The sequence below is a fragment of the Acinetobacter pittii ANC 4050 genome, assembly GCF_000399685.1.
Classification (GTDB): Bacteria; Pseudomonadota; Gammaproteobacteria; order Pseudomonadales; family Moraxellaceae; genus Acinetobacter; species Acinetobacter pittii_E.
Map to the genome: position 1 here is coordinate 3,081,943 of NZ_KB976987.1, position 57,671 is coordinate 3,139,613.

Annotated in this window: 49 protein-coding genes, 2 tRNA genes, 3 rRNA genes and 1 pseudogene (1 of these 55 running past the window's edge); 26 read left to right on the forward strand and 29 right to left on the reverse strand. The window is 40.9% G+C overall.

Annotated elements, in window-relative coordinates; genetic code table 11:
• The first annotated feature begins 682 nt into the window (after positions 1-682).
• The 6 genes and pseudogenes from F931_RS18225 (at position 683) to F931_RS22430 (ending at position 6,785) form a co-directional block, all read left to right on the forward strand.
• Positions 683-2,220: ribosomal RNA gene (locus F931_RS18225) — 16S ribosomal RNA — on the forward strand.
• A gap of 59 nt (positions 2,221-2,279) precedes the next feature.
• A tRNA-Ile gene (locus tag F931_RS18230) sits at positions 2,280-2,356 on the forward strand.
• Between the two features lie 56 nt (positions 2,357-2,412).
• Positions 2,413-2,488, forward strand: a tRNA-Ala gene (locus tag F931_RS18235).
• A gap of 354 nt (positions 2,489-2,842) precedes the next feature.
• Positions 2,843-5,733: ribosomal RNA gene (locus F931_RS18240) — 23S ribosomal RNA — on the forward strand.
• 186 nt (positions 5,734-5,919) lie between these two features.
• Positions 5,920-6,034, forward strand: a 5S ribosomal RNA gene (rrf, locus tag F931_RS18245).
• Together the 16S, 23S and 5S rRNA genes with 2 tRNA genes alongside form the textbook arrangement of a ribosomal RNA operon.
• A 154-nt stretch (positions 6,035-6,188) precedes the next feature.
• Positions 6,189-6,785: pseudogene (locus F931_RS22430) on the forward strand (glutathione S-transferase family protein).
• A 48-nt stretch (positions 6,786-6,833) separates the two neighbouring features.
• Here F931_RS22430 and F931_RS18250 read toward each other — a convergent pair.
• Entirely contained in the window at positions 6,834-7,526 is a 693-nt protein-coding gene (locus tag F931_RS18250) for a TIGR04219 family outer membrane beta-barrel protein (RefSeq protein WP_016142646.1), read from the reverse strand.
• Positions 7,527-8,180: 654 nt separating this feature from the next.
• Between F931_RS18250 and F931_RS18255 the strand changes: the two genes are divergently transcribed.
• Together F931_RS18255 and F931_RS18260 are read left to right on the forward strand one after the other, a co-directional pair.
• Positions 8,181-9,659 carry a sodium-dependent transporter gene (locus F931_RS18255; RefSeq protein WP_016142647.1) on the forward strand — a complete coding sequence of 493 codons (1,479 nt, stop codon included), beginning with the start codon at positions 8,181-8,183 and terminating at the stop codon, positions 9,657-9,659.
• A gap of 12 nt (positions 9,660-9,671) precedes the next feature.
• Positions 9,672-9,815: a methionine/alanine import family NSS transporter small subunit gene (locus tag F931_RS18260; protein ID WP_016142648.1), complete on the forward strand. Its 144-nt coding sequence runs from the start codon at positions 9,672-9,674 to the stop codon at positions 9,813-9,815.
• Between the two features lie 40 nt (positions 9,816-9,855).
• On the opposite strand, the gene rsmB is transcribed toward F931_RS18260, so the two are convergent.
• Together rsmB and fmt are read right to left on the reverse strand one after the other, a co-directional pair.
• Entirely contained in the window at positions 9,856-11,160 is a 1,305-nt protein-coding gene (gene rsmB / locus F931_RS18265) for a 16S rRNA (cytosine(967)-C(5))-methyltransferase RsmB (protein ID WP_016142649.1), read from the reverse strand.
• The gene (gene fmt / locus F931_RS18270) at positions 11,157-12,119 is read right to left on the reverse strand and encodes a methionyl-tRNA formyltransferase (RefSeq protein ID WP_016142650.1); all 963 of its coding nucleotides are present in this window, start codon (positions 12,117-12,119) and stop codon (positions 11,157-11,159) included. The genes rsmB and fmt overlap by 4 nt, the downstream gene beginning before the upstream one ends.
• A gap of 347 nt (positions 12,120-12,466) precedes the next feature.
• Here fmt and ilvD point away from each other — a divergent pair, with 347 nt between their 5' ends.
• From ilvD to F931_RS18285, 3 genes are all read left to right on the forward strand, one after another.
• A complete protein-coding gene (gene ilvD / locus F931_RS18275; RefSeq protein WP_025470411.1) occupies positions 12,467-14,296 on the forward strand; it encodes a dihydroxy-acid dehydratase in 1,830 nt (609 codons plus the stop codon).
• A gap of 312 nt (positions 14,297-14,608) precedes the next feature.
• The gene (locus F931_RS18280) at positions 14,609-15,898 is read left to right on the forward strand and encodes a hypothetical protein (RefSeq protein WP_005066551.1); all 1,290 of its coding nucleotides are present in this window, start codon (positions 14,609-14,611) and stop codon (positions 15,896-15,898) included.
• A 77-nt stretch (positions 15,899-15,975) separates the two neighbouring features.
• A complete protein-coding gene (locus F931_RS18285) occupies positions 15,976-16,707 on the forward strand; it encodes a sulfite exporter TauE/SafE family protein (RefSeq protein WP_016142652.1) in 732 nt (243 codons plus the stop codon).
• On the opposite strand, the gene F931_RS18290 is transcribed toward F931_RS18285, so the two are convergent.
• The 4 genes from F931_RS18290 to F931_RS18305 form a co-directional block, all read right to left on the reverse strand.
• Positions 16,704-17,606 carry a LysR family transcriptional regulator gene (locus tag F931_RS18290; protein ID WP_016142653.1) on the reverse strand — a complete coding sequence of 301 codons (903 nt, stop codon included), beginning with the start codon at positions 17,604-17,606 and terminating at the stop codon, positions 16,704-16,706. The two genes, F931_RS18285 and F931_RS18290, sit on opposite strands and share 4 nt — an antisense overlap.
• 80 nt (positions 17,607-17,686) lie before the next feature.
• Entirely contained in the window at positions 17,687-18,982 is a 1,296-nt protein-coding gene (gene ycdG, locus F931_RS18295) for a solute carrier family 23 protein (RefSeq protein ID WP_016142654.1), read from the reverse strand.
• A gap of 298 nt (positions 18,983-19,280) precedes the next feature.
• Positions 19,281-21,965, reverse strand: a complete 2,685-nt coding sequence (ppc, locus tag F931_RS18300; protein WP_016142655.1) for a phosphoenolpyruvate carboxylase — start codon at positions 21,963-21,965, stop codon at positions 19,281-19,283.
• 171 nt (positions 21,966-22,136) lie between these two features.
• Positions 22,137-22,760 carry a TetR/AcrR family transcriptional regulator gene (locus F931_RS18305; protein WP_016142656.1) on the reverse strand — a complete coding sequence of 208 codons (624 nt, stop codon included), beginning with the start codon at positions 22,758-22,760 and terminating at the stop codon, positions 22,137-22,139.
• A gap of 150 nt (positions 22,761-22,910) precedes the next feature.
• On the opposite strand from F931_RS18305, the gene F931_RS18310 reads away from it, so the two are divergent.
• The 4 genes from F931_RS18310 to dnaJ all read left to right on the forward strand — a co-directional run bounded on the left by F931_RS18310 (position 22,911) and on the right by dnaJ (position 28,871).
• The gene (locus F931_RS18310; protein ID WP_016142657.1) at positions 22,911-24,017 is read left to right on the forward strand and encodes an efflux RND transporter periplasmic adaptor subunit; all 1,107 of its coding nucleotides are present in this window, start codon (positions 22,911-22,913) and stop codon (positions 24,015-24,017) included.
• On the forward strand, positions 24,014-27,178 hold the full coding sequence (locus tag F931_RS18315) for an efflux RND transporter permease subunit (RefSeq protein ID WP_016142658.1): 3,165 nt from the start codon (positions 24,014-24,016) through the stop codon (positions 27,176-27,178). Before F931_RS18310 ends, F931_RS18315 begins: the two co-directional genes overlap by 4 nt.
• Before the next feature lie 99 nt (positions 27,179-27,277).
• Entirely contained in the window at positions 27,278-27,655 is a 378-nt protein-coding gene (locus tag F931_RS18320) for a hypothetical protein (RefSeq protein WP_004790237.1), read from the forward strand.
• Positions 27,656-27,758: 103 nt separating this feature from the next.
• Complete coding sequence (dnaJ, locus tag F931_RS18325) at positions 27,759-28,871, forward strand: molecular chaperone DnaJ (RefSeq protein WP_002119101.1); 1,113 nt, start codon at positions 27,759-27,761, stop codon at positions 28,869-28,871.
• A 114-nt stretch (positions 28,872-28,985) separates the two neighbouring features.
• Here the strand turns inward: dnaJ and F931_RS18330 are convergent, their stop codons facing one another.
• The gene (locus F931_RS18330; protein WP_016142659.1) at positions 28,986-29,348 is read right to left on the reverse strand and encodes a hypothetical protein; all 363 of its coding nucleotides are present in this window, start codon (positions 29,346-29,348) and stop codon (positions 28,986-28,988) included.
• A 185-nt stretch (positions 29,349-29,533) separates the two neighbouring features.
• On the opposite strand from F931_RS18330, the gene dapB reads away from it, so the two are divergent.
• Both dapB and F931_RS18340 read left to right on the forward strand, forming a co-directional pair.
• Positions 29,534-30,355: a 4-hydroxy-tetrahydrodipicolinate reductase gene (dapB, locus tag F931_RS18335; RefSeq protein ID WP_016142660.1), complete on the forward strand. Its 822-nt coding sequence runs from the start codon at positions 29,534-29,536 to the stop codon at positions 30,353-30,355.
• A 50-nt stretch (positions 30,356-30,405) separates the two neighbouring features.
• On the forward strand, positions 30,406-31,059 hold the full coding sequence (locus F931_RS18340; RefSeq protein WP_016142661.1) for an START domain-containing protein: 654 nt from the start codon (positions 30,406-30,408) through the stop codon (positions 31,057-31,059).
• 39 nt (positions 31,060-31,098) lie between these two features.
• Here F931_RS18340 and F931_RS18345 read toward each other — a convergent pair whose 3' ends face one another.
• Together F931_RS18345 and dkgB are read right to left on the reverse strand one after the other, a co-directional pair.
• The gene (locus tag F931_RS18345; protein ID WP_016142662.1) at positions 31,099-32,289 is read right to left on the reverse strand and encodes an MFS transporter; all 1,191 of its coding nucleotides are present in this window, start codon (positions 32,287-32,289) and stop codon (positions 31,099-31,101) included.
• Between the two features lie 4 nt (positions 32,290-32,293).
• A complete protein-coding gene (gene dkgB, locus F931_RS18350; RefSeq protein WP_016142663.1) occupies positions 32,294-33,097 on the reverse strand; it encodes a 2,5-didehydrogluconate reductase DkgB in 804 nt (267 codons plus the stop codon).
• A gap of 120 nt (positions 33,098-33,217) precedes the next feature.
• Here dkgB and F931_RS18355 point away from each other — a divergent pair, with 120 nt between their 5' ends.
• On the forward strand, positions 33,218-34,120 hold the full coding sequence (locus tag F931_RS18355) for a LysR family transcriptional regulator (RefSeq protein ID WP_016142664.1): 903 nt from the start codon (positions 33,218-33,220) through the stop codon (positions 34,118-34,120).
• On the opposite strand, the gene F931_RS18360 is transcribed toward F931_RS18355, so the two are convergent.
• The gene (locus F931_RS18360; RefSeq protein WP_025470412.1) at positions 34,104-34,478 is read right to left on the reverse strand and encodes a lytic transglycosylase domain-containing protein; all 375 of its coding nucleotides are present in this window, start codon (positions 34,476-34,478) and stop codon (positions 34,104-34,106) included. The genes F931_RS18355 and F931_RS18360 overlap by 17 nt on opposite strands.
• Before the next feature lie 90 nt (positions 34,479-34,568).
• Between F931_RS18360 and F931_RS18365 the strand changes: the two genes are divergently transcribed.
• Complete coding sequence (locus tag F931_RS18365) at positions 34,569-35,993, forward strand: aminotransferase-like domain-containing protein (protein WP_016142666.1); 1,425 nt, start codon at positions 34,569-34,571, stop codon at positions 35,991-35,993.
• 2 nt (positions 35,994-35,995) lie between these two features.
• Here F931_RS18365 and ahr read toward each other — a convergent pair whose 3' ends face one another.
• From ahr to F931_RS18405, 8 genes are all read right to left on the reverse strand, one after another.
• Positions 35,996-37,024: an NADPH-dependent aldehyde reductase Ahr gene (ahr, locus tag F931_RS18370; RefSeq protein ID WP_016142667.1), complete on the reverse strand. Its 1,029-nt coding sequence runs from the start codon at positions 37,022-37,024 to the stop codon at positions 35,996-35,998.
• A 37-nt stretch (positions 37,025-37,061) separates the two neighbouring features.
• Positions 37,062-37,622 carry a DNA-3-methyladenine glycosylase I gene (gene tag, locus F931_RS18375; RefSeq protein ID WP_016142668.1) on the reverse strand — a complete coding sequence of 187 codons (561 nt, stop codon included), beginning with the start codon at positions 37,620-37,622 and terminating at the stop codon, positions 37,062-37,064.
• A 30-nt stretch (positions 37,623-37,652) separates the two neighbouring features.
• Positions 37,653-37,898, reverse strand: coding sequence for a hypothetical protein (locus F931_RS18380; protein ID WP_001287364.1), 246 nt, complete (start codon positions 37,896-37,898; stop codon positions 37,653-37,655).
• 9 nt (positions 37,899-37,907) lie between these two features.
• Entirely contained in the window at positions 37,908-38,444 is a 537-nt protein-coding gene (lytH, locus tag F931_RS18385) for a M23 family metallopeptidase (RefSeq protein WP_016142669.1), read from the reverse strand.
• A gap of 47 nt (positions 38,445-38,491) precedes the next feature.
• A complete protein-coding gene (mutY, locus tag F931_RS18390) occupies positions 38,492-39,526 on the reverse strand; it encodes an A/G-specific adenine glycosylase (protein ID WP_016142670.1) in 1,035 nt (344 codons plus the stop codon).
• Positions 39,527-39,668: 142 nt separating this feature from the next.
• Positions 39,669-40,031 carry an HIT family protein gene (locus tag F931_RS18395; RefSeq protein WP_016142671.1) on the reverse strand — a complete coding sequence of 121 codons (363 nt, stop codon included), beginning with the start codon at positions 40,029-40,031 and terminating at the stop codon, positions 39,669-39,671.
• Between the two features lie 184 nt (positions 40,032-40,215).
• A complete protein-coding gene (locus tag F931_RS18400) occupies positions 40,216-40,953 on the reverse strand; it encodes a dienelactone hydrolase family protein (protein ID WP_016142672.1) in 738 nt (245 codons plus the stop codon).
• Between the two features lie 171 nt (positions 40,954-41,124).
• On the reverse strand, positions 41,125-41,283 hold the full coding sequence (locus F931_RS18405) for a DUF1328 domain-containing protein (protein WP_000490267.1): 159 nt from the start codon (positions 41,281-41,283) through the stop codon (positions 41,125-41,127).
• A 194-nt stretch (positions 41,284-41,477) separates the two neighbouring features.
• On the opposite strand from F931_RS18405, the gene F931_RS18410 reads away from it, so the two are divergent.
• The 3 genes from F931_RS18410 to rarA all read left to right on the forward strand — a co-directional run bounded on the left by F931_RS18410 (position 41,478) and on the right by rarA (position 44,589).
• Positions 41,478-41,936 (forward strand): YcgN family cysteine cluster protein, encoded by a 459-nt coding sequence (locus F931_RS18410; RefSeq protein WP_016142673.1) that lies wholly within the window; start codon positions 41,478-41,480, stop codon positions 41,934-41,936.
• Between the two features lie 110 nt (positions 41,937-42,046).
• Positions 42,047-43,219 carry a PQQ-dependent sugar dehydrogenase gene (gene yliI, locus F931_RS18415; RefSeq protein ID WP_025470413.1) on the forward strand — a complete coding sequence of 391 codons (1,173 nt, stop codon included), beginning with the start codon at positions 42,047-42,049 and terminating at the stop codon, positions 43,217-43,219.
• A 104-nt stretch (positions 43,220-43,323) separates the two neighbouring features.
• Positions 43,324-44,589, forward strand: a complete 1,266-nt coding sequence (rarA, locus tag F931_RS18420; protein ID WP_016142675.1) for a replication-associated recombination protein A — start codon at positions 43,324-43,326, stop codon at positions 44,587-44,589.
• A gap of 13 nt (positions 44,590-44,602) precedes the next feature.
• Here rarA and yfdC read toward each other — a convergent pair whose 3' ends face one another.
• The 5 genes from yfdC to dapA all read right to left on the reverse strand — a co-directional run bounded on the left by yfdC (position 44,603) and on the right by dapA (position 48,249).
• Complete coding sequence (gene yfdC / locus F931_RS18425) at positions 44,603-45,439, reverse strand: formate/nitrite transporter family protein (protein WP_016142676.1); 837 nt, start codon at positions 45,437-45,439, stop codon at positions 44,603-44,605.
• 150 nt (positions 45,440-45,589) lie between these two features.
• On the reverse strand, positions 45,590-45,793 hold the full coding sequence (locus F931_RS18430; protein WP_016142677.1) for a hypothetical protein: 204 nt from the start codon (positions 45,791-45,793) through the stop codon (positions 45,590-45,592).
• Positions 45,794-45,981: 188 nt separating this feature from the next.
• Positions 45,982-46,701 (reverse strand): phosphoribosylaminoimidazolesuccinocarboxamide synthase, encoded by a 720-nt coding sequence (gene purC, locus F931_RS18435; protein ID WP_016142678.1) that lies wholly within the window; start codon positions 46,699-46,701, stop codon positions 45,982-45,984.
• Between the two features lie 36 nt (positions 46,702-46,737).
• Positions 46,738-47,340 carry a lipoprotein-34 precursor (NlpB) gene (locus F931_RS18440; RefSeq protein ID WP_080649758.1) on the reverse strand — a complete coding sequence of 201 codons (603 nt, stop codon included), beginning with the start codon at positions 47,338-47,340 and terminating at the stop codon, positions 46,738-46,740.
• 15 nt (positions 47,341-47,355) lie between these two features.
• Entirely contained in the window at positions 47,356-48,249 is an 894-nt protein-coding gene (dapA, locus tag F931_RS18445) for a 4-hydroxy-tetrahydrodipicolinate synthase (RefSeq protein WP_016142680.1), read from the reverse strand.
• 329 nt (positions 48,250-48,578) lie between these two features.
• Here dapA and pncA point away from each other — a divergent pair, with 329 nt between their 5' ends.
• A complete protein-coding gene (gene pncA / locus F931_RS18450) occupies positions 48,579-49,223 on the forward strand; it encodes a bifunctional nicotinamidase/pyrazinamidase (RefSeq protein WP_016142681.1) in 645 nt (214 codons plus the stop codon).
• A gap of 53 nt (positions 49,224-49,276) precedes the next feature.
• Entirely contained in the window at positions 49,277-50,239 is a 963-nt protein-coding gene (locus F931_RS18455; RefSeq protein ID WP_016142682.1) for a bile acid:sodium symporter family protein, read from the forward strand.
• 3 nt (positions 50,240-50,242) lie between these two features.
• Here the strand turns inward: F931_RS18455 and ybbK are convergent, their stop codons facing one another.
• Positions 50,243-50,713: a 2-thiouracil desulfurase family protein gene (gene ybbK / locus F931_RS18460; protein WP_016142683.1), complete on the reverse strand. Its 471-nt coding sequence runs from the start codon at positions 50,711-50,713 to the stop codon at positions 50,243-50,245.
• 525 nt (positions 50,714-51,238) lie between these two features.
• Between ybbK and hppD the strand changes: the two genes are divergently transcribed.
• Complete coding sequence (hppD, locus tag F931_RS18465) at positions 51,239-52,294, forward strand: 4-hydroxyphenylpyruvate dioxygenase (RefSeq protein ID WP_016142684.1); 1,056 nt, start codon at positions 51,239-51,241, stop codon at positions 52,292-52,294.
• Positions 52,295-52,358: 64 nt separating this feature from the next.
• On the opposite strand, the gene araD is transcribed toward hppD, so the two are convergent.
• From araD to fahA, 4 genes are all read right to left on the reverse strand, one after another.
• Positions 52,359-53,138, reverse strand: a complete 780-nt coding sequence (gene araD / locus F931_RS18470; protein ID WP_016142685.1) for an IclR family transcriptional regulator — start codon at positions 53,136-53,138, stop codon at positions 52,359-52,361.
• Between the two features lie 296 nt (positions 53,139-53,434).
• Positions 53,435-53,983: a VOC family protein gene (locus F931_RS18475; RefSeq protein ID WP_016142686.1), complete on the reverse strand. Its 549-nt coding sequence runs from the start codon at positions 53,981-53,983 to the stop codon at positions 53,435-53,437.
• Between the two features lie 17 nt (positions 53,984-54,000).
• Positions 54,001-54,633 carry a maleylacetoacetate isomerase gene (gene maiA / locus F931_RS18480; RefSeq protein WP_016142687.1) on the reverse strand — a complete coding sequence of 211 codons (633 nt, stop codon included), beginning with the start codon at positions 54,631-54,633 and terminating at the stop codon, positions 54,001-54,003.
• Entirely contained in the window at positions 54,620-55,927 is a 1,308-nt protein-coding gene (fahA, locus tag F931_RS18485) for a fumarylacetoacetase (protein ID WP_016142688.1), read from the reverse strand. Before fahA ends, maiA begins: the two co-directional genes overlap by 14 nt.
• Positions 55,928-56,284: 357 nt before the next feature.
• On the opposite strand from fahA, the gene F931_RS18490 reads away from it, so the two are divergent.
• Positions 56,285-57,671: the 5' portion of an amino acid permease gene (locus F931_RS18490; protein ID WP_016142689.1), read on the forward strand. 2 nt of this gene lie beyond the right edge of the window; only the first 1,387 of its 1,389 coding nucleotides appear in the window; the start codon lies at positions 56,285-56,287; its stop codon straddles the right edge of the window (only 1 of its three bases is visible, at position 57,671).

The window sequence follows — 57,671 nt, forward strand, 5'->3', positions numbered from 1 at the left end:
GAATCTTTGGAATCTTTGGAATCTTTGGAATCTTTGGAATCTTTGGAATCTTTGGAATCTTTGGAATCTTTGGAATCTTTGGAATCTTTGGAATCGAAAATGCTATATAAGTGTATAAGCTCTAGTAAGAAGACATCTAAAATCTAAGAAGAACAGTATTATTCTCAAAATAAAACTAATAAAAGGTAGTGAAAATGCCTAAAAAAAAGCCATATATATCACTTTTTTTGCAAAATAGTAGAAAAAAACGGCACTCAAGTGAAAAAGGCTGAAATACCCCTTGCAAAGGGATCTCAATGGTCTATAATGCACATCCATCGGCGGTGATGCAGATAGAAACTTGTTGAAAAACAGTTACTTGTGATTAAGTTGGTTGCTTTAAGCGATGAATTTGATGAGAAGTTGGTTTTGAGATTAAGTTTTAAAAATATCGAAATTACCTGTTGACTTTTAAGAGATTAAGAGTAATATAGCCGACCTAGCTTGCTGGTGACGAACCAGGAAGAAGATCATTAAGAGAATTGAAGAACAACTTGTGTGGATTTTTACTGGTTGATTAATCGAAATAATTTTCATTGATTGATTGGTTTAAATTACTCGAAGTTTATTTGAGCGAAATTTAAGTCAGTAATTGATGAGCCAGAATTGGCACCTTGTCTTTAAATAAGGTGCAAAATGATTTTAACTGAAGAGTTTGATCATGGCTCAGATTGAACGCTGGCGGCAGGCTTAACACATGCAAGTCGAGCGGAGAGAGGTAGCTTGCTACTGATCTTAGCGGCGGACGGGTGAGTAATGCTTAGGAATCTGCCTATTAGTGGGGGACAACATTTCGAAAGGAATGCTAATACCGCATACGTCCTACGGGAGAAAGCAGGGGATCTTCGGACCTTGCGCTAATAGATGAGCCTAAGTCGGATTAGCTAGTTGGTGGGGTAAAGGCCTACCAAGGCGACGATCTGTAGCGGGTCTGAGAGGATGATCCGCCACACTGGGACTGAGACACGGCCCAGACTCCTACGGGAGGCAGCAGTGGGGAATATTGGACAATGGGCGCAAGCCTGATCCAGCCATGCCGCGTGTGTGAAGAAGGCCTTATGGTTGTAAAGCACTTTAAGCGAGGAGGAGGCTACTGAAGTTAATACCTTCAGATAGTGGACGTTACTCGCAGAATAAGCACCGGCTAACTCTGTGCCAGCAGCCGCGGTAATACAGAGGGTGCAAGCGTTAATCGGATTTACTGGGCGTAAAGCGCGCGTAGGCGGCTAATTAAGTCAAATGTGAAATCCCCGAGCTTAACTTGGGAATTGCATTCGATACTGGTTAGCTAGAGTGTGGGAGAGGATGGTAGAATTCCAGGTGTAGCGGTGAAATGCGTAGAGATCTGGAGGAATACCGATGGCGAAGGCAGCCATCTGGCCTAACACTGACGCTGAGGTGCGAAAGCATGGGGAGCAAACAGGATTAGATACCCTGGTAGTCCATGCCGTAAACGATGTCTACTAGCCGTTGGGGCCTTTGAGGCTTTAGTGGCGCAGCTAACGCGATAAGTAGACCGCCTGGGGAGTACGGTCGCAAGACTAAAACTCAAATGAATTGACGGGGGCCCGCACAAGCGGTGGAGCATGTGGTTTAATTCGATGCAACGCGAAGAACCTTACCTGGCCTTGACATAGTGAGAACTTTCCAGAGATGGATTGGTGCCTTCGGGAACTTACATACAGGTGCTGCATGGCTGTCGTCAGATCGTGTCGTGAGATGTTGGGTTAAGTCCCGCAACGAGCGCAACCCTTTTCCTTATTTGCCAGCGAGTAATGTCGGGAACTTTAAGGATACTGCCAGTGACAAACTGGAGGAAGGCGGGGACGACGTCAAGTCATCATGGCCCTTACGGCCAGGGCTACACACGTGCTACAATGGTCGGTACAAAGGGTTGCTACCTAGCGATAGGATGCTAATCTCAAAAAGCCGATCGTAGTCCGGATTGGAGTCTGCAACTCGACTCCATGAAGTCGGAATCGCTAGTAATCGCGGATCAGAATGCCGCGGTGAATACGTTCCCGGGCCTTGTACACACCGCCCGTCACACCATGGGAGTTTGTTGCACCAGAAGTAGCTAGCCTAACTGCAAAGAGGGCGGTTACCACGGTGTGGCCGATGACTGGGGTGAAGTCGTAACAAGGTAGCCGTAGGGGAACCTGCGGCTGGATCACCTCCTTAACGAAAGATTGACGATTGGTAAGAATCCACAACAAGTTGTTCTTCATAGATGTATCTGAGGGTCTGTAGCTCAGTTGGTTAGAGCACACGCTTGATAAGCGTGGGGTCACAAGTTCAAGTCTTGTCAGACCCACCATGACTTTGACTGGTTAAAGTTATAGATAAAAAGATACATGACTGATGATGTAAGCTGGGGACTTAGCTTAGTTGGTAGAGCGCCTGCTTTGCACGCAGGAGGTCAGGAGTTCGACTCTCCTAGTCTCCACCAGAACTTAAGAGAAGTTCGGATTACAGAAATTAGTAAATAGAGATTATATGATCTTGGTTTATTAACTTCTGTGATTTAAGTATCACGGTATTAAGCATGACCTGACGAAGGCATGTTTATTCATTAACAGATTGGCAAAATTGAGTCTGAAATAAATTGTTCACTCAAGAGTTTAGATTAAGCAATTAATCTGAATGAATTGAGAACTAGCAAATTAACTGAATCAAGCGTTTTGGTATATGAATTTAGATTGAAGCTGTACAGTGTTTAAGTACACAGACAACAGATAGTAGCGATGAAGAATCGCACGGACAACACTCACTTGTAGGTGTTGACGACTGTTTGGGGTTGTATAGTCAAGTAATTAAGTGCATGTGGTGGATGCCTTGGCAGTCAGAGGCGATGAAAGACGTAATAGCCTGCGATAAGCTCCGGGGAGGCGGCAAATATCCTTTGATCCGGAGATTTCTGAATGGGGAAACCCACCTACTTTAAGGTAGGTATTGCAACATGAATACATAGTGTTGCAAGGCGAACGAGGGGAAGTGAAACATCTCAGTACCCTTAGGAAAAGAAATCAATTGAGATTCCCTCAGTAGCGGCGAGCGAACGGGGATCAGCCCATTAAGTTATGTGTGTTTTAGTGGAACGCTCTGGGAAGTGCGAACGTAGAGGGTGATATTCCCGTACACGAAAGGGCACACATAATGATGACGAGTAGGGCGAGGCACGTGAAACCTTGTCTGAATATGGGGGGACCATCCTCCAAGGCTAAATACTCCTGACTGACCGATAGTGAACCAGTACCGTGAGGGAAAGGCGAAAAGAACCCCTGTGAGGGGAGTGAAATAGATCCTGAAACCGCATGCATACAAGCAGTGGGAGCACCTTCGTGGTGTGACTGCGTACCTTTTGTATAATGGGTCAGCGACTTATATTCAGTAGCAAGGTTAACCGTATAGGGGAGCCGTAGGGAAACCGAGTCTTAATAGGGCGTTTAGTTGCTGGGTATAGACCCGAAACCAGGCGATCTATCCATGAGCAGGTTGAAGGTTGGGTAACACTAACTGGAGGACCGAACCCACTGTCGTTGAAAAGCCAGGGGATGACTTGTGGATAGGGGTGAAAGGCTAATCAAGCCTGGTGATAGCTGGTTCTCCCCGAAAGCTATTTAGGTAGCGCCTCGGACGAATACCATAGGGGGTAGAGCACTGTTTCGGCTAGGGGGTCATCCCGACTTACCAAACCGATGCAAACTCCGAATACCTATGAGTACTATCCGGGAGACAGACTGCGGGTGCTAACGTCCGTAGTCAAGAGGAAAACAATCCAGACCGCCAGCTAAGGCCCCAAAATCATAGTTAAGTGGGAAACGATGTGGGAAGGCATAGACAGCTAGGAGGTTGGCTTAGAAGCAGCCACCCTTTAAAGAAAGCGTAATAGCTCACTAGTCGAGTCGGCCTGCGCGGAAGATGTAACGGGGCTAAAACTATGTGCCGAAGCTGCGGATTTGACATTAGTCAAGTGGTAGGGGAGCGTTCTGTAAGCCGATGAAGGTGTATTGAGAAGTATGCTGGAGGTATCAGAAGTGCGAATGCTGACGTGAGTAACGACAAAACGGGTGAAAAACCCGTTCGCCGAAAGACCAAGGGTTCCAGTCCAACGTTAATCGGGGCTGGGTGAGTCGACCCCTAAGGCGAGGCCGAAAGGCGTAGTCGATGGGAAATTGGTTAATATTCCAATACTTCTGTGTAATGCGATGAGAGGACGGAGAAGGTTAAGTCAGCCTGGCGTTGGTTGTCCAGGTGGAAGGATGTAGGTATGTATCTTAGGCAAATCCGGGGTACTCTATACTGAGATCCGATAGCAAGCTGTACTTGTACAGCGAAGTGGCTGATACCATGCTTCCAGGAAAAGTCTCTAAGCTTCAGTTACACAGGAATCGTACCCGAAACCGACACAGGTGGTCAGGTCGAGTAGACCAAGGCGCTTGAGAGAACTCTGCTGAAGGAACTAGGCAAAATGGTACCGTAACTTCGGGAGAAGGTACGCTGTTGTTGGTGATGGAACTTGCTTCCTGAGCTGACGACAGCCGCAGAAACCAGGCCGCTGCAACTGTTTATTAAAAACATAGCACTCTGCAAACACGAAAGTGGACGTATAGGGTGTGATGCCTGCCCGGTGCTGGAAGGTTAATTGATGGGGTTAGCGTAAGCGAAGCTCTTGATCGAAGCCCCAGTAAACGGCGGCCGTAACTATAACGGTCCTAAGGTAGCGAAATTCCTTGTCGGGTAAGTTCCGACCTGCACGAATGGCATAATGATGGCGGCGCTGTCTCCAGCAGAGGCTCAGTGAAATCGAAATCGCTGTGAAGATGCAGTGTACCCGCGGCTAGACGGAAAGACCCCGTGAACCTTTACTGCAGCTTGACACTGAACTTTGACCTTACTTGTGTAGGATAGGTGGGAGGCTTTGAAGTTGGAACGCTAGTTCCAATGGAGCCGTCCTTGAAATACCACCCTGGTAATGTTGAGGTTCTAACTCTGTCCCGTTATCCGGGACGAGGACCGTGTCTGGTGGGTAGTTTGACTGGGGCGGTCTCCTCCTAAAGAGTAACGGAGGAGTACGAAGGTGCGCTCAGCGTGGTCGGAAATCACGCGTAGAGTATAAAGGCAAAAGCGCGCTTAACTGCGAGACCCACAAGTCGAGCAGGTACGAAAGTAGGTCTTAGTGATCCGGTGGTTCTGTATGGAAGGGCCATCGCTCAACGGATAAAAGGTACTCTGGGGATAACAGGCTGATACCGCCCAAGAGTTCATATCGACGGCGGTGTTTGGCACCTCGATGTCGGCTCATCTCATCCTGGGGCTGAAGCAGGTCCCAAGGGTATGGCTGTTCGCCATTTAAAGAGGTACGCGAGCTGGGTTTAGAACGTCGTGAGACAGTTCGGTCCCTATCTACCGTGGGCGCTGGAAATTTGAGAGGATCTGCTCCTAGTACGAGAGGACCAGAGTGGACGAACCTCTGGTGTACCGGTTGTGACGCCAGTCGCATCGCCGGGTAGCTATGTTCGGAAGGGATAACCGCTGAAAGCATCTAAGCGGGAAGCCTACCTCAAGATAAGATTTCCCTAGGAATTTATTCCTCTAAAGAGCCGTTCGAGACTAGGACGTTGATAGGTTGGATGTGGAAGCATAGTGATATGTGAAGCTGACCAATACTAATTGCTCGTGAGGCTTGACTATACAACACCCAAGCAGTTGTATATGAAGCATCAATCGATTCATAAACATGCAAAGCAACTTGATTTAGTTAAACGCTTAGCTAAAATGAACAGATAAAGTAAGATTCAATCAGCCCATCTGTAAAGATTTGGAAAACGCAACGTATCACCATGTGAATAAAACGAAGCAAGTATCCATACCAGTTGTGCTGGCGACCATAGCAAGAGTGAACCACCTGATCCCTTCCCGAACTCAGAAGTGAAACCTCTTAGCGCTGATGGTAGTGTGGGGTTACCCATGTGAGAGTAAGTCATCGCCAGCTCATTATTCAAACACCCCAGACTCAATGGTCAGGGGTGTTTTTTTATGCCTAAAAGATATTTGTGGGGAATAAATATAAAAATACTAAAGACGAGCTGTGTTATAAATACTAAGAAATTTAATTTTTTGAATATAAATAATAAGGAAAAGCACCTATGGTAGTTTATGGTGATTTAGGTTCGGGTAACTGTTATAAAGTTAAACTATTACTTTCCTTATTAAATATTAATCATAGATGGATTCACGTTGATATTTTAAAAAAAGACACTCAAACAGCAGATTTTTTATCCTTAAATCCTAATGGGAAAATACCTGTATTAGTGTTGGAAGATGGTCGTGTTTTGAGTGAATCAAATGCTATTTTAGGTTATGTCGCTGAAGGAACAAGATTTATTCCTACAGATCCTTTTATTAAAGCAAAAATGTATCAGTGAATGTTCTTTGAGCAGTATAGCCATGAACCATTTATTGCGGTTGCTCGTTTTATTAATAAATATTTAGGCTTACCAGCAGAAAGAATAGAGGAATATCATAATTTACAGTCCAAAGGTCATAAAGCGTTATCAATTATGGATAAAGCTTTAGTAGAGCATGACTATCTTGTTGGAAATGAATTAACCATTGCTGATATTGCTTTATATGCGTATACGCACGTCGCTGAAGAAGGTGGTTTTGATTTAAAGTTATACCCAAATATTCAAGCATGGTGTCAAAGGATTCGAGAATATTCAGGTTATTTAGATATGATTTAAATAAAAAAGAACTCGTATAGAGTTCTTTTTTATATCTGAATGTCTGATTTAAAAGTGTGCTTCCAAGCCTATATAGGGACCTTTGAACTCAAATTTAAGATCATTATTATCGTAGTCATCTAAATCGATATTAAGTACGCGATAACCTGCTGTTAAACCAAGATCAATGAGAAGGTTATCTGCAAATTTATACTTCACTTCTGCTAATGCATCAGTAATTCGTGCATCATCAAAGTTTGTGTAGGTTGCTTCACCTTTAGCACTTAAGCCTGTAAATGGAAGTTTTACTTCTCCCGACAAATAAGCGATAGGATAAGTTTTATCAATATCCACGCGTTTGCCTGTGTATGCAGTAATATCACCATTTAATATTGTTGCACCAAGACCAGCATCCACACTTACGATATTATCTAGTAATTCATAGTAAAGGATAAAATCGCTATGATCTAAATCAACTTTATAGTTGGCTTGACCTAAAGTTTCCGATTTAGTTTCCGTATCTAAATTTACGTAGCGAATTTTTGCGTTGGGAATAAATGGAATTGGGTGTTCTACTGCTAATGAAATTTGAGCACTGCCTTTTTGATCTAAATCTTGATCTTCAGCTGATTGAGAAGACATATTCGCTTTACCGTCATAAAACCAGTAGCCTACGTCTCCTTTTAATCCTACAAAGTCTGCTTGAGCAAAGCCACTTAAGCCGATCCCGAGCGTTAATAAAGATATTTTTAATATTTTCATTTTTACATCCGCATAAAAGAAATCTTTGTGCGCATGATATAGACATCTTGCTACAGATGCATTGATAAAAAATAAAGATCTGGTACATATAATAGGAATAAATTTTTATACATAGAAAAAGTTTATTTATTTCAAATAATTATTATTAGATGTTTAATTTAGAAGATTCTGATTAGCTAAAAATTTTAGTATAAATTTTGTCATTTAGTTATATGAGGGTAGTAAGTCTAATTTAGAAATCAGAGAATTATAAATAAATTAGTGGATAAGTAGAGTAATTAAGGAAGCTTTTTTAAGAGTTGGAAGAAAATGTCATTGAACAATAAAGTTGAGCTACAAGTAGTAGAACGTAAATATAAGCTAAAAAATAATCAATTGTGAAAAAAACTAATAAAATTCGTAAAATTTCTGACGGAAATTACAGTAAAAAGAAATAAAAACAGGTATTGTTCAGCTATATAGGGGCAAAAAATGGACAAAAATCTTTAAGGAAGAATTTTCTATTTTTGCTTGTTTGTTAAGGGAATAAAAATACTCAAAAGGTTCGTTTTATTTTCTACAAACACAAAAGTATTTTTTGGTTCTTTTTTTGCATGCGGAATAACAATCAACAATAGCAGTAAAAATAAGTAATCTTTTAACATTAGGTGTTCTATGACAGATTCTCGTGAAAACTGGACGTCACGATCTGGTTTTATTATTGCAGCCGTTGGTTCGGCTGTAGGCTTAGGTAATATCTGGCGCTTTCCATACGTTGCTTATGAAAATGGTGGAGGAGCGTTTCTTATTCCCTATCTATTGGCACTCATTACTGCTGGTTTACCGTTACTATTTTTAGATTATGCGGTAGGACATCGTAGTACTAACTCCCCTCCTAAAGCTTATCGCGCCCTATTTAAAGGCGGAGAAACATTAGGTTGGTGGCAGGTTTGTGTCTGTATCATCATTGGTTTGTATTATGCAAGTGTACTCACCTGGGCTGGTAGTTATGTTTACTTCTCTATTGGTCAAATGTGGGGAAGCGATCCGGAAGGTTTCTTCTTTAATACCTATTTGCAAACCACAAAAGCAACCGGTTTTGATTTACAGTTTGTAGGTCATTTATTCTGGCCGATTGTTGGGATTTGGGCACTTACTCTAATCATTCTTTATGGTGGCGTGAAAAAAGGTGTGGAATTATCAAATAAGATTTTCATGCCATTATTATTCATTCTCTTCACTATTTTAGTGATTCAATCATTACGTTTACCAGGTGCAGTTCAAGGCTTAAACGCTTTCTTTACGCCGAACTGGTCAGCAATGATGGATTATAAAGTTTGGTTAGCAGCTTACGGCCATACTTTCTTCTCACTATCTGTTGGCTTCGGGATCATGGTGACTTATGCATCTTATTTGAAACCAAAAACGAATTTAACAGGTTCTGGTTTAATCGTTGGTTTTGCTAATGCATCAACAGAGATTTTGGCTGGTATTGGTATCTTCGCAGCGCTTGGCTTTATGGCACATGCGGCAGGTACTGAAGTTAAAGATGTGGTGAGTGGCGGGATTGGATTAGCATTTATTGCCTTCCCTAAAATTATTTCAAGTTTAGGTACAGGTGCCGATTTATTTGGTTTCTTATTCTTCTCTTCGCTTTTCGTCGCAGGTATTTCTTCGATGGTAAGTATTTTGGAAGTACCTATTGCAGCAATGCAGGATAAATTGAAATGGGGTCGTAAAAAAGCTGTAACCATTATTGGTGGTGGTAGTGCGCTTGTATCAATTATTTTATTCTCAAGTGTAAACGCAATTAAGTTAGTTGATATCGTTGACCACTTTATCAATAACATCGGTATTATTGGTGGTGCTTTACTTTCTATTATTACCGTGGCTTGGTTTAAGCGTTCTGCATTGAAGGAACTTCGTGATCACGTGAATCGCATCTCAACTATTCAATTAGGTAAGGGATGGGATTTCACTTTAACAGTCATTACATCATTAATCTTGTTAACTACACTCAGTATGACTGTATTTAATTTGATCAAAAATGGCTATGATACTTATAGTATGAGCTTACAAGGTGTATTCGGCTGGGGCAGTGTGATTTTCTGTGCAGTCGTTGCAATCGTTTTAAGCAAAATGAAAGATCGCTAGGAGGATAGAATAATGAATACTTCAGCAATCGTGATGATGGTAATTTCGATGGTGTTTTTATGGGGTGGTTTGGTTTTATCCATTATCCATTTATCGAAGCATCCTGAAGAGTTAGATGACGTTTTAGAAGAAGTAAAAGATCAGCACACACTTTGATACTGATCGAGTAAAAAAGCAGGCTTTAAGCCTGCTTTTTTTATGCAATTTTCTGAATTTTACAATAATAAAATCCATCACCAGACTGCGCTTGTGGCAATAATTGTCTGCCATGGGTTTGTTCAATTCCCCAAGCTGCTTCGATTTTCACTTCTTTTGCATCAGTATGTTCTGCAAAGAAGTCGATCATCTGTTGTTCATTTTCAGCTTTTAAAATTGAACAGGTGATATAGAGCAATGTGCCGCCAACTTTGAGCTGTTGCCACATATGTTCCAAAATTTGCTTTTGTAGTTCAATGGTTTGTGCTATATCGCTAGATTGGCGCAATAGGCGTATGTCAGGATGACGACGAATTACACCTGTTGCAGAACAAGGCGCGTCAAGCACAATACAATCTACTGGCTGTGCAGGCACCCATTGGGTTGCATCGGCTGCCAAGATTTCTGTATGGCTTTGGTCTAGCTGTAGTCGGTTTAAGTTCTCAGTCACACGGACTAAACGGCTTGGGTCCTGATCAATGGCAATAAGCTGAGCAGGTTTAAACTTTTCGAGTAAATGAGCTGTTTTACCCCCGGGGGCAGCACATGCATCAATAACTGTTTTATTGTTTAAATCAGGCAATAAGTTTGCACATAATTGCGCATGTTCATCTTGTACAGAGAACCAGCCTTGTTCAAAACCAGGTAACTGAGTGATTTGTACAGATTGCTCAAGAACAATACCTGCTTCGGACAAAGTACATGCACGTGCCTGAATTTCTAAACTCTGTAATTTTGCTAAATAAGCATCACGGCCAATATGTCGTTGGTTCACTCGTAAGGTTAAAGGCGCAACTTGTTTTAATGATTGGCAGAGCACTTCGGTTTGTTCGCCCCAATCCTTTTTTAAGCGTTTAAAAAGCCAACTTGGTAAGCCATGTGCTTGTTGTAAACCTTGCTCGAACTCATCAGTTTCACGAGTAGCTCGGCGCAAAATAGCATTTACAATACCACTGAGTGCAGGGAACCCAAGTTGTTTAGTCGCATCTACTGTTTCCGAGATGGCAGCGTGCGCTGCAATACGCGTGCATAAAACTTGATAAAGACCAACGTATAGGCAGGTTTCTACTGTCTCATTGTTTAAAGGTTTGCTCAGCAAAGGTAAGCTAATTGATTTAAGTGCAAACCATTGGCGCAATGTACCTAAAACGAGCTCATGAAATAAAGCACGATCGCGCTCTGCAACTTGATTGAGCTGTGTATTTAAAATACTCGCGAGCGATTGACCTTGGTGGACTTTTAATAATGTCTGGACGACTTGAGCACGCAGGTTAAAACGTGAGGAGTTTGAGGTAACCTGACTCATGGCAAAATTTGTCCTACGTGAAGTTTTTGAGTTTGTGCAATTTGTTGAGCGTTTAATGCTTTGCCACCCGGCCATTGCACGCTAGTCAAACAAATAAATGAATCTTGACCACAAGCAACGTGTACGCCTTGTTTATCGATTGCAATAATTTCACCAGCTTGAGCATTTGCTTTGCTTTGACTAGAAATTGTTGAGTTCCAGACACGCAGAGCATTATTTTCATCAAGTTGAACAAACGCGACGGGCCAAGGATTAAATGCACGGATATTTCGGTCAATTTGCACAGCTTCAGTTGACCAGTCAATACGAGCTTCTGATTTCACTAATTTATGTGCATAGACCGTTAAGCTTTCGTCTTGAACTTCGCGTTCTGCTAAATATTTTTGTAGTGTTTCTTCCGACTCGAGTACCGCACAAATTGCCGTTGCACCTTGAGCGGCTAGTTTGTCGTGTAAAGACGCTGATGTATCTTCGTTAGTGATTGGGCAATAAGTTTTATACATCATATCGCCTGTATCTAAACCAGCAGCCATCTGCATGATAGTGATTCCAGTTTCTTTATCACCCGTTGCAATTGCACGCTGAATTGGTGCTGCACCGCGCCAGCGTGGTAATAGTGAACCGTGAATATTTAAACAGCCATATTTCGGTGTATCGAGCACAGTTTGTGGAAGGATCAAACCATAGGCTGCAACTACCATGACATCAGCACCTAAAGCAGCCAGTTCTTGTTGAGCTGCTAAACCTTCTTCAGTTGAAGCTTTGAAATGAAGCGGTTGATAGACAGGAATATTATGTTCAAGTGCAAGCTGTTTTACAGGAGATGGCGTTAGTTTTTGTCCACGACCCGATTTACGATCTGGCTGAGTATAAACCGCGATAATTTCATGGGAAGTTTTTAATAAAGCCGCCAATGCTGTTGCAGCAAATTCGGGGGTGCCAGCAAAAATAATTTTCACAAATGCAATCCAAAAAGAGTTTACGCGTAGTATACGTGAAAAACGATTGAAGCCCTAAACTCATGGAGATTGAGCGTTTTAGTTTTTAAACAGTGAACAAAAAATTATTGAAAAACTTTTATTGATAAAAAAAGGTTATGAAAAAATAAAAAATTATTCATGTAAGTTTTGCTAAATATTGACTGACTATTACGGTTCTTGGCTTTCCGAATATTATTTGCTTCTATAGAATGGAGAATGATCAAATTATGATGATGAGTCAATATTCCGACTGATCTAACGCTATATCAGTATCATTCGCCAGAGCGGGAAAAATTCTGCTCAAGCACAACTTGTTGGAAACACTAATGCCTGACTATCGTTCAAAAACATCGACACACGGAAGAAATATGGCTGGTGCACGTGGCTTATGGCGTGCAACAGGAATGAAAGATGAGGATTTCGGCAAACCGATTATTGCGGTGGTCAACTCATTTACTCAATTTGTGCCGGGCCATGTACATCTTAAAGATCTAGGGCAGCTTGTCGCGGCAGAAATTCATGCAGCAGGTGGTGTTGCTAAAGAGTTCAATACGATTGCAGTTGATGACGGGATCGCAATGGGGCATGACGGCATGCTTTATTCACTTCCATCACGTGATTTGATTGCTGATTCAGTTGAATATATGGTGAATGCACACTGTGCAGATGCCATGGTTTGTATTTCAAACTGTGACAAGATCACTCCGGGAATGCTCATGGCTGCGATGCGCTTGAATATTCCTGTTGTTTTTGTGTCTGGCGGACCAATGGAAGCGGGTAAGGTCAAGTTCCGTGGTAATGAAAAAGCGATTGACCTTGTAGATGCAATGGTTGTTGCAGCTGATGAAAGTTATACAGACGAAGAAGTTGAAGAATTTGAACGTTCGGCATGTCCAACCTGTGGTTCATGTTCAGGTATGTTCACTGCAAACTCGATGAACTGTTTAACAGAAGCTTTAGGTTTATCTTTACCAGGTAATGGTTCGATTGTTGCGACCCATGCAAACCGTAAAAAATTATTCTTAAAAGCAGGTCAGCTTATTGTTGAATTAGCTAAGCGCTATTACGAACAAAACGACGCAAGTATTTTACCTCGTTCGATTGCAACAAAGGCTGCATTTAAAAATGCGATGACCCTTGATATTGCAATGGGTGGTTCAACCAATACTGTTCTACATTTATTGGCTGCGGCAAGTGAAGCAGAAGTTGATTTTACAATGGACGATATTGACGAGTTATCACGTCGAGTTCCTGTATTGTCGAAAGTAGCGCCTGCAAAACAAGACGTTCATATGGAAGATGTACACCGTGCCGGCGGTATTATGGCCATCTTGGGTGAGCTTGACCGCGCGAAGTTGCTTGATGTATCGGTGCCGACTGTACATGAGAAAACTTTAAAAGATGCATTAGATAAGTGGGACATTATTCGTACTGAAGATGCAGACGTTTACGAATTCTATCGTTCATCTCCGGGTGGTGTTCCAACTCAAGTTGCGTTCTCTCAAAATCGTTACTATTCAACGTTAGATGGTGATCGTGAAAAAGGCGTGATCCGTAATGCAGAACATGCTTTCTCTAAAGATGGCGGTTTAGCAGTTCTATACGGCAACATTGCGCTTGATGGTTGTATCGTGAAAACTGCGGGTGTTGATGAATCGATCTTGAAATTTACGGGTACAGCGCGTGTATTCGAGAGCCAAGATGCAGCTGTAGATGCAATTTTAGGTCATGACATTAAAGCTGGCGATGTGGTTGTAATTCGTTACGAAGGCCCACGTGGTGGTCCGGGTATGCAAGAAATGCTTTACCCAACCAGCTATCTTAAATCGAAAGGTTTAGGTAAAGACTGTGCATTAGTAACAGATGGTCGTTTCTCTGGTGGTTCATCAGGTCTTTCGATTGGACACGTTTCACCAGAAGCGGCTGAAGGCGGTGCAATTGGTTTGGTTGAAGATGGTGATACTATTGAAATCGATATTCCAAACCGTACCATTCACTTGAATATTGACGATGCGACTTTAGCGCATCGCCGTACAGTTCAAGAAGCGAAAGGCTGGCATCCGAAAGAAGAACGTAAACGTAAAGTATCAAAAGCGTTAAAAGTTTATGCAATGCATACAACAAGTGCAGCGAAAGGAGCTGTACGCGTTCTATAAAATATTCAATTTTAATAATTGATTAGGAATCATGCACCCTTTAACACGATGAATTGCTATCATGTTAAGGGTGCATTTTTCATGTCTGGTAAAAAAAATCAGCTTGTAGAAAAAGGTGTTTTTAGATCATTCTATGGGTTTGCCATAAAATGGTGATAAAATCTTCACCTACGTAGAAACTTGCTAAAAACATGTCTTATTTTCTGCGTAAACTACGGTAGTTATATTTCATCTCGACTACTGTTTTACCTTGCACTATGATCAAAATAATCTTTGATCACGCTTAGGATTTAATTTTTAGAGGCACAACTCATGTCACTGCTACGCCGTTGGTTTGACCCTATTCGATCGAGCTGGTTTTACCAAAAGCCTTCTCGTCAAGCGGTGTTACCCACGGAAAATGGTTTAAGTATTTATTTACGACTTGATGATGTGTATAGCTATTTGGCTGTTCAGCAATTGTCTCAGCTAGATGAAATTTTAAGTGATGAACTTAAGCCTTTAAAAATAATTATTTCGCATACGGCTTCTGAACCTCCAAACAGCATGTCGCATGAAGAGTGGCAAAATTATTGTTTAAATGATGCCAAGATATTAGCCAAACAACATCGTTTCGGTTTCGATGAATTTCCAGAAATCCCAAGCCCAGAATCTTTAAAACAAGCGGCAGTCATATTAAAAAGAACCCCATTACAAGGTCAGAATTTCTTCCATTTACTAGAAGATATTTTCCACATGCTTTGGCAACAACAATATGGAAAGTTACGTACTTTACATGCCATGGCAGTTAAACATCAGCTTCCTCAACATTTCTCGGAACGTATTTTTACGGATGAGCCTGTACCTGCGGCATACTTTGAATTTGGTGGACGTAAATATCATGCAGTAGATGATTTACTACGTTTGACTCGTCGTTTGAAGCAGCAAAAGCTACTGACTGGTAATCCGATTTTTTTAATTAATCATATCGAATGGCGTGAACATTTGATTAACGATGCTGAGGCGCTTACCGAGATTCAGACGCTTCATCCTGAGCTTGATGTCTATATTGCTTTAGAAGACCCAATGAGTTGGTTGTTACTTGCTTATATCAAGGAAGAACTGGCCGATTATTATGATATTCAACTAAAAGTTTACCCTTTAAGTTATCAAGGTCGAGATTGGTTTGACTGGAGTTTGGCGACACGTGTTTCTAAAAGAACAGGTGTAGCCTTTACACCATTTTGTCGTCCTACCGAGGAAAGTACACTGGAAATGGCAAAGCTTTTCTATAGTGTGCAAGAAAATCAGCAAATCGATACGATTTTTACGATCCTTCAAGCAGTTTGGACAAAAGGAAAAGATTTATCTTTCTTAAAGCATTTTCAACAGTTACAGCAACAGTTGGGAATTGAGCAGCTAACCGACCAAGATGTGCAATCTGTTTTGGCGCAAAATGATGCCTTGTGTAAAGATAAACATCAGCCTGATTTACCGGTTTTAGAATTGCGTATTGATGGCCAGACTTATGTATTTAATAGCTTGTATCGTGTGTGGATGATTGAAAGTATTTTTAGCAATGTATTAGAAGAGAAATATAAAACAGCCTCAACTTTTAATTGAGGCTCACTTCTAAAAACAAGAATAGGGCAGAACCTGTTTTTTCCGTAGCATAACCCTGTAGGAAACGGAGATAAACAGTGACATTTCTAGCAATTATTATGGTGGTGTTTGCCTTTGCAGGCATGATTAAAGGCATGATCGGTTTAGGGTTACCCGCAGTATCGATGGGTTTACTCACCATCGCAATGAGCCCTTTTCAGGCAGCATCTCTGCTTATTGTTCCCTCAATGGTCACCAATGTCTGGCAACTTTTTGCTGAAGGACATGTCTGGGCGTTTATTCGCCGTTTCTGGACGTTACTTGTCGGCATTATAGTAGGTTCAATATGGAGCTTTTTACCTACTTTAAGTCAAAGTCATGGGCATAGTAGTGAAATCTTATTAGGCTGTATGTTGGCCCTATATGGTCTCTATGGACTGTGCGTAAAGAAACTTCCACACTTAGGAAAGCATGAACGTTGGCTATCACCAATTATTGGATATATCGGTGGGGCAGTAACTGTAGCAACAGGTGTCATTATTATTCCAATCGTTCCTTATTTGCAGTCTTTACATTTAAAACGTGACGAGCTGGTTCAGGCTTTGGGATTAACCTTTACGGTGTCTACCATTTGTCTTGCAGTGTTTTTACACCATAACCCTATGTCGGGAATAACACTGGACTATCGTTTATCGTTTGCTGCATTGTTGGCAGCGCTCGTTGGAATGTGGGTGGGTAAAAAAATTCGTTACCGCTTAAATGAGCAAAAATTCCGTCGTATATTTTTTATAGGCTTGATGTCATTAGGTCTTTATATGGTTTTGCATTAAGCCAATTTTTCAGGACGATGCTGCAATAAAAAATCTGCAAACTGTTGGTAACTGCTAGGCAGCTGGTTGAAATTTTGGGTCGCCAAAAGCAGTTTACGATTTGCCCAAGCACCTTGCAGTTGAATGGAATGAAAATCATAGTTTGATTGCAAACGCTGTGCAGCACGAGCTGGCATAATCGCAATTCCAACGCCTTTGGCAACGACCTCACCAATCGCCCCAAAGTTAGGTAAGCGCAAACGGTACTGTATGTTAAAGCCTAATAACTTAGCTTGAGTTTCAATGGACTGTTGCAAAGAGTGATGGGACTTAAGACCAATAAAACCATAGCTTAAAGCCTCTACCAAGTTCAGTTCTTGATATTGAGCTAACTCATGCGTAGCAGGACAAATTAGAACTAATGGATCACTCGCAAATTCTTTCGTTTGCAAATGTCTGGTATCAAAAAAACTGGAGACCAGTCCAAGACTTGCTATACCTTGCGTGAGTGCATCTACAATTTCCGAGCTTTCTGCCTCATGTAAATCAATATTCATTTCAGGATGAAGCACTAAATATTGAGGTAATAACGGAGGCAAATATTCGCTTTGTGCAGAAGAGTTACACCAAAGCGTTAATGACTCTGATGTAGGTGGCCTAAAGCGCTGCATTTCTTGTTCGAGTTGATCTTTTTGTGCTAAAAGCTGACGAGCATGTTCTACAAACGCGTGTCCTGCTGTGGTGAGTTCTACGCCGGTAGTTTGGCGAATAAATAAGGGCGTTTCAAAATATTGTTCGAGTTTTTTAATACGTTCGCTGGCGGCTTGAAGTGAAATTGCAGAGCGGTCTGCACCTTTGGTTAGACTACCTGTAGAGACAATATGAAGAACCAGTTGTAAATCAAAAAAATCAAAACGCATGACAGGAAACGTATTGAAGAGTAAAAAGTCATCATACTAAATCGTAATGAAAAAAGGCAGCTTGCGCTGCCTTTTTGAATTTAAGTTTTATCTTTTAAACTAAACAGCCAATTTAAAATAATGGCTGCAAAAGTTGCGGTACCAATACCACCTAAATTGAAATTACCGAACAATAATTCAAAGTTACCAGCACCTAAAATAATCGTGACTGAAGCAACAATTAGATTTTTATTGTTAGAAAAATCAACTTTGTTTTCGATCCAGATTTTGGCCCCAGCAATGGTAATTAAACCAAACACAACAATAGATGCGCCTGTTAAGACAGCACTTGGAATGGTACTAATTACCGCACCAAATTTTGGAGATAAACCTAAGAAAATTGCGAAGACACCTGCAATTACAAAAACAATGGTTGAGTACACACGAGTGACTGCCATAACTCCGATGTTTTCGCCGTAAGTGGTCATGCCCGGAGCACCGACACTACCAGATAGCGTTGTTGCTAAACCATCTGCAACAAATGCTTTGCCTAATTGTGGAGTCAGATTTTCACCAGTCATTGCGCCAACAGCTTTAATATGACCTAGGTTTTCTGCTACTAAAATAAGCGCAACTGGCGCAATAATTAGCATAGCCTTAGTGTCAAAAGTAGGATGTGAAAAGCTTGGAATTCCGAACCATGCAGCTTGTGAGATCTGGCTAAAATCGATTGGTTTACCTAAACCTAGTCCATTGGTGGTGATGGCATAAATGACATAGGCCAAGATCAAACCAACCAACAGAAGTAGACGCTGCAATAAGCCACGCGTAAAGACTGCAATACTGCCCATACAAAGTACAGTAATCAAAGCCATCCACATTTCAAATGGTTGGCCTGCAACGCCTTTAATGGTAACAGGTGCAAGGTTGAGACCAATAATCATCACAATGGCGCCAGTCACTACAGGCGGCATGAGTTTTTCAATCCAGCGCGTACCCGTAAGCATCACAATAAAACCGATGATGGCATAAAAAACACCACATGCTACGATTCCACCTAAAGCTATCGATAGATTTGGATTGGCACCCGAACCTGTAATATGCCCGGTTGCAGCTGCAACCACACCAATAAAGGCAAAACTTGATCCTAAATAACTCGGAACACGACCACCTGTAATTAAAAAGAACAGGATGGTACAGATTCCAGACATTAAAATAGCAAGGTTAGGATTAAACCCCATGAGTAAAGGTGCTAAAACAGTTGCTCCAAACATGGCAAACGCATGTTGAATACCTAAAATAGCACTTTGAACGGGTGGGAGATATTCATTGGTAGAGACCGGCCGATGGTCAACATCACCTTGGTAAGGCTGCCATTTGGGAAACCAGTTGGACATAAAATAAGCTCATTATTTTTTAATTGGTGCAATGATACTCTTTCTTGAGAATGCATTTAATCTCTAGAGAGAGGTATGTATGTGAAAAGCAATTATTTTTTAACGATCGGTATAATTTTATGTTTTCTAAATATAAGGAATTAGTTATTTTTTTATCATAAAAATTAATTTTTTGATTTTAAAAAAAATATTATAAAAAATAGAAAATCGAGGAAAATTTAAGAAAAATAGAGAACTTTGCAAGTAAAAAGCAGCACATCATGATGCACTGCTTTATAAAACAATCGGTAAAATCAGTTTAGCCTGTATTACGTAAACCAGCCGCGATACCTGCAATACTCACCATAAGTGCATGGTCAACAGGGGTATTCTCTGCCTGACGTTCAGCGAGATAATCACGACGACGTTTCATGAGTTCAGCTTGTAAAAGATGTAAAGGGAGTAAGTAGGGTTTACGGACCTGCATAGACTGATCGAGAACTTCATTATTGCTAAGAAGCTTTGATTCATCTTTTAATGCAAGCAAGGTTTCAACAGCATCTTTTAGACGTTGACGTAATTGGTTGCCAAGAACTTTCAAATCTTCATCTTCAGTCAGATGAGACTCGTAATAGAGTGCAATATTGGCATCGGCTTTAGACAATACCATTTCCAGCATATCAATGAGTGTTTGGAAATAAGGCCATTGCTGGAGCATTTCATCAAGGGTTGCTTTTTGCTGATCAGCAATCACTTCATTAATTGCTGCACCAGTACCTAGCCATGCAGGTAACATCAAACGGATTTGTGTCCAAGCAAATACCCATGGAATCGCACGTAAAGACTCGATGCCGCCACTCACTTTTCGTTTTGCAGGACGTGAGCCTAAAGGCAACATTTGTAATTCAAGTTCAGGGGTAACCGTACGTAAATACTTCACGAAGTGTGGGTTTTCACGAACTGTTTGACGGTAGACCTTAACAGAATGATCAGTCATGCGGTTCATGAGTTCACGCCACTCAGTTTTGGGCTCTGGTGGCGGTAATAAGGTCGCTTCAAGTGTTGCTGCGGTATAGATCTCAAGGTTTTGCATAGCAATGCCTTCTAGACCAAATTTAAAGCGGATCATTTCCCCTTGTTCCGTGACACGGATTGCACCAGAAATTGAACCTGGCGGCTGTGAAAATAGTGCCTGTTGTGTTGGAGCACCACCACGACTAATTGAGCCACCACGGCCGTGGAACAGCGTTAACTGTATGCCGTGTGTTTGAGCAATTGCTGTTAGCTCTTCTTGAGCACGATATTGCGCCCAGTTGGCAGACATGAAACCCGCATCTTTTGCAGAGTCGGAGTAACCAATCATGACTTCGTGTTTACCCTGAATGTGCTGTTTGTACCAATGCATATTGAACAGCGTATTCATGGTCGTTGCAGCGCCATCTAAATCTTTTAAAGTTTCAAACAGAGGAACTACACGTAAAGGATGTTGAATGCCAGCTTCTTTTTGCAATAACAATACAGCCAAAACATCACTTGGATATTCAGCCATAGAAATAATATAAGCCCCTAAAGACTCAGGTGGTTGGTCTGCCAAAGTACGCATGGTTGCAAATACTTCTTGAACATCTGGGTGACCAATCAAACTACCTTCAGGTTCATTAATGTATTTCGGTAGAAGTGGGCGTTTGCTTTGTAATTCCTGAATGAGGAAGTTTTGGCGCGCTTGTTCGGTCCATGACTCAAAATTACCTAAACCTAAATATTCGGTAATTGCTGAAATCGCTTGACGATGACGACCTGATTCTTGGCGAATATCAAGTTTAAGTAGTTCAATACCAAAACAGTTCACACGGTAAATAAAGTCGAGTAGTTGACCATTCGCAATTTCAGGCAGATTACTGTCGATTAAAGAGCGATAGCACAACAATAGTGGCTGTAAAAGCTCATCTTTGCTTTTAATGACATTGCTGTCGTCTGCTTCTAAACCTTGTAAACGCTGAGCTAACCAGTGGCGGGTCGCTTTTAAACGTTCTCGTGTTGTACGTAAATACTCACGATAAGGTTCGGCATGGTGACTACCAATGGCCTGAATCATTTCTTCAGAACACGTCTGGATTGAAAGTTCCCAACGTAAGTTTTCGATATCTCTTAGGTAGAGGTCAGCAGCCTGCCAGCGTGATAACCAGAGCACTTCTTGGGTAATTTGATGTGTAACATTTGGATTACCATCACGGTCTCCACCCATCCAAGATGCAAAACGTACTGGTGCAATGTTCAGTGGTAAATTGAGTTGGCAATTTTCTTGAACCAACTCATTTAATTCGCGAATGAATTTAGGTACAGCATTCCAAAGTGTTTGCTCAATTGTGGCAAAACCCCATTTTGCTTCATCGACTGGAGTAGGGCGATGCTGCCTGATTTCATCCGTTTGCCATGCCGAACTAATTTGTTGCTTTAAGTTGGCAAGTGCATTTTGACGTTCGCGTGGCGTGAGTTTTTGCTGATCAAGCTGCGATAGGCAAGCATTAATATCATCATATTTTTGGATCAGGGTACGACGGCTCACTTCTGTTGGATGCGCTGTAAGTACCAGTTCAATCTTAAGATCACAAATTTGCTGGAACAGTTTTTCTGTTGAAATACTTTTATCTTTAAATTTTTGAAATAAGTGAACAAGGGGGTTCGGAGAGTTTGCATCCGGATCAAATTCTGCCTGTCTGCGGCTACGCACTACATGATATTGCTCAGCAATATTGGCAAAATTTAGGAAATGAGAAAACGCGCGGGTAAGAGGAAGTAACTCTTCATCGGGCAGTTCTAAAAATAATTGTTCTAGTTGCTTTTCGGCTTCAGCTTGACCATCACGTGCACCTTTGGCAAGAGCACGGATTTGCTCGATCTGATTAAACAGTTCTTGTCCTGCATGTTGTTTTAGGGTTTCACCTAACAAGTTGCCAAGTAAGCGGACATCCTCACGCAGTGGCGCATCGATTTGCTGAACCATGCTATTTTTCTCCTGTTCTTATTCTTATCGAATATAGCGCGATTAGCGAACATTCCAAGCTTTGAGCGTAAGAAAATGTGAATTTTTGCTTAAAAAATAACATTTAATTCGCATGTTGAGGCTGAAAAGATGACATGCACTTAGCACAACTTTTGACAATCGGACTTTGGTTTAATTCTGGTATTTGAGCAAGAATAAATGAATTGCATCTTGAATAATTTGTTCAAGCTCGTGCGCATTGGGTACAGCAATGATCCCCAGTAAAACCTTCTGGTGACGTACACCAAGCAATAAAGACAAAAGAAGCTCGGTTTGATAGGTTGGGTGATCGGTTTGAATAAAACCTAATTGAGCCGCTTTTTGCAAAAACTCAGTTAACTGATTTTGCAGTCGCGTATGTGATGCATCAAAAAACTGTAGGGCGAGTGGACTTTGTTCTGCTGCAAGTTCAAATAAAACATGTTCAAGTTTAAGTGCCTCAGGTGAGTAAATAATTTGCAAGGCGCGTGAACAAACAATAAAAAGGGCTTGATAAAAATCTGCCGATGCATCTAATTCAAATTGTTTAGTACACAGTGTCTCTTCACAGGTTTCTGTAATCGCACAGATAAACAAGTTGGCTTTGTCTTGAAAGTGGTTATAGACCGTCAGCTTAGTTACACCTGCTTCCTGTGCAATCTGGTTCATGCTGGTACCGTGATAGCCAGATTTCAAAAAAATAGCTTTAGCGGCTTGTAAAATACGAGCACGTTTTTCTAGATCTTTCGGGCGACCACTTTGATTAACTGTTTGCACAAAATCCTCTAAATAATAATTTTAAAAAATAAACACTTATATGTTTTTCTTTAATTAATGTACCCATGGGTATATTAATTGAAAAATAAACGAACTATGATGCAAGCATATTGTGCCTTAAAAAATCAGTTTGAATAAGAGCGATAAGATATGAATGTGTTAAAACCTCTCATCATGAGTATGGTGATTGTTTGTATGGTCACATTAATGGGGTGTAGTAAAGAGACTCCAAAAACAGAAGAAATACCTTATGTGATGGTGGCACAGCCCTTAACCACACTTAATGAACAAAAAAGCTATGCAGGGGATGTTCAAGCGAGACAACAAACGGCTTTAGCATTTCGGGTAGGTGGACAAGTTACGGCTCGTTACGTGGATGTAGGCGCCCGGGTTAAAGTAGGACAAGTATTAGCAAAGCTTGATGTGGCAGATGCTCAGCTACAATTAAATGCTGCTAAAGCTCAGCTAGACAATGCACAGGCTTCAGCAAAAACGGCAGCAGATGAACTTAAACGCTTTCAGCAATTACTCCCGATTAACGCTGTAAGCCGTTCGCAATATGACACTGTAAAAAATCAATATGACGCAGCACAAGCAGCCTTACAGCAAGCTCGTTCTAACTATGAAGTTTCTGCCAACCAAACAGGTTATAACCAACTTGTTTCTAACAAAAATGGTGTTATTACTGCGCGAAACATAGAAATTGGACAAGTGGTGGCAGCAGGACAAGCTGCTTATCAACTTGCTATTGATGGTGAACGTGAAGTTGTCATTGGTGTACCAGAACAAGCGGTTAGCGAGATTAAAGTTGGCCAATCTGCTTGGATTACCTTGTGGTCTAAACCGAATGAAAAATTTGCCGGATATGTTCGCGAAGTTTCTCCTGCAGCGGACCAGTCCCGTACTTTTACAGTTAAGGTAGCACTCAAAGAAGGCCAGTCTGCTATTCAGCTTGGACAAAGTGCACGCGTATTTTTTAGTTCGACTCAAACCAACGTGATGAGCGTACCACTTTCGAGTGTTTCAGCAACAGATAACCAGCCTTATGTGTGGGTGGTTAATGCAAATCAAACTTTACGTAAAGTACCTATAACGATTGGTGCATATGGCAAAGATAGCGTACCTATTTTAACTGGTTTAGCTCCAAATGATTGGGTTGTGATTGGCGGCGTACATCTGCTACGTGATAAACAGAAGATTCACCCGATTGACCGTGAAAACCGTGCGGTGAAAATTCAGGGAGTGAAACAGCCATGAAATTCAATCTCTCGGAGTGGGCATTAAAAAATAAAGGTCTGGTCCTTTATTTTATGCTCTTGCTTGGCATTATCGGCGCGATCTCTTATTCAAAACTCTCACAAAGTGAAGACCCGCCATTTACCTTTAAAGTCATGGTTGTACAAACCTACTGGCCGGGGGCAACTGCGAAAGAAGTTTCAACGCTGGTGACTGACCGTATCGAAAAGGAACTCATGACAACAGGGCAGTATGACAAGATTATGGCTTACTCCCGTCCGGGTGAGTCAATGGTCACATTCGTTGCCAAGGATTCACTGACTTCTGACAAGATTCCTGATGTTTGGTACAACGTTCGTAAGAAGGTGAATGACATTCGCCATGAACTACCAAATGGTGTACAAGGTCCATTTTTCAATGACGAATTTGGAGACACTTTCGGTAATATTTATGTTCTAACAGGCAAAGACTTTGACTATGCGCTTTTAAAAGAATACGCAGATCGTTTGCAATTACAGCTTCAAAGAGTCAAGGATGTGAGTAAGGTCGAATTGATTGGCCTACAAGATCAAAAAATCTGGATTGAGATTTCTAACACTAAAGCGGTACAGCTTGGAATTCCGGTTACAGCAATTCAAGAAGCCTTACAAAAGCAAAATAGTATGGCAAGTGCTGGCTTTTTTGAAACGGGTACAGACCGTATTCAAATTAGGGTAAGTGGGCATTTACAAGATATTGAGGAAATTAAAAAAACACCTTTGTTGGTTGGTGATAAAACCATTCAACTGGGTGACGTTGCGGATGTCTATCGTGGTTTTAGCCAACCTGCTCAACCACGTATGCGTTTTATGGGTGAAAATGGTATTGGTATTGCCCTATCCATGCGTAAGGGCGGTGACATTATTGCCTTAGGTAAAAGTCTGGAAACAGAGTTTGCCCAACTGCAAAAGACCCTACCTCTAGGTATGAAACTGCAAAAAGTTTCCGACCAACCTGTAGCAGTACAACGTAGTATTCATGAGTTTGTGAAGGTACTCGCTGAGGCAGTCATTATTGTCTTGTTAGTGAGTTTTTTCTCTTTAGGATTCCGTACGGGACTGGTTGTCGCTTTTTCTATTCCTTTAGTTTTAGCAATGACCTTTGCGGGTATGAATCTATTCGATGTCGGACTGCATAAGATTTCACTCGGTGCCTTGATTCTAGCGCTAGGTTTATTAGTCGATGATGCCATTATTGCTGTCGAGATGATGGCAATTAAGATGGAGCAGGGCTATAGCCGAATTAAAGCCGCCGGATTTGCATGGAAAACCACAGCATTTCCAATGCTCACCGGAACACTCATTACTGCGGCGGGTTTTTTACCTATTGCGACAGCTCAATCTGGTACAGGTGAATACACTCGCTCTATTTTTCAGGTGGTAACAATTGCCTTATTGGTCTCTTGGGTGGCAGCGGTTTTATTTGTGCCTTATTTAGGTGAAAAGCTATTACCCGATTTTACCAAAACAGGCCATCAGGCACCTTGGTATGTTCGCCTATGGGCAAGATTAACTAAAAAGCCGCAACCGCAAACTGTGGCCATTTCTCAGGACCATCACTACGATCCTTATCAATCTAGCTTCTATCTACGTTTTAGAAAGATGGTCGAGTTTTGTGTAACCTACCGTAAAACTGTAATTGCGACTACGGTGGGTATTTTTGTGCTATCTGTACTGATGTTTAAACTGGTTCCGCAACAGTTTTTCCCACCTTCGAACCGTGCCGAAATTCTGGTCGATTTAAAACTTGAAGAAGGTGCTTCTTTAACAGCAACAGAACAAGCTGTAAAAAAAGTTGAAAACTTCCTGTCTAAACAAAAAGGGATTGATAACTATGTGGCGTATGTCGGTACAGGTTCACCACGTTTTTATTTACCGTTAGACCAGCAATTACCGCAAGCCAGCTTTGCACAGTTTGTTGTGCTCGCATCATCGCTTGATGATCGTGATGAAATTCGACGTTCGTTGGACACACAAATTAAGCAATTACTTCCGCAAGTTCGTACTCGCGTGTCATTACTAGAAAATGGCCCGCCTGTTGGTTATCCATTGCAATATCGTGTGTCAGGAGAAGATTTAAATCTGGTGCGTAAAGAGGCGCAGCAGGTCGCTAAGGTGATGAGTGAAAACCCGAATACCACTAATGTACACTTAGATTGGGGTGAGCCAAGTAAGATCATTTCCATTCAGATTGACCAAGACCGTGCTCGACAAATGGGCGTATCGAGTCTGGATTTAGCGAACTTCATTAATGCATCAATTACGGGTAGTGCGATTGAGCAATATCGTGAAAAGCGTGAACTCATTGAAATCCGTTTACGTGGAGATCAGGCAGAGCGCGTTGAAGTGGCTTCATTGGCAAGCTTAGCTGTACCTACAAACAATGGAACGACAGTACCTTTAGCCCAAATTGCAAAAATTGAGTATAAGTTTGAAGATGGTTTGATCTGGCATCGTAACCGTTTACCGACGATTACAGTTCGCGCAGATATTCGTACCAATTTACAGCCTGCTACCGTTGTGGGTGAGTTAGCTGAATCAATGGATAAGTTACGCGCTGAATTGCCAAGTGGCTATCTGATTGAAGTGGGTGGAACTGTAGAAGAATCTGCACGTGGGCAAAATTCCGTTAATGCGGGTATGCCGCTCTTCTTGGCTGTGGTCATGACATTACTTATGATTCAGCTCAAAAGCTTATCTCGCGCGACCATCGTGTTGTTAACAGCTCCATTAGGTTTAATTGGTGTAGTTTTATTTTTACTGTTATTTAACAAACCATTTGGCTTTGTGGCGATGTTGGGCACAATTGCACTCTCTGGCATGATCATGCGTAACTCGCTTATTTTGATTGATCAAATTGAACAAGATAGGCAAGCAGGTCATCCAACTTGGGAAGCGATTATTGAAGCGACAGTGCGTCGATTCCGTCCAATTATTTTGACTGCTTTAGCTGCGGTTCTGGCCATGATTCCACTTTCACGAAGTATTTTCTTTGGTCCGATGGCAGTTGCGATCATGGGCGGCTTGATTGTTGCCACCTTACTGACATTATTTTTCCTACCTGCACTGTATGCAGCGTGGTTTAAGGTGAAAAAACCGCATAAAATACATAAATTTTTTGTGAATAAAGGTGCGAAATATTGAAAACTCCAATATAGTAGCACCTGTCTTTACACAAAAAATACAGGAATATTTCACTGCATAAAAAATAGGCAAAATGCAGTGAATTGAGGTGAAATACAGATGGGGCAAGACCATATCGAACAGCATCGCCGTTATATAGTAATTTCTTATGCGTTCATGTTTCTTGCATTGTTTACGGTTATTTTTGCGGCCTTTGCTTATTTGGTCGCTCGTAAAGTAGCAGTGGTAGATAATGCTGAAGTTTGGATTCATGCGCATGCACTATGGATTATGCGCAACGGGATTCTATTTCTTTGTATGGCAATTTTTGCTGTGGTCTGGTTTATTCCGCTCTTCTTCTTTGCATGGGACAGTAATCTTTGGGTCACAGCCTCTACAGTTGCTGGTGTAGTTTTTAGCGCTATCGCGTGGTTATTTCTATTAAATGCATGGTTAAAAGGCTTGTCTAAATATTTAAAAAATAAGGCAGTTTTTTAATATATCTATTTTTTGAACATTTTCCCCTTGTAAATTCGGCTAAAGTCCCCCATTTAGTCGGCAATAGAGTATTGATAAAATTCCGTGAGGAGCACCGCCAAAAATGGCTAAACGTGATTATTATGAGGTTTTAGGCGTTTCAAAAACCGCAAGTGATGATGAGATCAAAAAAGCCTACCGTAAATTGGCGATGAAATATCATCCTGATAGAAACCCTGACAATGCCGAAGCTGAAGAGAAATTTAAAGAAGCTGCTGAAGCTTATGAAGTTTTATCGGACAGTGAAAAGCGTAGCATGTACGATCGCATGGGTCATAATGCGTTCGAAGGCGGCTTTGGCGGCGGCGGTGGTGGCTTCGGTGGATTTAGTGCCGAAGACATTTTCAGTCAGTTCGGTGATATCTTCGGTGGTGCATTCGGTGGTGGCGGACGTCAACAACGTCAACGTCGCGGATCAGATTTACGCTATGTAATGGAACTTACCCTTGAAGAAGCTGTAAAAGGGGTGAAAAAAACCATTACCTTTACTGCTCCTGCACCATGTGATGTGTGTGATGGTAAAGGCTCTAAAAATCCAAAAGATGTTGAAACCTGTAAAACTTGTCATGGTTCAGGACAAGTACGTATGCAACAAGGTTTCTTCTCTGTACAACAAACATGTGGTACTTGTCGTGGTCAAGGTAAAATTATTAAAAACCCTTGTCAGGCATGTCATGGTTCAGGTGTGGCTGACCGTCAACAAACGTTGGAAGTTACCATTCCAGCGGGTGTAGATAATGGTGACCGCGTTCGTTTGAGTGGTAAAGGCGAAGCAATTCGTGATGGCCAATCAGGTGACTTGTACGTTGAAGTTGTAGTTCGTGAACACGAAATTTTCCAACGTGACGGTGCAGATCTTTATATGGACGTACCAGTAAGCATTGCTGATGCTGCACTTGGTAAAGAAATTGAAATTCCAACTTTGGAAGGTCGCGTTAGCTTGAAGATTCCTGAGGGAACTCAAACAGGTAAATTATTCCGCTTACGTGGCAAAGGCGTTCGTCCAGTACGTAGCAGCATGGTGGGTGATTTACTCTGCCGTATTGTGGTCGAGACTCCAGTCAACCTAAATTCTCGTCAACGTGAATTACTTAAAGAGTTACAAGCTTCTTTTGATGGCGAAGACAGTGCTTCTTCACCGAAGAAAAAATCATTCTTTGATCGTTTGTTCGATTAATGCTTGATTAGACAAGAAATTAAAAAGAAGGCGGATATTGATAAAATATCCGCCTTTTTATTGCGCTGATCTATCTTATTATTTTTATTCTGCTTAAAAGAAAATGACTACTGCTTACTCTGTAGGGTGAGCTACATCAATATCATTAACACTTACAGTCGGTTCGCTAGAAGCAAGAATAGGAGTATTTTCGATCACTGGTGCGGCTACTGCTTCTGCCTGTACAGCTACTTTCGGTGCTTCTGCTGTTGTTTCGCCAATAATCGGGTCAATATCTTCAACTTTAACGTCAGCATTGTCATCGGTTGTCACGCTTGTTTGAGCTATAGGTGTTGCTGTTTGAGTATTTACGTTTGTTGTAATACGTGTTTTAGATAAGCTTTCTAATGTGTCTCCTGGCTGGATTGCTGGCTCTGCAAATGCCATTGAACTCATTATCCCCATCATCGCTGTAAATCCAATAATTTTCGAATGCATTTTGAACTCCTTTATCGTCATCTTTTTCTCATTCGTGGCTCCGTAGTGTGCCGATCAATTCTTTAACTTTTGTGAAAACAGATTAAATTTCAGTTCATCTCAAAAAATAATTTTTACTTTTTATCGGGAGCAAAGAGTTTTGATATAGTAGACAAATTACGTAAAACAGAAGATTGAGAAGGATTATGTCAGCAGCTCCACGCATTGGTATTTTAGGTGCAGGCGGTCGTATGGGCCGTACGCTTATTCAAGCAGTTCAACAAGCAGGTTATCAATTAGGAGCAGCCGTTGTACGTCCAGAAAGTAGTTTGGTGGGCACTGATGCAGGTGAGCTTGCTGGTATTGGTTCAGTGGGTGTAAAGGTTTCAGGAAACTTGGCAGATGTTTTGAAAGACTGCGATGTAATCATTGATTTTACCGCACCAGTTGCAACTGCTCAGCACTTAAAGCTTTGCCGTGAAGCTGGGGTTGCCATGGTTATTGGTACAACAGGTATGTCAGATGAGCAAAAAGCTGAGTTAGACGAAGTTGCTACTCATACACCTGTGGTTTACGCTGCGAACTATTCGGTGGGTGTAAATGTATCAATCAAGTTACTTGAGCTTGCAGCAAAAGTATTTGGAGATACAGTAGATATTGAAGTCATTGAAGCTCATCACCGTCATAAAGTAGATGCACCATCAGGTACAGCGTTAATGATGGGTGAAGCGATTGCAGATACTTTAGGCCGTAACCTAAAAGAAGTTGCTGTATATGGCCGTGAAGGGCATACGGGCCCACGCGATCGTCAAACGATTGGTTTTGAAACTATTCGTGGTGGTGATATTGTTGGCGAACACACGGTTATGTTCATTGGTGAAGGTGAGCGCGTTGAAGTGACTCATAAAGCAACGAACCGCATGAACTTTGCTGCTGGTGCAGTGCGAGCTGCGGCTTGGGTTGTGGGCCGTGAAGCGCGTAAATATGACATGAAAGATGTTTTAGGATTGAACGACGTACAGGTTTAAAACCCTGTACGCATTCCATGTGTAGCGAGAAAAACAAGATAGAGCAGAACATGAATAAAAAACAAATTGCCTTGACCACTCTTCTTTGCTTGAGCAGCCTCTGGACGGGGGCTGCTTCTACAGAAAAAGCTAAACTCAGCTTAGACCGCAATAATATTAAAGTCTGGACGTATCAAAAGACAGATAATCCAGTCTTTCAATATAAAGCAGAAACGACTTTTGATGTACCACTTGAACGCGCTGTCGCTGTGATTTTAGATGTAAATCGTGCCGATCAGTGGGTGCCTTATATGGGCAAAGTTGAGATGTTGTCTCAAGATGAGAAAAAAGGTGAATTCACACTCTACATGGTGTTAGATTTTCCATTTCCTTTAAAAGATCGTGATGTTGTTGTAAAAGGAAAAATGAGCAAAGCCACAAATGGCGTTGTAACAATTAAAAATACAGCAATTAGTGGAAACTATCCGATACAGCCCGATGTTGTACGCTTAACTCGTTATGAAGGGGATTGGACGTTCCAGAAACTTGCAAATAATAAGGTGAAAGTAACCACAAGTGGTTATGCAGATCCTGCTGGTTCAATTCCATTGAGCTTTGTGAATATGTTTGTTCAACAACAGCCTTACCAGATGCTGCTTAAAATGAAGCGGGAAGTGATGAGCCCGATTTATGAACAACCAAAATTACCAGATATTTTAAAATAAATAACTTAAAAAAAGCGCCTGATTCAGGCGCTTTTTTTATTAATCTGAACACTGTTGTAATGTTTGGACAGGGCTACTTTCGCGTTTGATTTGGAATAAAACCAATAACAAACCTAACCCAGCCAACAATGCACCAGCAAATGATACTGCGCTATAGCCCCAACCTAAATCGAGTACTAACGCGCCTGCTGCGGCACCGACTGCATTACCTAAGTTAAATGCACCGATATTTACTGAAGAGGCAAGCCCTGGAGCTTCATGAGCGACTGACATGACACGCATTTGCAAAGGTGGTACTAAAGCAAAGGTTGCTGCACCCCAGATGACTAATGCAATGGCTGCTCCAATCTGGCTTTGTGCAAGGATGGGGAAAGTCACCATCATGATAATCAACAGAACCAAGAAGCCAATCAAAGTTTTGTTGATAGATAAGTCTGCAAAGCGTCCGCCTAAATGGTTACCAATCGAGAAACCGACACCAATCAACACCAACATAAAAGTAATAAAGGTCGGTGAAGCATGGGTAAACTCAGTCAAGCTTGGCGCAATATAGGTATAAAGCGTAAACATTGCACCTGCACCGAGTACGGTAGTGAGTAGCGCAAGTACCACAGGAGTACGCGTTAACACTTTCAACTCAGCTTTCACATTTGGCTTTTGGGCAACCATGCCTGATGGCAAGGCTTTCCATAAAGCGAGCATCGTAATCACACCAAGCAAGGAAATCGCAAGGAAAGACATACGCCAGCCAATGTTTTGCCCAACCCATGTTGCCAAAGGTACACCCCCAATATTGGCAATGGTTAAGCCCATAAACATGGTGGCTACAGCGCTAGCTTGTTTATGTGCGGGCACAATGCTTGCTGCCACAACAGAGCCAATTCCGAAGAAAGCACCATGGTTCAGGCTTGTGATAAGACGCGCACCTAATAAGCTCATATAGCTTGGTGAAAATGCTGCGATCAGGTTACCTATCGTAAAGATCGCCATGAGGAAAATAAGCGCATTACGTCGTGCAAAACCACCAAACCAGAGGGTCATGAAAGGTGCACCGAGCATGACGCCAAGTGCATAACCTGTAATTAACATTCCGGCCGTTGGAATTGAAATCCCTAAATCATGAGCGATATTTGGCAACAATCCCATTGGTGAGAATTCAGTAGTGCCAATGGCAAAGGCACCAATTGCCAATGCCAATAACGAGAACGCCGTATTTGATTGAGTGTTCATGAGTTTAGTCCCAAACTGGTGCCCATGGTTCTGGGCTAACTTCACGACTGTTACGATCAAGTCCGGCAATCATTTGCATTTCAGCTGAAGTTAACTCGATATCCTGTGCTTTTAAATTACTGATCAGGTTTTCACGTTTAGTCGAAGATGGAATAACTGCAAAACCACGTTGCAATGCCCATGCCAGTGCAATTTGCGCTGTCGTTGCTTGATGAGCTACTGCAATTTCAGCTAAAACAGGGTCTTGAAGCACTTTACCGTACGCAAGCGTCATATATGAAGTGACATCAATATTCTTCTCTTGTAAGAAATTCACAAGTTTATGGTTTTGAAGATAAGGACTTAACTCAATCTGGTTGGTTGCAATATGCTCTGCACCAATTGTGTCAATCGCTTGTTGGGTAAGCTCAATATTGAAATTTGAAATACCAATTTGTTTAGTAAGACCTTGTTGTTTCGCTTCAAGTAACAGTTGCATGATTTCAGGAATTGAAACGCCTAAATCTGGGGCTGGCCAGTGAATTAAAGTGAGGTCGACATGGTCAGTACGAAGCTTTTGTAAGCTTTCTTTTAAGCTCGGAATAAACTTATCTTGAGCAAAATTATCTACCCAGATTTTTGTGGTTAAAAATAAGTCCTGACGTGACACGCCACTTTCAGTAATAGCTTGACCAATCGCCGCTTCATTGTCATAAATTTGAGCCGTATCAATTGCACGGTAACCTACATCTAGTGCATTTTTAACAGAATCAATCACCGCTTGTTCTTTAAGACGGAAAGTTCCTAGACCAAAACGAGGGATATTCATGTGTTCACCTGAATTTAAATAATTGTTTAACTTGAGGTGCATTTTGCTTTTTTTATTGTTGCGAAAAAATAGATGAATAAGCAAAATATCTTTGATCATTAGTCAATAATGGAATAAGACATGAAATCAACAATTGAAGAATTGGTTGCCTTTATCACAATTGTTGATACAGGTTCATTTGTAGCGGCAGCAGAACATCTAAAACAAACACCTTCAGGGGTTAGCCGATCTTTAACACGCTTAGAGGCGAAGTTAGATGTGACTTTATTAGAGCGGACTACGCGTAAACTGAAACTCACCCAAGAAGGGCAACAGTTTCTGGTAAAGGCTCGTAAAATTTTAAATGAATTAAATGCGGCCGAAGAAGAATTACAAAAGTCTGATCAAGGTACTGCCGGTCTTATTCGTGTTGATTCTGCCACACCATTCGTTTTACATGTCATTGCACCATTAATGCATAAGTTCCGCGAGTGTTATCCTGATATTGAAATTGAACTCAATAGTAATGATCAGGTGATTGATCTCTTGCAGCATAAAACCGATGTCGCATTTCGATTTGGGGAACTTAATGATTCAAGTCTTCATGCCAAATTAGTATGTAAAAGTCGTTTATATATTGTGGCAAGTCCTGACTATTTAGCGATTAAGGGAACACCGACACAACCTGAACAACTCGAACAACATGATTTAATTGGTTTTACTAGACCTTCATATATCAATAGTTGGCCGATTAAAGTCGGCGATGAATATTTTTTTGCACAATCAAAAATTAAAGCATCGAGTGGAGAGACAGTACGCCAACTTACGATTAGAGGACATGGTATTGCACGTCTATCGGAATTTGAAATTTGGAAAGATATTGAAGAAGGGCGATTAATTGCTTTATTTGAAGACCAAATTGAACATCAATATCAAAGCATCCATGCTGTGTATTATCAACAAGAGCATCTACCAAAACGAATCCGTTTATTCATTGAATTTTTGGCAGAACGGTTAAAAGATGGCTTTAAAAACGCTCTCTAAAAGAACCATAGACATCACTTGGAAAATGAACTTCTAAAAGAAGAGTAACTTGTCCTTGTGATGTTTGTTGCGACAGAAAATAACTTTTTTGCTGTTCTCGGCAGCTAAAGTACAATTTTGAATAAACCGAGTTCATCATCACAACTTCATTTGAGTTATTACGTTTATATTGATAATGAGAAATCGTACTGGTCTTGTCATCAGTGCTTTGCTCCATTTTATAGTCTTGTTGGTTGGTCATTTTTAAATAACCTTCAATGAGACTTTGGCAAATAGTATGTCGGTACTGCTCATCTTTTGGATGCGGTTGGCAGCCTGCTAAAAAAATAGAAAATAAAAATATAGCTTTTAATTTCATGATCTTGCTACTTTGTAAGTTGATTTCCATAGCCTAAAGGTGTTCTATAAACCAGTACAGATACAGAAATTTTTAAAAAAGCAGCACAGAATGACTTTCCAATATCAGACTCTTGCCAATCAATTAGCCCATCGAATTTATCAAGATGAGCTTAAACCTCATCAGAAGCTCATTTCTTTACGTGATTTTGCTCGTCAGCACGGCATTAGTTTAAGTACAGCAAAAAGTTGCTATGAATTGCTTGAGGCGAGAGGACTCATTTATGTAAAACCGAAGTCAGGTTATTTTGTGGTTGCACGCACTCAATCTGGTCCTATTCCTGATAGCCCAGATTTTTTGTCTTTACCTCGACAAGTCTCAAATCTAGAGCTGCATAACCAAATTCAAGAAGCTGCATTACAGAGCCATCTCGTACCGTTGGGTTCGATTCAGTTGACGCCTCATTTTATTCCCGTGGAAGGTTTACGTCGTTCTATTCAACGGGCTTTAAAAAATTGTCAGCCTCAAGACTTTCTTTACTGTAATAAACAAGGGCATGAGCAATTAAGAAAAGCGCTATCTGATCACTGGCGTGAAGACGGTATCTTTATCGCAGCAGAGGATATTTTTATTACCAATGGTTGTATGCCAGCCTTGTCTTTAGTGATTCAACATCTAACAGACGTCGGGGATAGTATTTTGATTCCGACGCCTACTTTTAATGGGCAATTACAGCTTTTAGCAGGCTTAAAACGGCAGATTATTGAAATTCCCGCACATCATCGCGGTATTGATCTTGAGCGCTTAGAATCATTTATGAAGCAAGGTTTGGCTAAAGTTTGCTTAATGACAGCCAACTATCAAAATCCTTTGGGATATTGCTTAAGTAATATAGAAAAACAAAAGATTGCCGAATTAGCCGCAAAGTATCACTGCTTTATTATTGAAGATGATATTTATGGGGAGTGTGGTTACAGTGGTGAGCGACCATTACCTATACGTTATTGGGACCGTGAAGGCTATGTGATTTGGTGTGGATCGGTTTCTAAGTCATTGTCGAGTGCGTATCGGGTAGGGTGGTTCTGTTTAAGTGCGAAGCTACAGCATTTAAGGCTTGAGCTGTTGGCTAGTAATATTGGAGTGAATACACCCCTACAATTAGCTCTAGCTGATTTTATTTATAGTCGTGGTTATAGGGAACATTTAGAGCAACTACGACCAAATTTAATGCGCCAAGTTGAGGAGTACCGTAGTTGTATTTTAAATGCCTTTGAGGGCATTCCAATTGCGCTGAGCCAACCGGAAGGGGGGTATGCATTATGGATGCAATTACCTAAAACTGTAGATAGCTTGGCGCTCTATTACACTGCGAAATCACATGGAATTACTGTAGTTCCAGGTCATGTTTTTGGTGAGGATGAACGCTATCGGCATTTTATTCGTTTAAATGCAGGCCATGAGTTAACAGCAGATGTCCGCCAAGCGATTAAAGACTTGGCGGACTGGTCACGACAACAGATGAAAACAGTAAGTTAGTTTTATTCTGCAAAGTCTGCTTTAAGCACAATACGGTAGCGTGCCTGACCTGAGCGTAGACGTTCAATGGCTTCATTGAGCTGTGACATTGGAAATAGTTCAATTTGAGGCGCGATTTTTTTACGTGCAGCAAACTTTAAAAGCTGACGTAATGCAGCAGGTGAGCCCGTAGGTGAACCAGTCACTGACTTAGCGCCATCAATGAGAGAGCCGACGGAAACAGGAACAGGCTCTAGCGTGAGTCCCAAGAAGTGTAAAGAACCATTTGGTGCTAGCGTAGAAATGAAAGCACGCCAGTTTAAGGTCACATTCACAGTACTCAGCAATAAATCAAATTTACCTTTTTGAGCTTTTACCGCGTCTGTATCGCGGCTATTCACCACATGGTCGGCTCCCATTGCTTTGAGTTCTTCTGTTTTATCTGGGTTAGAACTAAAAGCAGTGATTTCACAGCCCCAAGCTTTAAGTAGCTTAATGGCCATATGACCTAAGCCACCAATACCAATCACACCCACGTGATGTGTTGCCTGAATTTTGTGTTTGAGTAACGGATCAAAAACAGTAATTCCACCGCAAAGTAGGGGACCTGCACTTTCAGCGTCTAAATCGTCAGGGAGGGGAATAGCCCACTGCCAACCTGCACGGACTTTATCGGCAAAACCACCAGCATGCCCCACGATTGTTGCAACACTTCCGCCCGTACAAAGTACTTGCTGACCACCAATACATTCATCACAGGCTTGGCAACTTTCAGCTGTCCAGCCAATACCAACACGTTGCCCAATTTGTAGACCTTTGGCTTCTGAGCCCAAAGCAACAATTCGTCCAATAATTTCATGGCCCGCAACCACAGGGTATACAGTTGAGCGCCATTCATTGTTAAGAACAGCAATATCGGAATGACATAAACCACAATATTCAACTTTTACCTCAACCTGATGCGGTTGTAATTCACCTGCATCGAATTGGTAAGAAACTAGTTTTTCACCTGCCTGCATTGCAGCATAAGCCTGAATCGTATTATTGCTCATCGGAACTCCTTAAGCGGATTTGAACCGTTCTGGTGGGTTATGAAGCCTTGAATTGACAATTATTTTCATGATCGTCGACCATACCTACTGCCTGCATAAAAGCATAGCAGGTGGTTGGACCGACAAATTTGAAACCATTCTTTTTAAGCATTTTAGAAAGCTTTACGCTCAGTTCGGTTTGAGCAGGGGCCTGACGGTAATCTATAACATCATTGTGTTGAGGAGTTGCATCTACAAACTGCCAAAGCCATTTAGGAACATCACCAACTTGTGCTTTGAGCGCTTGCCAAGCAATTGCATTATCACGAATGGCTTTGAGTTTGCCTAAGTGGCGAATTAAGCCTGCATCTGATAATTTTAATTCTAAAAAGTCATCTGTGAATGAAGCAATGTCTGCAATCGGGTGATTAAAAAAGTGCTGACGATAGCTTTCTCTTTTTTTCAGTACGGTAATCCAAGATAAGCCGGCTTGTTGACCTTCAAGACAAAGCATTTCAAATAGTCGAGCTTCGTCGTGTTCAGGTTTACCCCATTCTTCATCATGATAGGCAATATAAAGTGGATCATTGGAACACCATCCGCAGCGTTGAGTTTTCATGATGATGCTCCTTATATTTATCTTAGAATTTTAAAGTTTGAATAACACCCATTCATTTGGGCGAGTGTCCCAATAATATAGTTCAGCTTGAGTTAAGTCTTCAAACTTTAGCCAAAAGTCTTTACCAACTTTATCTGAAAAACCAGTACTGATTAGTAGGGCATCATCGCTGATTTCCATGATCCAGCCTTGATAGCTATTGCCATTTAAAATGATCTTTTGCTGGTTACCAGACTCGGCAAACTCGACTAAGCGATTGATCAGCGCTTCCGACATAAAATGTTCCTAGCGTAAATATGAATAAGGATTAACTGCACCACGTCCTTTACCGTTGAGGTAAAGACCATAATGAAGATGAGGTGAAGTATAACGCGCATTGCCGGTATTGCCGACATAGCCAATTAGTTCGCCCTTTTTGACGTAGTCACCTACATTTAAGCCACGTTTGTGTCCATCAAGATGAGCATAATAATGCCATGTCCCTGCCGGGCCTAAAATCCAGATGACTTTGCCACCGAGATTATTATTGCGAAGATCGGCAACGAGCCCTTCGGTTGCACTGTACACTTTGGTTCCACGTGGAGCCAAAATATCAATTCCTTCGTGACTGCGCCCCTGACTACGAGCCGCACCCCATGTGTCTTTTAATTCATCTCGATCGATACCCTTTACTGGTACAGGTAGTCGATTTGGAAGCTGCATACTTTTAAGTTTAAAGACCTGAGCAGGTGGAAGTGGGGCAGGTTTTTTAGGTGCACTGGCACAGGCAGCCAATAGAATAATCAGAAAACCAAGTGAGAAGTGAGAAACAAAACGTCGCACGAAATACTCCCTGTCACAGCCATATCAAAATTATTTTGCTCACTATGTCACGAACGGCTTGTCGAGATCAATTTTTTCATAGCGGTTGGAACCCCTCTGGCAATGGCTTGTTCTGGACTTAACCATTGGCCTTCAAGTTCAATGGCTAGATGTTCTTTTTGATCAGGTTCCACGTGGAACGTGTGAGCATTAAGTAACCATGTGAAGTGCGTGAAGCTATGACTGATCTGAAAGGTTTGTGGTTGAGGCTGTAGTTTAAATTGCTGGCTTAAGCTCAGTCGATCATGTTCATTTTCTAAAATAGGTAAACAGAATAAACCACCCCATAGGCCATGGGCTTGGCGTTGTTGCCAGAACCATTCATCTTCACACTGAATAATAAGAACATCTGCTGTTTTAACAGGTGGTGTTTTTTTCGGTTTCTTAAAAGGTAATTCTTGCTCTAAACCTTGCTGATAAGCCTGACAATGTGCTTGCATTGGACAGTATAAACATAGCGGCTTTTTAGGCGTACAAATGGTTGCGCCGAGATCCATAATCCCTTGAGTGTAATCATGATTACGATGTGTCGGGCAAAGCTCTGCAGCGAGTTTCCACATTTCACGTTCGTGCTGTGGTTTACTTAAGTCATCTTCAATGGCAAAGAAACGGGCTAAGACGCGTTTTACGTTGCCATCCATAATGACGCCGTACTGACGTAAACCCAAAGACATGAGTGCACCTGCGGTAGAGCGACCAATGCCGGGTAGTGCAATCCATTCTTCTAGTGTTTCAGGGAACTTACCTTGCTGAGCGACAAGGCCTGCAGCTTTATGCAAATTGCGCGCACGAGCGTAATAGCCGAGACCCGCCCAATAAGGAGCGACTTCATCCCAAGTTGCATGACCTAAAGCTTCTACTGTTGGGAAGCGTTCCATAAAGCGGTCAAAATATTGCAGAACCGTTTTCACCTGAGTTTGCTGCAACATAATTTCAGAAACCCAAACTTTGTACGGATCATCTGCAACTTGCCAAGGCAAATCATGACGACCATGTTGATCGAACCAGTTTAAGAGGGCATCAGAAAAAGAAAATTCAGGCATGAACAGCTATAGAAGAGAAGTAAGGGCTAAATTATAGCTGAAATTTAGATGAAATTTTGTTTAAAGCAGGCGAACAGCGAGAGTATGTTAAAACAGAGATTACCGGATAATGAGTAATCTCTGCTTCATGTATAAAAAAGGATTAATCCTTTTGTATGCCCCAACGTTGGTCGAGTTTCAACGGTTGGTTTTTATAGTACGGAATGACATGAATGTGGAAATGATCTGAATTTTGTCCGAACACTTCACCATCATTGAAGCCGATATGAAATCCGTCTGGTTGATGGCGAAGCTGTGTTTCGTGACGAGCAATTTCAAGAAGTGTAAGTAGCCCTTGGTGTTCTTTAGATGTGATGTCAAAAAAAGAACGGACGTGACGTAGGGGTGTTACTACACAGTGGCCTTTAGATAACGGATTAGAATCAGGCAAAATTACAGCAAATTCATTTTTATCAATGATGTCATATTCATCAAATTCGCAATACGGACATTTCTTGTCAGTCATTGTTGTATCCTCTCATGTTATTCCATTAAACCCCGAGTGCGGGAAATAAGACTAGGCTTTGCTCTAGCTCAACGGGAGTATAGTTATTGAAGTATGGTTTAAAAAATACAGTAAAAATATTGCAAAGTCATATACATTTAAGGGAGCAAATGCGAAAAAGTCATTTGCTCCAAATTTGCTTCTTTTATTTTAAAGTACGATCTAGCAAACCGTACATTTTAGCAAGGCCTTGTTTTTCCGCTTCGCTGCTGTAGCCAAGATCTACACCGTTCGCCTTAGCTTTTTCATCTGCAAGCGGGTTACTGAAGCCATGTTTAGCACCTTCTAAAACCACTACTTCGTGTTTAACCTCAGCAGCTTGCATTTCTTTTTCAAAATTAGCAACATCTTCTAAGGTGACCATACTGTCTAGTTCACCATGTAGAACTAAAACTTCACCTTGAATGTTACCTTTTTGAGCAGGCGCCTTCGGTGCTAATGTCGCATGGAATGTTACGACTGCTTTAAGTGGTGCACCTGAGCGGGCAAGGTCTAATACAACTTTACCGCCATAGCAAAAGCCAATTGCGGCTAGTTTTTCGCTATTTACTTCTGGTTGAGCTGCAAGCGTTTGTAGCGCTGCGTTAGCACGATCAGTAACTGTGTCTAATTCTTCAAATGTCTGCATCATCCATTCATAGGCTTGAGCTGCAGTTGATGTGACTTTTTTATCGCCATACATGTCAATAGCAAGAGCGGCATACCCGTGTTCAGCAAGTTCACGTGCGCGTTGTTCAGTATATTCATTACGGCCCCACCACTCAGGACCAATAATGATACCCGGTACAGGTTTTTCACTCTCTGGAGCTGCAAAATAACCAATTAATTGGCTGCCGTCTGGTGCAGTATATTGAATTTCACGGGTTTTAATTGCTGTACTCATGACATTAATCCTGAAATTTAACTCGATTTAAACACGCTTGATTAAAGCATAAAAAGGTAAAATTAATATAAATAACTATGTAAGAATCTACATCAAAAGAAAAGATAGAAAACCTCAGGCAATAAAAAAGAAGGAAACTGGTTCCTTCTTTTTCATGTGCTAATGATTAGATTAGGTTCTGCCTCGCGAAATGAAACCAATAACAGCGAGAATTACAGCTATGACTAATAAAATCACGGCAAAGTCTTTAGATAACCCTGCAACACCACCAAACCCTAATAGACTGGCAATGAGTGCAATCACTGCAAAAATTATTGCCCAACGGAACATATGCTGTCCTCCTTATTTTTTCATTGTTGTTTAACTATAAAGCTTGTTTTTTGAACCGAATGTGTCGTTTATGTGGTTGAAATGTATATTAAACAATCATTTTGTGATTCTAAAAACATGACTTCTTTTTTTAGCACCATCCACTTCAATGTTATACTCATACACTGTTTCAACTATTCAGCTACTAAAAACCTATGTCTACCGAGACCTCACTTCGTCCATTGTTTTGGAAAAATTACACGCTTGAGCAACTGACTCAGGCTGAGTGGGAAGCTTTGTGTGATGGGTGTGGTTTGTGCTGTCTGGTTAAGCTAGAAGATGAAGATACCCATGAGGTCGCTTATACTAAAGTAGCCTGTAAGTTACTCGATTGCGGTACAGGGCGTTGTTCGGATTATCCAAATCGTCAGCAGCAAGTACCAGACTGTTTACAGTTAACGGTAGAGTCTTTAAAGACCATTCACTGGTTGCCATCAAGCTGTGCGTATAAGCGTTTAAATGAAGGCAAAAATTTACCTTCATGGCACTATTTAAATACGGGTTCGAGACAAAGCGTAGTTAAGGCGAAAAAATCAGTTGCAGGACGTTGTCTATCTGAGGTTGATGTCCATGAAGATGAGCTTGAAGATTATATTGTGCGTTGGGTGCGTTAATTCGCTCTTAAAAGAAAGGTTTTAATTACAGCGTATAATAAAGTAACACTTTTATCGTAAATTTTTTGCTCATCTCCGTTATATAACAATAAAAACAAAAGGAGATAAGAATGATGAGACGATTAGCAGCCCCCTTATTATGTAGTAGCTTTTTTTTGTTAATGGCCTGTGGGTCTAATAATACTAATTCAAAAAATCTTGAACAAAATACGTCTGCAAAAGCAGAGCAGCCCGCTTTAAACAAACAAACTTATCAATCTGAAACCTTTGCCCATTTCAATGAACCGTGGGCAGTGACCAGTCTGCCTGATCAACGTTTATTAGTGACTGAACGGCAGGGCAAATTAAAAATTTTTAATCCTAAAAATAAACAAATGTTGGATGTTAAGGGTGTTCCAGCGGTGAACTATGGGGGACAGGGTGGCTTAGGAGACGTTGTTTTACACCCAAATTTTGCGAAGAACCACTGGATTTACCTCAGCTATGCTCTGAAAGGACAGGGCGGTTCTGGCGCAGTGATTTCACGCGCTAAATTAGATTTATCTAATCCTCATCAGCCAAAACTTATAGATGTGAAGCAGATTTGGCAGCAAGTGCCCAAAGTTTCAGGGCAAGGCCATTATGGGCATCGCATGCTTTTTGGTGCAGATGGTAAGCTTTGGGTCAGTTCAGGTGAGCGACAAAAGTTTGATCCTGCCCAAAACATGAAAAGTAACTTGGGCAAAATCTTACGTTTAAATGAGGATGGTTCAGCGGCTGTAGGTAACCCATTTTATAAGCAAGGTGGGGTTACTGCTGAAATATGGTCACTGGGACATCGTAATCCCCTAGGTATGGCTTTTGATAGCAAAGGACAGCTCTGGGTAGTTGAAATGGGACCTAAAGGCGGTGATGAGCTTAATATTATTACCAAAGGCGAAAACTATGGTTATCCAATCGTTTCAAATGGGGACCATTATTCAGGTCAACCTATTCCAGATCATCACACTCGCCCAGAATTTAAAGCGCCTGAAATTGATTGGACCCCTGTAATCTCTCCATCAAGTATGATTATTTATCGCGGCCAACAATTTCCTGCATGGCAAAATAAAGCCTTAATTGGCGGGCTATCTTCTGAAGCAATTATTGTGGTGGATTTAGAGCAGAAGCCTGTGAAAGAAGTGCAAAGGCTAGAGATGAAGCAACGTATTCGCGGGTTACATGAAGCACAAGATGGTTCAATTTGGGTAATTGAAGACGGCTCAAATGCACGTTTACTAAAGCTCAGTAAGAAACCCTCTTAAAGCTAGGAAATACTTGTAAATAAAGGGCGTGTCTCATAGATTCAAATTGTAGATTTTTGTGAGACACAATAGACTATAGAGAAAAGACGATAAAGCCATTTGAGATGTCAGACACCCATATTCCACTTCCCGAACGCCTGCGCCCAAGAGACTTGTCTGAAATTATTGGGCAAGATCATTTATTAGGTGAACATGCGCCCTTACGTCAAATGATTGATCAAGGTCATTTGCCTTCTATTATTTTTTGGGGACCACCAGGCGTTGGTAAAACAACTATTGCTTTGCTTTTGGCTCAAGCGATAGACCGTCCATTTATAAGCTTATCTGCGCTGAATACGGGCGTAAAAGAATTACGTGAAGTGATTGCAGAAAGTGGCGATTTACTAACACCAGTTGTTTTTATTGACGAAATTCATCGTTTTAATAAATCTCAGCAAGATGCTTTATTGGGTGCAGTTGAAAAAGGCAAAATTACCTTAATTGGTGCGACCACTGAAAACCCATCTTTTGAGGTAAATAGTGCACTTTTATCACGCTGTCAGGTTTATACCTTAAATAGTTTAGACAGCGAGGCAATTCAGACTCTCATTAATAATGCACTTCAAAGCGATAAATTCTTAAAAGAACGTTATATCCATATTGAAGAATATGATGCACTTATTCAGTTTGCAGCAGGCGATGCTCGTAAAGCGCTTAATTTACTGGACTTGATTGCAAGTACTTTTGAACCTGAAATTGAAAACACGATTACCAATGCGGTGGTGGTGAAAGTCGCTCAGCAGAATATTGCGCGTTATGACAAATCTGGCGAGCAGCATTACGACCTCGTTTCTGCCTTTATTAAATCAATTCGAGGCAGTGATCCAGATGCAACCCTGTATTGGATGGCTCGTATGCTCAAAGGCGGAGAAGATCCCGTTTTTATTGCAAGACGTATGCTGATTGCTGCCTCAGAAGACATTGGAAATTCTAACCCTAATGCGTTATTGCTTGCAGGTGAATGCTTCCGTTCTGTACAAGCAGTAGGGATGCCAGAGGCTCGAATTATTCTAGGTCAAACAGCAGTTTACTTAGCAACGAGTGCAAAAAGTAATAGTACTTATTTAGCGATTAATAAGGCTCTGGAACTTGCCGAAAAAACGGCGAATTTACCTGTGCCTTTGCATTTAAGGAATGCACCAACCAAGCTTATGAAACAGCAAGGCTATGGGATTAATTATCTCTATCCTCACGATTACCCTGAACACTTTGTGCTGCAAGATTATTTGCCGCCTGAGTTAAAGGGAACCAAACTCTATGAGTCTGCGAGAAATAAGCGTGAGGTTGAAGGTGAGCGCCTACAACAACGTAGATGGCAGCAGGAACAATAGTTTCTGCTGTATGCTATTCCAGCTCTTCAGTGACCTGACCATAAATCAGTAGCGTGAACACGCCTGTACCGCCAACGATGTTGCCAATAGTGGTTGGAACCAAAAAAGTAAAGAGATATTCATTAATAGAAGCTTCTCCTTGCCAGACCAGATAGGACATTTCTGTAGAACCAACCACTACATGGGTAAAATCACCCAGTCCTATCAGGTAAGTCATGAAAAAAATAAGCAGGAACTTATTACTGACTGAGGGCAACATCCAGACCAATGCAGCAATTAACAGTCCTGACATAATACCTTTGAGCAGATTCTGGGTGGCAGAAAAGGAACCCACATGAAGGGCGAGTTCATCTAGTGCCTTGTCAATACCTGGAGTAAACAGGTGAGTAGTGAGGAAAAATAAACTCGCTAAAGCTGTTCCAATGATATTGCATAGAATCACAATTCCCCATAATCGGCCCACTGCCCGTAATTTATCGAATGTAAAGGGTTTAAATAAAGGCACAACTGTGGTGATGGTATTCTCGGTAAAGAGTTGCATGTGACCCAAAATGGCGATCAGAAAGCCGATGGTATAACCGATATTGGTAATTAAATTAGTCCAGATCGCATCAGTTGGGAGATAAGAGGCAATAATCGCTTTAAATACAAATGAAAAACTGATGACTAAACCCGCAGCAATCCCCGAAAAGATCAGTGCAGCAGTTGGGCGATCCAGCTCTTCGGCACCATCACGGCGGATAATTTCATAGACTAGACGGGGTGACAGTTTTTCATGTTCTTCAACTGCTATTTTTTCACGCCAGCTTAAGGTTTTCTCGACCTTTTTTTCCTCTATTTCGTGATCCATCAGGTTTACTCCTCACTGAATAAAATTCTTATATTTATAGTTTTATTTATTGTTAAGGCAGGGCTCAGGATAAATCTAGTCTATTCATAACACGTTTATGTGTCTTTTTATAAATTGAATATGCAATGCAGCAGATCATCGAAAATAAGGTTAAAGAAATGTATAAGCTCTTAAAGTGCGGATGAGTGCCATATAGTCGCCTTGAGAGGCTTTAGAAATAACAGATTCAACCTCTGTTTGAGTCCAGCCTTGTTTTAAAGCAGAACTGCTAAAGTTGGTTAATAAGACTAGAGGATTTTCACCAAAATGGACTGGATGATTGATTAATTTCTTTTCAAACTTAGTTATTTCCATAAATTCACCCTAGTTTTTAAATTTAATTATTGTGAAGTACTTTGTGTTTTTTTAGATTTTAGTGTTTTAAATTAAGTTTGTGCAAGTGATAATTTATTTTAATAGACAAATCTGTCTATATTATTTGGTTCTCGGGCATTAAATATAAAAAAACCGGGCTGAAACCCGGTTTTTTATGAAGTCACTGATTAGATGTCAGATAAATCTACGCCTAAACGAGCAGCAACTTCTTCATAAGCTTCAACAACACCGCCTAAACCTTGACGGAAACGGTCTTTGTCGAGTTTCTTCTTAGAGTCTTTATCCCATAAGCGGCAGCCGTCTGGAGAGAACTCATCACCAAGCACGATACGGTCATGGAAAACACCGAATTCAAGCTTGAAGTCCACCAAAATCATGTTGCCTTCAGCAAACAATACTTTTAATACGTCGTTTACTTTATAAGTTAAAACTTTCATTTGTTCTAACTGTTCAGCAGTCGCCCAACCTAAAGCAATTGCTTGAGATTCGTTAACCATTGGGTCGCCTAGACCGTCATCTTTATAGAACAATTCGAATGTAGGAGGAGTTAACTCTTTACCTTCTTCTACACCTAAGCGACGGCATAGAGAACCAGCTGCGTAGTTACGAATTACACATTCAACTGGAATCATTTGAAGTTTTTTAACAAGCACTTCAGTTGGAGAAAGCAATTTTTCAAAATGCGTTTCAATACCCGCAGCAGCAAGTTTTTCCATAATGAAGGCGTTAAAACGGTTGTTCACCTTGCCTTTACGATCTAGTTGTTCGATTTTTTCGCCGTTGAACGCAGAGGCATCATCACGAAAGACTAAAATCAGATGGTCGGCATTGTCTGTTTCATATACAGATTTTGCTTTACCAGTATAGAGCAAGGTTTGTTTTAACATGAGGGAACCTTTTTAAAAAAAATGCCTAGTAAACGACTAGGCTGGCCAATTTTGGTAAATCTGGTTTAACACTTCAGCGGCCACATCTGGACTTGCAAAAGTGTTATCTACATTAAATAGAGCAAGAGTATGACTAGAACCCACGCCAGTAAGTTTAAGCACATAAGTATTGTCATTTACTTTAATCGTCGCCTGATTACTGCCTTGAGCGATGATGTTGTAATTTAAAGTACTTAAAGTTGCTTTAGTGTATTGCCAAATCTCGGTCGTATTTCCATCAATTTTTAATAACGGGTTTTTATTACCGTCAGTCACAAGTTGAGGACGTCCAAGGGCAGTCGTGGTTTGAGCAGACGCATCTGCTGTAGCATTACCTTGTGTTTGTTCAGGGCGTGGCAATTCAAAACGGTTACCACGCTTGTTTTCAAACTTCGGTGCGTTATCGATAGCGCGCTGCTCTACAGTTGGTGCAGGATACAAAGGTGTCGCTGGTCGTACAGTTGCATCGGCAGGGTACTCAAGCGGGGCAAGTTCCTTGGCATTTTTATAATCTAAAGAATGATTATTAATTGCGAAGCGACTACAACCAGCTAAACTTAAGGCTGAAACTGCAAGGACTAAACCAAGACGTAATTGCATCATAAATTGCTCTTATTAAATAATTCCCGCATCTTTTAGGGCATTGCGGAGAGGTTCGCGATATTGCTCAGCGAGAGGAGTGAGTGGTAAGCGAATACCAGTATCAATCAGTCCCATCTCATGTAGTGCCCATTTCACAGGAATTGGGTTTGATTCGCAAAATAGAATATTGTGTAAATTTGCAATCTTATTGTTAATCGTCTTCGCTTGTTGTTCATCTTTAGCAATCGCAACAGCACATACTTCACTCATTGCTTTAGGTGCAATATTGGCAGTAACCGAGATATTGCCGTCAGCGCCAAGAAGCATGAGTTCCCAAGCGGTCTCGTCATCACCTGAGTACACAGCCATTTTGCCGTTTAAAGCCTCGATTAAAGCTTTACCGCGAGGTACGTCACCTGTCGCATCTTTAATACCAACAATATTAGGGATCTCTGCTAAACGTACAGCTGTGTCGTTTGCAAGATCTACACCAGTACGGCCAGGTACGTTATAAAGAATAAGAGGGAGCTCTACGGCTTCAGCAATCGCTTTATAGTGTTGGAATAGGCCTTCTTGAGTTGGCTTGTTATAGTACGGCGTTACAAGTAAAGCTGCATCTGCGCCAAGATCTTTCGCAGCTTTAGTTAATTCGATTGCTTCACGGGTTGAGTTTGCACCAGTACCGGCAATAATTGGAATACGTTTATTGGCTACACGAATAATTTCTTTAATAACCTGTGTGTGCTCTTCCATGCTCAATGTTGAGGCTTCGCCGGTTGTACCGACGGCTACAATACTGTTTGTACCTTGTTCTATGTGCCACTCAACCAGCTTCTCAAGACCCTTCCAATCTACACCGCCGTCTTTCAACATTGGTGTGACGATTGCGACGATTGAGCCTTGAATGGTCTGTGCTTGCTGAGTCATTTTTAAAAATATCCTATTTATCCATCCGAATCTGAGGTAAGAAAAACAAAATGTGGGATGGTTGCAGTATTTTGATTGTCCAGTTCTAACAATAACAGATTGTTGAATGACAATTATGCAAATTATGACTGATCAGACGCATAAGAACAATACGCCTAACGGATAATCGCGATGTAAACTTGAGGAAAAGATAGGATGTTTTCATTATTGTCAGCTGAGAGAGGCCAGTAAATATAACAATACAGCCTGATTCGACTGAGCCTTACCTAATATAGGCTTTTTTTATGGCAAGATAGAATGAAATTTTCCCGATTGGGATTGAAGATGACATGAGTATGAATAAACAACCCCAAAATGCGGCTTTAATCGTAGTTGATGTACAAAATGGTTTTACACCGGGTGGAAACTTAGCAGTTGCCGATGCCGATACAATTATTCCAACCATTAACCAATTGGCCGGTTGTTTTGAAAATATTGTTCTGACTCAAGATTGGCATCCAGATAATCATATTTCTTTTGCACAAAACCATTCGGGCAAACAGCCATTTGAAACGATTGAACTCGACTATGGACCGCAGGTGCTTTGGCCTAAGCATTGTGTACAAGGCACCAAAGATGCTGAGTTCCATGCTGATTTAAATATTCCAACTGCTCAACTGATTATTCGAAAGGGCTTTCATGCGCATATTGATAGCTACTCGGCCTTTATGGAAGCAGACCACACCACAATGACGGGTTTAACGGGATATTTAAAAGAACGTAGCATTGATACGGTGTATGTGGTCGGAATTGCCACAGATTTTTGTGTCGCTTGGACTGCTTTAGATGCAGTAAAACAAGGTTTTAAAACTTTAGTAGTTGAAGATGCTTGTAAAGGCATTGATCTGAATGGTTCATTAGAACACGCGTGGCAAACCATGCAGCAACGAGGTGTTGTCCGTATTCAATCGACTGATCTGTTGAGTAAGCACTAAGTATATTGCTCTAGTATTTTAACTTTCATATTTTATTTTTAGGGATAGAAAATATGGCTGCATTTCTGCGTTTTACTCAATTTATTCAAAAAACTTTTGCCCTATGGGTGATTGTTTTTGCAGCTCTGGCGCTATGGCAGCCTGAACTTTTTGTCTGGCTCAAAGCATATATTCCATGGATTTTGGGGATTATTATGCTCGGCATGGGAATGACCATGACCGTTGACGACTTTAAAGGGATATTACAAAGCCCTAAAGCTGTGTTGATTGGGGTGGTCGCACAGTTTGTGGTTATGCCAGGTTTAGCATTTATCTTATGTAAATTATTTAATTTACCGCCTGAAATTGCTGTCGGCGTCATTTTAGTGGGATGTTGTCCAGGCGGAACGGCTTCAAACGTAATTACTTATATGGCTAAAGGCAATGTGGCTTTATCGGTGGCCTGTACATCGGTATCTACGCTTTTAGCGCCTGTGTTAACACCTGCAATTTTCTATCTGCTTGCGAGCCAATGGCTAAAGATTGATGCAGCTTCAATGTTTATTTCGATTTTGCAGGTCGTTCTGCTTCCTATTGTCGTGGGTCTGATTTTAAGAACATGGCTTAAACGTCAAGTTGAATCTTATATTCAAGTGATGCCTTTAGTGTCAGTCATTGCAATTGTAGCGATTGTGGCAGCCATTATTGGCGGCAGTAAAGCGGCAATTTTACAGTCGGGTTTGCTCATTTTGGCTGTGGTGATATTGCATAATGGCCTTGGATATTTATTAGGTTTTACCGCGGCACGTTTCTTTAAATTACCTTATGCGGACAGTAAGGCAATTGCCGTAGAAGTAGGAATGCAAAACTCAGGCTTAGGCGTAGCACTTGCAGCGGTACATTTTGCAGCATCTCCAATTACTGCCGTACCCAGCGCAATTTTCAGTCTTTGGCACAATATTTCTGGTCCTGCACTTGCGACTTACTGGGCAAGTCGTAAAGATGTAAATGATCTTGCTAAAAACAAAATTGAGTAACTTTTAAAGAGGATGCTCTACTAACCAATCTTCAATTTCATTTTCAGAAATCACTTCAAAACCATGGCGCCGCAACAGTGCCGTGGTGATTCCAGTTCCCACAATTTTTTCGCCTTGAAAAGTACCGTTATAAATTTTTTGACTGCCGCAAGACGGACTATTTTCTTTTAATACCACACAACTTGCTTTTATTTGTTGTGCGACTTCTAGGGTACGATAAGCACCTTTTAAATATAGATCAGTCACATCTAAACCAGATGAGTCGGTAATTTTTGCTTTGCCATCAAGTACATCTTGACCTGTTCCTCCTACAATCTCTGCAGGTAAGCGAGGAGTAGCAAAACCGCCTAATAACTCTGGGCATAATGATTGGGCTTTTTTATTAATTAATAGCTGCTTAAGTCGGGTATTTGGACAAGATTTACCATCATATCTAACAGGTTCACCAATTAAACAGGCGCTCACTAAGATCATAAGTTTTCCTAAATCAAATGGATGGCGTGGCTGACTATAAGAATCATAAACAAAATTTGAAAACTGACCATTAATTTTAAAATAGCTTAATTCAAGATTACTAAAATTATGCAATTCATAATTAAGTTATGTATTGCATAATTTAATTGTTTTTAGTAGCATCTAATTCAAGGTAAATGGCCATTGGAGATCCAACAAGGATGTTGGTCTCCATAAATCTATAAATGATTTTTAGGAAAAGACGATTTTTAAAGGTTTATTGAAAAATCTCAATCGTACTTTTAGATAACAAAGGACAGTGTGTATGGAAAATAAACACCACATGGAACGGAAATTAATCATCAAAGGCTTTACGCCCATCATATCTTCGTTTTAGCGACTCGTTTTTTTCTCATAGGATGCGTTGGGTTAAGGCATTTTGACGGTTCAAATACTCACCCAATGACAACGTATTCTATAGAGAAAGGAGCTGAGTTCATCAGCAATAGAGATAAACGGAACAGGTAATCACCAGAGGGAAACTAGATGGATATTTTAGAGAACCCATTAGAATTATGCGGTTTTGCATTTATTGAGTTTGTTTCAAAAGAAAATGAATTAGATCCAGTTTTTGAAACGATCGGCTTTTCAAAAGTAGCCAAGCATAAATCGAAAGAAGCGTACTTATGGCGTCAAGGAAATATCAATATTATCCTGAATTATCAGCCAGAATCTTATGCTTCATTCTTCTTTAATGAACATGGTCCATCTGCTTGTGCGATGGGTTTTAAAACACGTGATGCAGCAAAAGCTTTCCAAAAGGCTGTAGAGCTTGGTGCTGAACCAATGTATTCAAAAGTTGGGCCAATGGAGCTCAACATTCCGGCAATTAAAGGTATTGGTGGCATGCCAATCTTTTTAGTTGACCGTGATATTTATGAAAATGACTTTGTTTTCTTTGATGATGCTGAGAAACGTCCAGTAGGGGCAGGCTTAAACGAGATTGACCACTTAACTCATAACGTCTACAAAGGCCGTATGGAGTACTGGGCAAACTTCTATGAAAAAATCTTCAACTTCCAAGAAATTCGCTACTTTGATATTAAAGGTGAATATACAGGTTTAACGTCTAAAGCATTAACAGCGCCAGACGGCATGATTCGTATTCCTCTAAACGAAGATTCGGACAAAGGAAACGGTCAAATTGCAGAGTTCCTATCTGACTTTAATGGCGAAGGTATTCAACATATCGCGTTTATTTGTGATGACTTAATCTCGACTTGGGATAAGTTAAAAGGCCTTGGTCTGAAATTTATGACTCCGCCGCCAAATACGTATTATGAAATGCTAGAAGATCGTTTACCTGAGCATGGTGAACCAACTGAAGAGTTAAAACAGCGCGGTATTTTGCTCGATGGGAATACTAAAGACGGTCAGAAAAAGCTGTTATTACAAATTTTCTCTGAAAACATGATTGGTCCAGTTTTCTTTGAATTTATTCAACGTAAAGATGATGATGGCTTTGGCGAAGGTAACTTCAAGGCATTGTTCGAGTCGATTGAACGTGACCAGATTCGCCGTGGTGTTTTAGAAACTAAATAAGCTGAGCTTTATTCCTGAGAAAAAAAACCAAGAGTTGATCTCTTGGTTTTTTTATCGCTATTGATTAGCGGCTTTTAATATATTGATTGATGAGGTTCACTTCATTTTTCAAGATTTCAATCGTTTTACTGTGAGGGTCGACTGGTAAAAACATTTCACTGTCCAGCGCGACAATACAAAACTCAATGCTTTGATTTGAGTTAAATACAGGTAAACCCACCGCATTAATCCCCGTCAGTAAATCACCTTTCGCTGCCGACATTTGTTGTTGGCGAATAGTGTCTTTGAGCGCTGTAAAGGCTTCCCAGTTTTGTGGTGCGATGTGCAGTCCAAGTTCTTGATGCTTTTGCCATTCAGCTTCCATTAAGGGACGAACAAAATGCTCTGGAAGATAAGAAGCAAATAGACGTCCCGCAGCAGAATTGACTAAAGGCATAATTGAGCCGACTTTAGTGACAATCGAAATAGGGTGGTTCGATTCAATCGATTGAACCACGACAGGACCTTTCGGTGACCATTTACTGATTTGTATACCGCAACCAATTTTGTTTTGTAGGTCGTAAATTAAATGCTGTACCAGCTGTAGTGTGTCGCTATGCTGAACACAGTTTAGACCTAAGCGCCATGCCTGATCACCTAAAGCATATTGCCCATCATCAAGCTGTTTTGCATATTCCATACGAATAAGGCTGACCAGATAACGATGTACCTTGGCAGGATGCATGTCGAGCTTGCTCGATAGATCTTTGAGAATAATAGGTTGATTGTGTTCCAAAAGGGCGTTTAGTACAGATAAACCGACTTCAAGTGATTGAACCCCCCCAGATACTTTTTCTTCAATCATTTAAATACCCTTAATAAATTTACTTCAGCTGTTAAATAGTGACGATCAAAACATAAATTGAAATTGGCGCGTTTTACATCATGCCTGAGCCTAGTGAAAAATAGAAATCACCTTTTTCTATTAGCGAAATTGACATGTTTAATAATCAACAATTTTCTAAAATCACTATGCTCTTATTTATAGCGCAATTTTCTAGAAATTTAGCAGTATTAAATAATATAAATCGGCATTGATATAGAACTGCTCGTTAAAAACAATTCTAATCAATGCCGACTTTTTAGTTCGCTCTTTTAAAATTAGGTTCCTAACTCTTCTTCATGTAAGAAATGAGTGTGGTGCGGAGCGCGTTTAGTTTTGCTCCATTCCTCTAGCATTTCAACTTTCATCTCTTCAGTAATTTTCGCAATTTTTTCTTCAGCATGCACATCGTTATAAGTCAGTTCTAAACGGTGGCCATTTGGGTCAAAGAAGTAAATTGAGTGGAAAATACCATGGTTGGTCACGCCTAAAACTTTCACACCATTTTCTTCTAAATGTTGCTTGGCAGCCATCAGTGCATTTAAGTCTTCAACTTCAAAAGCAATATGTTGTACCCATTGAGGCGTATTCTCGTCGCGCCCCATTTCCGGTTGAGTTGGCAATTCAAAAAATGCCAAAACGTTACCTTGGCCGGCATCTAAAAATAAATGCATATATGGGTCAAAGGCTTTAGTTGAAGGTACATGATCTTCGGCAAAAGCTAAAATAAAGTCCATGTTGAGCATTTTTTTATACCACTCAACGGTCTCTTTCGCATCCTTACAACGATATGCAACGTGATGTATTTTTTTAATGGCAAATGTCATATTAAAACTCCTTTTTACTATTCCCAATCTGGTTGTTGTTCTGGCGCCGCGTTATAGAAGGCTGGGATAGACAAACAATGGTGATAAATCGATTCAATTTTTGGAAACGCAGATAAATCAATCTTGAAGCGTTTCGCGTTGTAGACCTGTGGAATTAGGCAGCAATCGGCAATAGTTGCTTGCTGTCCAAAGCAAAATTGTCCATTTGAATCTTGAAGTTGCTGTTCGAGATTTTGAAAGCCTTCAATAATCCAGTGTTGATACCAATAGTTTTTCTGCTCATCTGAAACATTTAAGTCATTTTTTAAATATTTCAGTACACGTAAGTTGTTTAATGGGTGAAGATCACAGGCGATTGCTTGGGCAAAGGCACGAATTTTGGCTCTCTCTTGCACATCATTTGGAAGTAATTTGGTCTCTGGATATTGCTCATCCAGATATTCCAAAATACTTAACGATTGAGACAAGATTAAATCACCGTCAATTAAGGTCGGCACGAGAGCACTGCGGTTTAACTTTAAATAGTCTTTGCTTTGCTGTTCATTTTTTACCAGATGAACTGGAACAGTCTCATAAGCTAAGCCTTTAATGTTGAGGCCAATCCGTACTCTGTAAGCTGCAGAGCTACGAAAGTAACTATACAGCTTCATAGTTAGGCTCCGAAGTTTCTGCAAACTCGAAATTTAATGCAGGAAGAACCGTGTTTCGAACCTCGCCAAAGCCAATGCGAATACCATTTTTCTCACAGTGGCCTTTCATAATGAGCGTATCGCCGTCTTGCAAGAAACCACGAGTTTCACCATTGGCGAGTGTTAAAGGCTTGGTGGTGTTCCAAGTCAGCTCAAGCAAGCTGCCATATGAATCTGGCGTAGAACCAGAAATTGTACCTGAGCCCATCAAGTCACCGACCTGAACGTTACAGCCTGCAATGGTGTGGTGAGTCAACTGCTGAGCCATTGACCAATACATATATTTGAAATTGGTTTTGCAGATCACATCAGGTTGTGCTGATTTCGGGCTTTGAATTTCAACACTCAAATTAATGTCGTAACTATTTGCGATATTTTCTTGTAAATACGCTAAAGGTTTAGGGTCTTGTTTTGGGCCTTCAACTTTAAATGGCTCAAGTGCTTCAAGCGTGACGACCCAAGGAGAAATCGAACTTGCAAAAGTTTTTGCGTTAAAGGGTCCAAGTGGAACATATTCCCATTGCTGGATATCGCGTGCTGACCAGTCGTTCAGCAAAACCATTCCAAAAATATGATCCCATGCATTTTCAATCGAGATAGGTTGCCCAAGCTCCGTTGGTTTACCAATAACAAATGCTGTTTCAAGTTCAAAATCGAGTTTACGCGTCGCTGAAAAAACTGGGCGCTCTTCATTTGGAAGCTTAATTTGTCCAGATGGACGAACGATTTGAGTACCACTGACTACAACAGAACTAGCACGGCCATTATAACCAACAGGCAATTCACTCCAGTTTGGCAGTAAAGCATTTTTAGGATCCCGGAACATACAGCCCACATTGGTCGCATGTTCTTTAGAAGAATAGAAATCGGTATAACCCGGGACTTGAAGTGGTAAATGCAAAGTTACGCTGTCTTGTTTAACCAAAACTTCTTGGCGCAATGCTTCATTTTCTTGAAGTGTTAAATTTTCAACCGAGAGAAGAGACTGTAGTGTCTTACGAACTTTTGACCAGTTGGCTTTGCCAGACTCGATAAATTTATTCAGTGTAGGCTGGTTAAAATATGTGTCTTGTTCTGAAAGTTTTAAAAGCCCGTGCTTTTCAAGCGCAGCGAGATCAATCACCCAATCACCGATTGCTACACCAACTTGACGCTCACTTTCGTTAGTTCTACTAAAAATACCGTAAGGCAAATTATGAATAGTGAAATCTGATTGAGGTGAAACTTCAATAAAAGAGTTTAGTTTTTGTTCCATTTTCGCGTCCTTGTCTTTATCTCGGGTCTTATACAAATAAAAGTTCGGTCTAGGACTGAGCTACTCAATAAGCTTTTAACCTTTGTTTAGATCATCTTTAGTCTTATGAGTTTGATATAGACCGAGCACAACCAATTGCTTCATGTCTCTATAATACTGAATTCATGAAATTACGCAATACATAATTTAATTACACATTTCATAATAATTGTCATTTCTTGTATTTTCTGTTTTCATTCGCGTTCTTGAGAAAAGTCACGCAATTATTTTTTCATCAATCTCTATGAAAGTTTGATCAATTTATGATATACGTAATTTATTGGAAAAAAATTACGTGACACGGATGAGAATAATCATATGTCAGCACAAGAGCAAGGAAACCTGAAACATGGTTTGAGTAATCGGCACATCCAGCTTATTGCATTGGGTGGGGCGATTGGCACAGGGCTTTTTCTTGGTATATCACAATCGATTAAATTAGCAGGTCCATCGGTCATCCTCGGTTATGCCATTGCAGGATTTATTGCTTTTTTAATGATGCGCCAGCTTGGTGAAATGGTGGTTGAAGAGCCAGTGAGTGGTTCTTTTAGTCATTTTGCCTACAAATATTGGGGACCATTTGCCGGGTTCATGTCAGGTTGGAACTATTGGGTACTCAATGTCCTCGTCTGCATGGCAGAACTCAGTGCAATTGGTCTTTACATACAATATTGGTGGCCGCAAATTCCGACGTGGGCATCTGCTTTAACCTTCTTTGTCTTAATTAATGGCATTAATCTGCTACACGTTAAGTTTTTTGGCGAAATGGAATTTTGGTTTTCTATTGTCAAAATCTTGGCGATTCTTGCAATGATTGGCTTTGGTTCATATCTACTTGCAACAGGCACAGCAGGTCCACAGGCAAGCATTTCGAACCTCTGGGCACTTGGTGGTTTCTTCCCGTTTGGTGTTGAAGGCTTAGTCATGGCAATGGCAGTCATTATTTTTGCTTTTGGTGGTATTGAGCTGTTCGGTATTACTGCGGCTGAAGCACGTGAGCCTGATAAAACTTTACCTAAAGCTGTGAATCAAATTATTTACCGTATTTTGATTTTCTATATTGCGACACTTTTTGTTTTATTCTCGCTATTCCCATGGAATCAAATGGCACAAGGCGGAAGCCCATTTGTGATGGTTTTTGCTTCTTTAGACAGCCAAGGCATCGCAACGTTATTGAACTTTGTCATTTTGACAGCAGCAGTTTCAGTTTATAACGGCACAAGTTATTGCAGTAGCCGTATGCTATTGGGCCTTGCACAACAAGGAAATGCACCAAAAGTATTTGCACGTATTAATAAACGCGGTATTCCAACCAACGCAGTGATCCTTTCTGCGGCAGTCACTATTTTATGTGTCCTGTTAAACTATATTTTCCCTGAAAAAGCATTTGGTTTACTGATGATGCTGGTGGTTGCAGCGATTGTGATTAACTGGGTAGTCATTTCATGGACGCATTTAAAATTCCGCAAATATATGCAGCGCCAAGGACAAACAACCAAGTTCCCAAGCTTTATGTATCCGTTTAGCAACTATTTATGCATCGTATTTATGTTGGGCATTTTAATTGTGATGTCTTTAACACCAGATATGCGTGTTGCGGTCATGATGATTCCTGGCTGGATTTTGTGTTTGATGGTGGCTTATCAATTTAAACGTCGGAAATTAAAAGCTGAGCAGTCTATACGCGCTTTAGAAGCAGATATTT

What these genes read in the sequence shown, in the direction of transcription:
- F931_RS18250 (WP_016142646.1), bottom strand. Translation starts at nt 7,526, where the DNA reads ATGAAAATATTAAAAATATCTTTATTAACGCTCGGGATCGGCTTAAGT.
- F931_RS18255 (WP_016142647.1), top strand. Translation starts at nt 8,181, where the DNA reads ATGACAGATTCTCGTGAAAACTGGACGTCACGATCTGGTTTTATTATT.
- F931_RS18260 (WP_016142648.1), top strand. Translation starts at nt 9,672, where the DNA reads ATGAATACTTCAGCAATCGTGATGATGGTAATTTCGATGGTGTTTTTA.
- rsmB (WP_016142649.1), bottom strand. Translation starts at nt 11,160, where the DNA reads ATGAGTCAGGTTACCTCAAACTCCTCACGTTTTAACCTGCGTGCTCAA.
- ilvD (WP_025470411.1), top strand. Translation starts at nt 12,467, where the DNA reads ATGCCTGACTATCGTTCAAAAACATCGACACACGGAAGAAATATGGCT.
- F931_RS18280 (WP_005066551.1), top strand. Translation starts at nt 14,609, where the DNA reads ATGTCACTGCTACGCCGTTGGTTTGACCCTATTCGATCGAGCTGGTTT.
- F931_RS18290 (WP_016142653.1), bottom strand. Translation starts at nt 17,606, where the DNA reads ATGCGTTTTGATTTTTTTGATTTACAACTGGTTCTTCATATTGTCTCT.
- ycdG (WP_016142654.1), bottom strand. Translation starts at nt 18,982, where the DNA reads ATGTCCAACTGGTTTCCCAAATGGCAGCCTTACCAAGGTGATGTTGAC.
- ppc (WP_016142655.1), bottom strand. Translation starts at nt 21,965, where the DNA reads ATGGTTCAGCAAATCGATGCGCCACTGCGTGAGGATGTCCGCTTACTT.
- F931_RS18310 (WP_016142657.1), top strand. Translation starts at nt 22,911, where the DNA reads ATGAATGTGTTAAAACCTCTCATCATGAGTATGGTGATTGTTTGTATG.
- F931_RS18315 (WP_016142658.1), top strand. Translation starts at nt 24,014, where the DNA reads ATGAAATTCAATCTCTCGGAGTGGGCATTAAAAAATAAAGGTCTGGTC.
- F931_RS18320 (WP_004790237.1), top strand. Translation starts at nt 27,278, where the DNA reads ATGGGGCAAGACCATATCGAACAGCATCGCCGTTATATAGTAATTTCT.
- dnaJ (WP_002119101.1), top strand. Translation starts at nt 27,759, where the DNA reads ATGGCTAAACGTGATTATTATGAGGTTTTAGGCGTTTCAAAAACCGCA.
- F931_RS18330 (WP_016142659.1), bottom strand. Translation starts at nt 29,348, where the DNA reads ATGCATTCGAAAATTATTGGATTTACAGCGATGATGGGGATAATGAGT.
- dapB (WP_016142660.1), top strand. Translation starts at nt 29,534, where the DNA reads ATGTCAGCAGCTCCACGCATTGGTATTTTAGGTGCAGGCGGTCGTATG.
- F931_RS18340 (WP_016142661.1), top strand. Translation starts at nt 30,406, where the DNA reads ATGAATAAAAAACAAATTGCCTTGACCACTCTTCTTTGCTTGAGCAGC.
- F931_RS18345 (WP_016142662.1), bottom strand. Translation starts at nt 32,289, where the DNA reads ATGAACACTCAATCAAATACGGCGTTCTCGTTATTGGCATTGGCAATT.
- dkgB (WP_016142663.1), bottom strand. Translation starts at nt 33,097, where the DNA reads ATGAATATCCCTCGTTTTGGTCTAGGAACTTTCCGTCTTAAAGAACAA.
- F931_RS18355 (WP_016142664.1), top strand. Translation starts at nt 33,218, where the DNA reads ATGAAATCAACAATTGAAGAATTGGTTGCCTTTATCACAATTGTTGAT.
- F931_RS18360 (WP_025470412.1), bottom strand. Translation starts at nt 34,478, where the DNA reads ATGAAATTAAAAGCTATATTTTTATTTTCTATTTTTTTAGCAGGCTGC.
- F931_RS18365 (WP_016142666.1), top strand. Translation starts at nt 34,569, where the DNA reads ATGACTTTCCAATATCAGACTCTTGCCAATCAATTAGCCCATCGAATT.
- ahr (WP_016142667.1), bottom strand. Translation starts at nt 37,024, where the DNA reads ATGAGCAATAATACGATTCAGGCTTATGCTGCAATGCAGGCAGGTGAA.
- tag (WP_016142668.1), bottom strand. Translation starts at nt 37,622, where the DNA reads ATGAAAACTCAACGCTGCGGATGGTGTTCCAATGATCCACTTTATATT.
- F931_RS18380 (WP_001287364.1), bottom strand. Translation starts at nt 37,898, where the DNA reads ATGTCGGAAGCGCTGATCAATCGCTTAGTCGAGTTTGCCGAGTCTGGT.
- mutY (WP_016142670.1), bottom strand. Translation starts at nt 39,526, where the DNA reads ATGCCTGAATTTTCTTTTTCTGATGCCCTCTTAAACTGGTTCGATCAA.
- F931_RS18395 (WP_016142671.1), bottom strand. Translation starts at nt 40,031, where the DNA reads ATGACTGACAAGAAATGTCCGTATTGCGAATTTGATGAATATGACATC.
- F931_RS18400 (WP_016142672.1), bottom strand. Translation starts at nt 40,953, where the DNA reads ATGAGTACAGCAATTAAAACCCGTGAAATTCAATATACTGCACCAGAC.
- F931_RS18405 (WP_000490267.1), bottom strand. Translation starts at nt 41,283, where the DNA reads ATGTTCCGTTGGGCAATAATTTTTGCAGTGATTGCACTCATTGCCAGT.
- F931_RS18410 (WP_016142673.1), top strand. Translation starts at nt 41,478, where the DNA reads ATGTCTACCGAGACCTCACTTCGTCCATTGTTTTGGAAAAATTACACG.
- yliI (WP_025470413.1), top strand. Translation starts at nt 42,047, where the DNA reads ATGATGAGACGATTAGCAGCCCCCTTATTATGTAGTAGCTTTTTTTTG.
- rarA (WP_016142675.1), top strand. Translation starts at nt 43,324, where the DNA reads ATGTCAGACACCCATATTCCACTTCCCGAACGCCTGCGCCCAAGAGAC.
- yfdC (WP_016142676.1), bottom strand. Translation starts at nt 45,439, where the DNA reads ATGGATCACGAAATAGAGGAAAAAAAGGTCGAGAAAACCTTAAGCTGG.
- F931_RS18430 (WP_016142677.1), bottom strand. Translation starts at nt 45,793, where the DNA reads ATGGAAATAACTAAGTTTGAAAAGAAATTAATCAATCATCCAGTCCAT.
- purC (WP_016142678.1), bottom strand. Translation starts at nt 46,701, where the DNA reads ATGTTAAAACAAACCTTGCTCTATACTGGTAAAGCAAAATCTGTATAT.
- F931_RS18440 (WP_080649758.1), bottom strand. Translation starts at nt 47,340, where the DNA reads ATGCAATTACGTCTTGGTTTAGTCCTTGCAGTTTCAGCCTTAAGTTTA.
- dapA (WP_016142680.1), bottom strand. Translation starts at nt 48,249, where the DNA reads ATGACTCAGCAAGCACAGACCATTCAAGGCTCAATCGTCGCAATCGTC.
- pncA (WP_016142681.1), top strand. Translation starts at nt 48,579, where the DNA reads ATGAGTATGAATAAACAACCCCAAAATGCGGCTTTAATCGTAGTTGAT.
- F931_RS18455 (WP_016142682.1), top strand. Translation starts at nt 49,277, where the DNA reads ATGGCTGCATTTCTGCGTTTTACTCAATTTATTCAAAAAACTTTTGCC.
- ybbK (WP_016142683.1), bottom strand. Translation starts at nt 50,713, where the DNA reads ATGATCTTAGTGAGCGCCTGTTTAATTGGTGAACCTGTTAGATATGAT.
- hppD (WP_016142684.1), top strand. Translation starts at nt 51,239, where the DNA reads ATGGATATTTTAGAGAACCCATTAGAATTATGCGGTTTTGCATTTATT.
- araD (WP_016142685.1), bottom strand. Translation starts at nt 53,138, where the DNA reads ATGATTGAAGAAAAAGTATCTGGGGGGGTTCAATCACTTGAAGTCGGT.
- F931_RS18475 (WP_016142686.1), bottom strand. Translation starts at nt 53,983, where the DNA reads ATGACATTTGCCATTAAAAAAATACATCACGTTGCATATCGTTGTAAG.
- maiA (WP_016142687.1), bottom strand. Translation starts at nt 54,633, where the DNA reads ATGAAGCTGTATAGTTACTTTCGTAGCTCTGCAGCTTACAGAGTACGG.
- fahA (WP_016142688.1), bottom strand. Translation starts at nt 55,927, where the DNA reads ATGGAACAAAAACTAAACTCTTTTATTGAAGTTTCACCTCAATCAGAT.